The sequence below is a fragment of the Sphingobacterium sp. IITKGP-BTPF85 genome (genome assembly GCF_001006065.1).
GTDB lineage: Bacteria > Bacteroidota > Bacteroidia > Sphingobacteriales > Sphingobacteriaceae > Sphingobacterium > Sphingobacterium anhuiense.
In genome coordinates, this window is the sequence record NZ_ASZT02000030.1 from 1 (window position 1) to 46,149 (window position 46,149).

The 46,149-nt window shown below is 35.1% G+C and carries 46 protein-coding genes, 1 tRNA gene and 2 pseudogenes; 30 read left to right on the forward strand and 19 right to left on the reverse strand.

All coding sequences use genetic code 11. The features are described 5' to 3' along the window. The first annotated feature begins 355 nt into the window (after positions 1 to 355). The 4 genes from L950_RS08210 to L950_RS08225 all read left to right on the forward strand — a co-directional run bounded on the left by L950_RS08210 (position 356) and on the right by L950_RS08225 (position 1,915). Positions 356 to 646 carry a hypothetical protein gene (locus L950_RS08210; RefSeq protein WP_021188469.1) on the forward strand — a complete coding sequence of 97 codons (291 nt, stop codon included), beginning with the start codon at positions 356 to 358 and terminating at the stop codon, positions 644 to 646. Between the two features lie 244 nt (positions 647 to 890). Next, a complete protein-coding gene (locus L950_RS08215) occupies positions 891 to 1,226 on the forward strand; it encodes a hypothetical protein (RefSeq protein ID WP_021188470.1) in 336 nt (111 codons plus the stop codon). A gap of 131 nt (positions 1,227 to 1,357) precedes the next feature. Next, complete coding sequence (locus L950_RS08220; RefSeq protein WP_021188471.1) at positions 1,358 to 1,552, forward strand: YqaE/Pmp3 family membrane protein; 195 nt, start codon at positions 1,358 to 1,360, stop codon at positions 1,550 to 1,552. Between the two features lie 69 nt (positions 1,553 to 1,621). Next, positions 1,622 to 1,915, forward strand: coding sequence for a DUF4342 domain-containing protein (locus L950_RS08225; protein WP_037525171.1), 294 nt, complete (start codon positions 1,622 to 1,624; stop codon positions 1,913 to 1,915). Positions 1,916 to 1,975: 60 nt separating this feature from the next. Here the strand turns inward: L950_RS08225 and L950_RS08230 are convergent, their stop codons facing one another. Further along, positions 1,976 to 2,407 carry a Dabb family protein gene (locus L950_RS08230; RefSeq protein ID WP_021188473.1) on the reverse strand — a complete coding sequence of 144 codons (432 nt, stop codon included), beginning with the start codon at positions 2,405 to 2,407 and terminating at the stop codon, positions 1,976 to 1,978. Between the two features lie 324 nt (positions 2,408 to 2,731). On the opposite strand from L950_RS08230, the gene L950_RS08235 reads away from it, so the two are divergent. From L950_RS08235 to L950_RS08255, 5 genes and pseudogenes are all read left to right on the forward strand, one after another. Continuing rightward, positions 2,732 to 7,963, forward strand: coding sequence for a translocation/assembly module TamB (locus L950_RS08235; protein ID WP_231576991.1), 5,232 nt, complete (start codon positions 2,732 to 2,734; stop codon positions 7,961 to 7,963). Continuing rightward, positions 7,953 to 10,256: a BamA/TamA family outer membrane protein gene (locus tag L950_RS08240; protein ID WP_021188474.1), complete on the forward strand. Its 2,304-nt coding sequence runs from the start codon at positions 7,953 to 7,955 to the stop codon at positions 10,254 to 10,256. The genes L950_RS08235 and L950_RS08240 overlap by 11 nt, the downstream gene beginning before the upstream one ends. Before the next feature lie 126 nt (positions 10,257 to 10,382). Further along, positions 10,383 to 11,320: pseudogene (locus tag L950_RS08245) on the forward strand (malate dehydrogenase). 28 nt (positions 11,321 to 11,348) lie between these two features. Further along, the gene (locus L950_RS08250) at positions 11,349 to 11,828 is read left to right on the forward strand and encodes a helix-turn-helix domain-containing protein (protein ID WP_231576992.1); all 480 of its coding nucleotides are present in this window, start codon (positions 11,349 to 11,351) and stop codon (positions 11,826 to 11,828) included. 128 nt (positions 11,829 to 11,956) lie between these two features. After that, positions 11,957 to 12,424 (forward strand): aspartyl protease family protein, encoded by a 468-nt coding sequence (locus L950_RS08255; RefSeq protein WP_021188476.1) that lies wholly within the window; start codon positions 11,957 to 11,959, stop codon positions 12,422 to 12,424. Here L950_RS08255 and L950_RS08260 read toward each other — a convergent pair. After that, positions 12,386 to 13,606 carry an MFS transporter gene (locus tag L950_RS08260; protein ID WP_021188477.1) on the reverse strand — a complete coding sequence of 407 codons (1,221 nt, stop codon included), beginning with the start codon at positions 13,604 to 13,606 and terminating at the stop codon, positions 12,386 to 12,388. The genes L950_RS08255 and L950_RS08260 overlap by 39 nt on opposite strands. 169 nt (positions 13,607 to 13,775) lie before the next feature. On the opposite strand from L950_RS08260, the gene fsa reads away from it, so the two are divergent. The 3 genes from fsa (at position 13,776) to rnr (ending at position 17,633) form a co-directional block, all read left to right on the forward strand. Further along, positions 13,776 to 14,435, forward strand: a complete 660-nt coding sequence (gene fsa / locus L950_RS08265; RefSeq protein ID WP_021188478.1) for a fructose-6-phosphate aldolase — start codon at positions 13,776 to 13,778, stop codon at positions 14,433 to 14,435. Between the two features lie 100 nt (positions 14,436 to 14,535). Next, the gene (locus L950_RS08270) at positions 14,536 to 14,994 is read left to right on the forward strand and encodes a Fur family transcriptional regulator (protein WP_021188479.1); all 459 of its coding nucleotides are present in this window, start codon (positions 14,536 to 14,538) and stop codon (positions 14,992 to 14,994) included. Between the two features lie 509 nt (positions 14,995 to 15,503). Then, positions 15,504 to 17,633, forward strand: a complete 2,130-nt coding sequence (gene rnr, locus L950_RS08275; protein WP_021188480.1) for a ribonuclease R — start codon at positions 15,504 to 15,506, stop codon at positions 17,631 to 17,633. Positions 17,634 to 17,707: 74 nt separating this feature from the next. On the opposite strand, the gene L950_RS08280 is transcribed toward rnr, so the two are convergent. Beyond that, entirely contained in the window at positions 17,708 to 18,274 is a 567-nt protein-coding gene (locus tag L950_RS08280) for a DUF1572 family protein (protein WP_021188481.1), read from the reverse strand. 141 nt (positions 18,275 to 18,415) lie between these two features. Continuing rightward, positions 18,416 to 19,351 (reverse strand): MBL fold metallo-hydrolase, encoded by a 936-nt coding sequence (locus tag L950_RS08285; protein WP_031287325.1) that lies wholly within the window; start codon positions 19,349 to 19,351, stop codon positions 18,416 to 18,418. A 160-nt stretch (positions 19,352 to 19,511) separates the two neighbouring features. On the opposite strand from L950_RS08285, the gene L950_RS26175 reads away from it, so the two are divergent. The 5 genes from L950_RS26175 (at position 19,512) to rpsJ (ending at position 25,020) form a co-directional block, all read left to right on the forward strand. After that, the gene (locus L950_RS26175; protein ID WP_231576994.1) at positions 19,512 to 21,203 is read left to right on the forward strand and encodes an acyltransferase family protein; all 1,692 of its coding nucleotides are present in this window, start codon (positions 19,512 to 19,514) and stop codon (positions 21,201 to 21,203) included. Positions 21,204 to 21,491: 288 nt separating this feature from the next. Continuing rightward, complete coding sequence (gene rpsL, locus L950_RS08295) at positions 21,492 to 21,905, forward strand: 30S ribosomal protein S12 (protein ID WP_002993550.1); 414 nt, start codon at positions 21,492 to 21,494, stop codon at positions 21,903 to 21,905. A 19-nt stretch (positions 21,906 to 21,924) separates the two neighbouring features. Then, positions 21,925 to 22,392, forward strand: coding sequence for a 30S ribosomal protein S7 (gene rpsG, locus L950_RS08300; protein ID WP_021188484.1), 468 nt, complete (start codon positions 21,925 to 21,927; stop codon positions 22,390 to 22,392). Between the two features lie 128 nt (positions 22,393 to 22,520). Then, a complete protein-coding gene (fusA, locus tag L950_RS08305) occupies positions 22,521 to 24,638 on the forward strand; it encodes an elongation factor G (protein ID WP_031287331.1) in 2,118 nt (705 codons plus the stop codon). Between the two features lie 76 nt (positions 24,639 to 24,714). Further along, the gene (gene rpsJ / locus L950_RS08310; RefSeq protein ID WP_013667229.1) at positions 24,715 to 25,020 is read left to right on the forward strand and encodes a 30S ribosomal protein S10; all 306 of its coding nucleotides are present in this window, start codon (positions 24,715 to 24,717) and stop codon (positions 25,018 to 25,020) included. Between the two features lie 243 nt (positions 25,021 to 25,263). Here rpsJ and L950_RS35165 read toward each other — a convergent pair whose 3' ends face one another. The 3 genes from L950_RS35165 to L950_RS08320 form a co-directional block, all read right to left on the reverse strand. Continuing rightward, complete coding sequence (locus L950_RS35165) at positions 25,264 to 25,755, reverse strand: AI-2E family transporter (RefSeq protein ID WP_262507025.1); 492 nt, start codon at positions 25,753 to 25,755, stop codon at positions 25,264 to 25,266. After that, positions 25,752 to 26,366, reverse strand: a complete 615-nt coding sequence (locus tag L950_RS35170; RefSeq protein WP_262507026.1) for an AI-2E family transporter — start codon at positions 26,364 to 26,366, stop codon at positions 25,752 to 25,754. The genes L950_RS35165 and L950_RS35170 overlap by 4 nt, the downstream gene beginning before the upstream one ends. Positions 26,367 to 26,491: 125 nt before the next feature. Then, positions 26,492 to 27,139: a porin family protein gene (locus tag L950_RS08320; protein ID WP_021188486.1), complete on the reverse strand. Its 648-nt coding sequence runs from the start codon at positions 27,137 to 27,139 to the stop codon at positions 26,492 to 26,494. 286 nt (positions 27,140 to 27,425) lie between these two features. Here L950_RS08320 and L950_RS08330 point away from each other — a divergent pair. Beyond that, a tRNA-Cys gene (locus L950_RS08330) sits at positions 27,426 to 27,496 on the forward strand. Between the two features lie 30 nt (positions 27,497 to 27,526). Then, positions 27,527 to 27,706: a hypothetical protein gene (locus L950_RS08335; RefSeq protein ID WP_021188488.1), complete on the forward strand. Its 180-nt coding sequence runs from the start codon at positions 27,527 to 27,529 to the stop codon at positions 27,704 to 27,706. Between the two features lie 41 nt (positions 27,707 to 27,747). On the opposite strand, the gene L950_RS08340 is transcribed toward L950_RS08335, so the two are convergent. Next, complete coding sequence (locus L950_RS08340) at positions 27,748 to 28,497, reverse strand: copper homeostasis protein CutC (RefSeq protein WP_021188489.1); 750 nt, start codon at positions 28,495 to 28,497, stop codon at positions 27,748 to 27,750. A 329-nt stretch (positions 28,498 to 28,826) separates the two neighbouring features. Between L950_RS08340 and L950_RS08345 the strand changes: the two genes are divergently transcribed. The 7 genes from L950_RS08345 (at position 28,827) to L950_RS26190 (ending at position 32,696) form a co-directional block, all read left to right on the forward strand. Further along, a complete protein-coding gene (locus L950_RS08345; RefSeq protein WP_021188490.1) occupies positions 28,827 to 29,231 on the forward strand; it encodes a hypothetical protein in 405 nt (134 codons plus the stop codon). A 63-nt stretch (positions 29,232 to 29,294) separates the two neighbouring features. Then, a complete protein-coding gene (locus L950_RS08350) occupies positions 29,295 to 29,501 on the forward strand; it encodes a Smr/MutS family protein (RefSeq protein WP_021188491.1) in 207 nt (68 codons plus the stop codon). Positions 29,502 to 29,639: 138 nt separating this feature from the next. Then, positions 29,640 to 30,311 carry a response regulator transcription factor gene (locus L950_RS08355; protein WP_021188493.1) on the forward strand — a complete coding sequence of 224 codons (672 nt, stop codon included), beginning with the start codon at positions 29,640 to 29,642 and terminating at the stop codon, positions 30,309 to 30,311. Positions 30,312 to 30,487: 176 nt separating this feature from the next. Then, entirely contained in the window at positions 30,488 to 31,201 is a 714-nt protein-coding gene (locus L950_RS26180; protein WP_052764363.1) for a hypothetical protein, read from the forward strand. Between the two features lie 35 nt (positions 31,202 to 31,236). Next, positions 31,237 to 31,725, forward strand: coding sequence for a sensor histidine kinase (locus L950_RS26185; protein ID WP_052764364.1), 489 nt, complete (start codon positions 31,237 to 31,239; stop codon positions 31,723 to 31,725). A gap of 62 nt (positions 31,726 to 31,787) precedes the next feature. Further along, positions 31,788 to 32,228: a PepSY-like domain-containing protein gene (locus L950_RS08365; RefSeq protein WP_021188494.1), complete on the forward strand. Its 441-nt coding sequence runs from the start codon at positions 31,788 to 31,790 to the stop codon at positions 32,226 to 32,228. A gap of 12 nt (positions 32,229 to 32,240) precedes the next feature. Next, complete coding sequence (locus L950_RS26190; protein ID WP_021188495.1) at positions 32,241 to 32,696, forward strand: PepSY-like domain-containing protein; 456 nt, start codon at positions 32,241 to 32,243, stop codon at positions 32,694 to 32,696. A gap of 49 nt (positions 32,697 to 32,745) precedes the next feature. Here the strand turns inward: L950_RS26190 and L950_RS08375 are convergent, their stop codons facing one another. After that, entirely contained in the window at positions 32,746 to 33,684 is a 939-nt protein-coding gene (locus tag L950_RS08375; RefSeq protein ID WP_021188496.1) for a DUF1080 domain-containing protein, read from the reverse strand. Positions 33,685 to 34,023: 339 nt separating this feature from the next. On the opposite strand from L950_RS08375, the gene L950_RS08380 reads away from it, so the two are divergent. Beyond that, positions 34,024 to 35,169 carry a calcium:proton antiporter gene (locus L950_RS08380; RefSeq protein WP_021188497.1) on the forward strand — a complete coding sequence of 382 codons (1,146 nt, stop codon included), beginning with the start codon at positions 34,024 to 34,026 and terminating at the stop codon, positions 35,167 to 35,169. Between the two features lie 110 nt (positions 35,170 to 35,279). Here L950_RS08380 and L950_RS32460 read toward each other — a convergent pair whose 3' ends face one another. From L950_RS32460 to L950_RS29725, 10 genes and pseudogenes are all read right to left on the reverse strand, one after another. Next, positions 35,280 to 36,254, reverse strand: coding sequence for a phospholipase domain-containing protein (locus tag L950_RS32460; RefSeq protein ID WP_410528112.1), 975 nt, complete (start codon positions 36,252 to 36,254; stop codon positions 35,280 to 35,282). Beyond that, positions 36,231 to 36,637, reverse strand: a pseudogene (locus tag L950_RS37190) (alkaline phosphatase family protein); the annotation flags it as partial. The gene L950_RS32460 and the pseudogene L950_RS37190, both read right to left, overlap by 24 nt. A gap of 176 nt (positions 36,638 to 36,813) precedes the next feature. Then, positions 36,814 to 37,746 carry an alkaline phosphatase family protein gene (locus L950_RS32470; protein WP_231576997.1) on the reverse strand — a complete coding sequence of 311 codons (933 nt, stop codon included), beginning with the start codon at positions 37,744 to 37,746 and terminating at the stop codon, positions 36,814 to 36,816. Next, positions 37,746 to 38,555 (reverse strand): SusD/RagB family nutrient-binding outer membrane lipoprotein, encoded by an 810-nt coding sequence (locus L950_RS29705; RefSeq protein WP_197086314.1) that lies wholly within the window; start codon positions 38,553 to 38,555, stop codon positions 37,746 to 37,748. Before L950_RS29705 ends, L950_RS32470 begins: the two co-directional genes overlap by 1 nt. A gap of 41 nt (positions 38,556 to 38,596) precedes the next feature. After that, positions 38,597 to 39,169 (reverse strand): SusD/RagB family nutrient-binding outer membrane lipoprotein, encoded by a 573-nt coding sequence (locus L950_RS29710; protein ID WP_197086315.1) that lies wholly within the window; start codon positions 39,167 to 39,169, stop codon positions 38,597 to 38,599. An 87-nt stretch (positions 39,170 to 39,256) separates the two neighbouring features. Then, positions 39,257 to 39,994 (reverse strand): hypothetical protein, encoded by a 738-nt coding sequence (locus L950_RS27670; protein WP_037525167.1) that lies wholly within the window; start codon positions 39,992 to 39,994, stop codon positions 39,257 to 39,259. Between the two features lie 35 nt (positions 39,995 to 40,029). Further along, positions 40,030 to 40,536 carry a TonB-dependent receptor domain-containing protein gene (locus L950_RS27675; protein ID WP_084825404.1) on the reverse strand — a complete coding sequence of 169 codons (507 nt, stop codon included), beginning with the start codon at positions 40,534 to 40,536 and terminating at the stop codon, positions 40,030 to 40,032. 276 nt (positions 40,537 to 40,812) lie between these two features. Beyond that, entirely contained in the window at positions 40,813 to 41,823 is a 1,011-nt protein-coding gene (locus L950_RS29715) for a hypothetical protein (protein WP_197086316.1), read from the reverse strand. Continuing rightward, positions 41,817 to 42,182, reverse strand: coding sequence for a TonB-dependent receptor plug domain-containing protein (locus tag L950_RS29720; RefSeq protein ID WP_197086317.1), 366 nt, complete (start codon positions 42,180 to 42,182; stop codon positions 41,817 to 41,819). The genes L950_RS29715 and L950_RS29720 overlap by 7 nt, the downstream gene beginning before the upstream one ends. Then, complete coding sequence (locus L950_RS29725) at positions 42,158 to 42,478, reverse strand: hypothetical protein (RefSeq protein ID WP_052764366.1); 321 nt, start codon at positions 42,476 to 42,478, stop codon at positions 42,158 to 42,160. The genes L950_RS29720 and L950_RS29725 overlap by 25 nt, the downstream gene beginning before the upstream one ends. Positions 42,479 to 42,698: 220 nt before the next feature. Between L950_RS29725 and L950_RS32475 the strand changes: the two genes are divergently transcribed. The 3 genes from L950_RS32475 to L950_RS08410 all read left to right on the forward strand — a co-directional run. Beyond that, positions 42,699 to 43,409 carry an aminopeptidase P N-terminal domain-containing protein gene (locus L950_RS32475; RefSeq protein ID WP_231576998.1) on the forward strand — a complete coding sequence of 237 codons (711 nt, stop codon included), beginning with the start codon at positions 42,699 to 42,701 and terminating at the stop codon, positions 43,407 to 43,409. A gap of 14 nt (positions 43,410 to 43,423) precedes the next feature. After that, on the forward strand, positions 43,424 to 44,092 hold the full coding sequence (locus L950_RS32480; RefSeq protein WP_231576999.1) for a M24 family metallopeptidase: 669 nt from the start codon (positions 43,424 to 43,426) through the stop codon (positions 44,090 to 44,092). Positions 44,093 to 44,174: 82 nt separating this feature from the next. Then, on the forward strand, positions 44,175 to 46,149 hold a 1,975-nt coding region (locus L950_RS08410; RefSeq protein ID WP_021188498.1), incomplete at its 3' end, for a S9 family peptidase.

The following is a 46,149-nucleotide window of genomic DNA, read 5'->3' on the forward strand; positions in this document are numbered from 1 at the left end:
AGCAAAACAAGAAAGACTGATGCTAGAATCTAAAATTCAAATATTGGAAGATAGCTTAGCTAGTCTTGCTTAAATATTTCAAAATTAAATTTAAGAGGGCCAATTTCATGAATGGCCCTCTTATTTAGAGTTTCATCCCTATAGCCAATGCTGCCCTATATTAAAATTATGTGCGTTTAAAAGACGATATAAACAATTAAAATTCAAACGCATAGAACTGAACAATATTTTAATTTATAATGATGTGAAAAAATAATTGCATTCATATTCCTAATTGGAATCAAATTTGTCATCTAATTGATTATGATCATTCCAAAATAAGTATTTTACACAAAAAACCTTGATTGTTAAAAACATGAAAAAAAAAGCACTTCTCTTTCTATTTTCAATTACCTTTTTATTGGTTCGTGCACAGGAACAACCTGCAGCGTATGCTGTAAGTGATGAATACACTTTATGGAATTTTCAAAAAGGTGATACAGCTTATGTATTCGCTGACGTGGCATATGTACGTGAAAATGCGGATACTAAATCGAAGTTGGTCGATTCTCTAAAAGAGGGCGCAATGGTTGTTATTAACAGTGAGGGGTACAATGGAAGTACGATAAGAGGATTTCATGCGCCATGGTATAAAATTAGTTTTTAAAAGACAATGTCAAAAAAGAGGGTTTTATATGGTTAGGTTTACTAGCTCTCAACAGTATACGTAACCAGGAGGGCGAACAGTTCATTTATGGTTTCAAAAAATTCAGATCCTCTACTGAAAATTCACCATCTTATTATGACGCCGAAATCAAAGTCTTTGATCGAGAAAAAACGTTATTGCGCGCGCTTCATATCAAGCTAAGGTAAACGATCAAACTGGTACCGAGACTAAGATCTTAGGAGGAATGGGATTAAAAAACATTAAAAATATTCATCGTTCTGCTTTTTTAGGTGAGGCATGTGGAATCGCTACCCAATATTACTATTTTGCATGGACTGGTCAAGAATTGATTCATTTCCCAAGCAAAATGTCTGTTTCTGATGCGGGTGTATTCTATTATGATGAAACAATCTTGTTCCCCTCCGAACATAAAGGTGATCCCACTATGATCTATAAAAAAATAGTTGAAGGCGAAAATATTGATGACAATTTAGATGAGCCGAATTACAAGGAAACAAAAAGTCAAAAGAAATACACCTGGGATGGAAAAACGTTAAGTGAGCTCATCGAAATGAGGTAAGCAATTGAAAGAAGGAATTTATTCACCTTTTTATAACCTATGTTCGCCGATGCTTCTTCTAGGTTTACCTAAAAAAGACTTGAATAAATTATTGTAGGATTTATCTTTGGCTAAACAAAGAAACAAAAGATATGATCTTAATAGCAGTATTATTACCTTGGCTTTCCTTTTTTTTAAGAGGGAAAATATTTTCTGGAATTTTATGTTTGATTTTGCAATGCACACTTATCGGTTGGTTGCCCGCGGCAATATGGGCAGTAGCTTCACGAGTTGATGGTAAAAATAAATCCAGATTTAATCAGTTTAAGCGTGAGCAACGCTTTTAACATTTCGATCCAATTATTTGGACAATAATGATTATATTTATTGGACATCATTTTAAAAATCAAATCATTATGAGCATTAAAGAAACTTTCTCGATTACAGGTGAAAATCTACTAAAGAAGATTAAAGAACTCATTGCGGATGGAAATGTAACGAAAATCAGCATATCCGATAAATCAGGAAAAGAAATCATGAGTTTCCCTGTTACTGTAGGTGCTATAGGCCTCATCTTTGCCCCTATATTTGCAGCAGTTGGTGCTATGGCGGCTTTATTGACAGAATGCAAAATAACTGTCGAACGACAAGAAAAAGATGATAATGACCAAGACAATCAAAATACATCTCAGAGTATTGAAGTAAAATGATAGACATATGAAAGAGAGCACTTATGATCCTCTCTTTCACATTATGCTTTTTATTAAGAACTAGGTAATAACCGTATCTTTTACTTCTACTTTTACCCAATACTTACTATATTGATCAATCCCAGCTAGATGATCTGGATGTTCTTCATATTTTGTAATTGCTTCCAGATTTTCAAAGGTCAACATGATATGATATGAAAAAGAATTATCGACCACTGGTCTTGGATTAGTTTTAGCGGGTTTACCGATATGGCAAGATTGTACTCCCGGCACTTTTTTCAAAATGTCAAAAAACTTTAAAAAATCCTTATCTTCCTCTGCCGTGATTCCTTCTTTTAACCAGAAATAGACGCTATGAAATATAAATCCGGCATTGAATCCGGCTTGTGTTATTGTTGTTTCATTATTACTTTGTGTATTTAGACATGAAGTCAGTACTGTTCCACCAACGCTCGCTAGCGCTAATGAGCTTAAAAATTTCTTTCTTTCCATTTGTTTTATGTTGATTATCTCGAATATACATAGAAAAAAAGCAAAAAACCAATCTAAAAGCCAAACTTAAAAATAGAGGTTGTATACTAAAAATAAGGCACTATTTTTGATTAATCTCGACAACATTACAAATACTTCTCCCTATATTTAGTTCTTGGAGAAAAACTGGATATCCATCCTTCTTTGTAATAAAATTAAATGTAAAATAGTAAACAAGATATAAACATAATCACTTGTTTTACGTTATAATAATAAATTAAGGTTTATATAAAGACTAAAAAATATTTTGAATAAATTTAGCCGTATCGCATTAAAGACCCTTTTATGGATTATTGGATCTGTCATTGGACTCTTACTTCTCATTATTTTTTTGATTCGACTTCCTTCCGTGCAAAATTTATTGCCGGAAAAGTAGCCACTTATGTTGAGGGCAAAATTGGCACGCCCTTTCATATTGGTAGCATCAATATTGAATTTCCCAAAAAACTTGTTTTAGAAAACATCTATCTGGAAGATCAATCTAGAGATACATTAGTAGCAGGTGAGGCCATAAAAGTGGATATCAATATGATGAAACTACTAAAAAGTACAGTAGAAATCCAACAACTGGAGGCTACTGGCATTACCGCAAAAATACGTCGGTCTATGCCTGACAGCAGTTTCAATTTTGACTATATCATAAAAGCATTTGCGAGTCCTGAAAGTACCAAAGCAAAAACTGATACTTCTTCTGCTATGGTATTCAATATGGACAAAGTTATCTTCGATCGTTTTCATGTGGTATATGCCGATGACGTAATTGGCACGAGCGCTGACGTCTATTTGAAACATTTTGACACCAGGATCAAGAAATTTGACTTGACAAAAAATATGGCATTTGATATGCCAAAAGTTACTATTGATGGCTTAAGTGCATTAGTCACACAATGGAATCCTACCCAAGAAGGCGATGGCCCCAGTGTTGAAGATTTTGGAATTACTGATTCCACTGCAATTGCCACTTCTTTATTACCTGATATTGGTATTAATACGGCCGACCTGCGAAATATTAATGTTCGATATGAAGATAAAGCGGGAAAACTGAGAACAAGGTTTGCCATTCAAAAGCTATACGCGGATATCAATAGTATTGATCTTAATAAGGAAATTGTTTCAATAAAAAAGATTAATTTAGAAGGATCTGATTCACAGGTATTTTTTGATAAAATAGCAAAAATAACTAAACCAGCCGCAGATAAAAATACAACAGCATCAGCACCATCCAAGGTTAATTGGATTGTTTCTGTTTCTGATATCAACATCAATAATACCAATGTATGGTATAAAGATGACAATCAAGCACGGATGAAAGGATTTGATTATTTCAATATTAAAATCCCTGCGATCAATACTGCGATGACTGATTTGTATTATAGCGCAGATTCAATTAGCGGATCGCTAAAATCATTAACAGCAAAGGATCACTCCGGTTTCGAAATTAAAAATCTAAAAGGTGATTTTATCTATACCAATACAGGTGCTGAGATCAAAAATCTGTATGCTGCAACTTCTAAAACATTATTACAAGATTATATTAAAATATCTTATCCTTCTTTAGAGGCTATATCGGAAAAACCTGAATTGCTTACTGTCAATGCCAACATTAAAAAGAGTCATGTTGATATGCGCGATATTTATTACTTTGCTCCGTTCTTGGATACGATGGAGATCATGCATCCGCTCATGAATAAAAAATTCAATATTGACGGAAAAGTAATGGGAAAACTGAACGATCTCAATATCCCACACTTAGATTTCAGCACATTATCGAATACAAAAGTAATTGCCAGTGCTAGACTCAAGGGTCTTCCTGATGTTGATAAGATGTCTATTGACCTTACGCTCAAAAAATTCACAACTGGCCGATCTGATATTGAACAACTTGTTGCAAAATCATTATTCCCTAAAAATCTTGAACTTCCAAATGCAATAGGGCTTACTGGAACATTTAAAGGTGGAATGCAATCATTCAATACCAACCTATCCTTAGTGACAGAAAAAGGAACAGCTAAAGTAAATGGTAAATTTGATATGGCAAAGCGTGATACGACATACGATGCTTACGTATCTATTAAAGACTTTGACATCGGAAAAATTTTGAAACAAGATTCTGTTTTAGGTATCTTATCATTTGAAGCCAATGTAAAAGGCCATGGATTAGACCCTAAAAAAGCGATAGCGAATGTGGACGGAAAACTAATTCGTCTGGATGCTTTAGGATATCAATACCAGAATATCGATATGAATATGAATGCTAATGCAGGCGATATCGAAGCTTCAATTAATAGTATTGATCCAAATGTCAAATTCAATTTAAATGCTACCGCTAATATGCATGCAAAATATCCGAAAGTCGATTTTGAACTGATGGTCGATAGCATTAATTTACAGAATTTAAAGTTAATGGATGATGACTTCCGTTATCATGGCAAAATGGTCGGAAATTTTGAAACAGCAGACCCTAATTTCCTGAATGGAGAAGCACATATCATCAATTCTTCTATTGCATACAATAATGACCGCTACACTCTTGATAGTATTTCAATTATCGCTCGTTCGGATAGCAGCTCAAATCTTTTAATGTTAAAATCTGCCTTTTTAAATGCCCATTTAGTTGGTAAATATAAATTAATGGAGCTTGGTACAGCAATACAAGACATTGCACACGTTTATTATCAACCTGGAGCTCCGGCAACTATTCCAAAATACGAAGATCAACAATTTGAATTTTCTGCTCAGTTGACCAGAACAAAATTTATAAAGGACTTCTTACCTGATCTGACTGAAATGAAAGACATCACACTTGATGGTATGTTTAATAGTAAGAACAAGTTGATCCAGGCAAAGCTCGATGCACCAAAAATTGTTTATGCAGGCACAGATATTAATAGTGTGACTTTTGATCTTACAACAGTTGATAGCACCATGTATTATTCTGCTTTGATTAACAAAATAAAAGTTAGCAACATCGAATTGATCAATACGGTACTCAGTGGTAAAGTCATTAAAAACAACTTAGATTTTGGCGTTTGGATTAAAGACAAAAAAGATAAAGAACAGTACCATTTAGGTGCCCATATGAAAGTAGATCGTGGCAACTTTCTTTTTAGCTTACTAGAAGATGGATTAATGCTAAATTATGATAAATGGAATGTCGATAGTACGAATGTTTTATCCTTTGGTAAAGCGGGTATTCAAGCTCATAATTTCATTCTGGAAAACAAGGGACAGTTATTGGAAATTAAATCACAGGATAGTGTTCTGAATTCACCTGTAGATCTACTTTTTAAAAATTTCAGAATTGAGACCCTCAGTAAAATGATTGCTGCTGATGACATGAATATTGGTGGTGGTATTAATGGACAAGCAACGATTTCACGCCTTGAAAGTAACCCTGTTTTTGTATCAGATATTGGAATTGATAAATTTTACTTAGGGACGGATACAATTGGAAATGTCAATATTAAAGTTAATAATGAAAAAGAAAATACGTATGCAGCCAATGTCAGTATTACTGAAAATGGTAATAACGTCAGTTTAATCGGAGAGTTTATAAGTCCTCCAACTGGAGAAGCTACTTTTGATGCTACGCTCAACATTGCTCCTTTAAAAATGAAGACAATTCAAGCTTTCAGCTTTGGGTACTTAAAAGAATCTAAAGGGGATGTCCAAGGAGAGCTTAAAATATCTGGGACGACAGATAGACCTGTTATCAACGGTGATCTGAATTTTAATGGTGCTGAATTTAATGTTGCTATGCTTAATGCGGCGTTCTTAATTGATAACGAAAAAATTAGTTTTGATAATAGGGGAATCTCTTTATCCAATTTCAACATCAAAGATAAAAAAGGCAATACTGGTGATTTGAATGGTACCATTTTAACTAAAAACTATACAGATTATGACTTTAATTTGAATCTTAAGACTGATAACTTTGAAGTTGTGAATTCGACTCGGGAGGATAATGATCTGTTCTTTGGTAAAATGTACGTTTCTTCTGATCTACGTATAAGAGGCACATTGGATAAACCTGTTGTCGATGGAAATATCAAAGTTCAAGATAAAACTGATTTTGTATTCATTATGCCGAATGATGACCCTGGTATGGTGGAGCGAAAAGGTGTCGTAGAATTTGTTGATAAAAGTGATACAACAAGAGCAAATGTTTTTGCAAAATTGGATTCACTAACAACAACAAAATTAACAGGAATCGATGTGACGCTGAATCTTCAAACTGACAAGAATGCTAAATTCAAAGTTATTCTTGACGAAGGATCTCAGGACGCCTTAAACATCCAAGGTGAAGCTGAATTAAATGCAGGTATCGATGCGAGTAACAAAATCACCATGTCGGGAACTTATACGGTCGACAAAGGAAGTTATTCGTTTTCTTTTGGGCCTGTGAAACGTGAGTTCTTATTTAAAGAAGGAAGTACAATTACATGGGCAGGAGACCCGCTAGATGCGAGAATGGATATCACTGCAGTATACAAAGTCAAGGCCCCTACCCTGGAATTGGTACAAACTCAACTTGGTGCAGATAATTCTAATCTATACAAACAGCGAGTACCATTTAATGTCAATTTATTAATCACAGAAAAGTTATTCGAGCCTAAACTAGGATTTGATATTGATCTGGATGAAAATAACGCCATTGCGTCTCAAGATGTGGTGAGTAAAGTCAATAATGCCCTTTCACAAATACGAACAGACCCTTCTGAAATGAATAAGCAGGTTTTCTCATTGATCGTATTAGGACGCTTTTTGGCTTCTAATCCATTTGAAAGTTTATCTGGTGGTGGCGGTGTCGAATCTATGGCACGTAATAGTGTGAGTTCATTACTAACGTCACAGTTAAACCGACTAGCTTCGGATTTAATTAAAGGAGTGGAATTAGATTTTGACTTACAATCCGAGCAGGATTTTACAACTGGAGTTGGGGAAACACGTACCGATTTAAATATTGGTGTTTCAAAAATGCTATTTAACGACCGTTTGAAAATCACTATAGGTTCGAATTTTGAAGTTGAAGGGAATTCAAGACCTGGAGAGCAAGCTGCGAATATTGCCGGAGATATTAGTCTAGATTATCAACTGTCTCAAGATGGTCGCTATTTCGCTCGCGTATATCGGAAAAACCAATATCAAGTAACACTTCAGGGCCAATATGTTGAAACAGGTATTGGATTTATCATCAATATGAGCTACAATAAATTCAGAGAAATTTGGATGAATTCTAAAAAATTAAATGAATATAATACCCGAAGCAAAAATTTCCGTAAACGTTTTGACGTAGAACGTATGGAAACCGACTCCGTTTACAGGGATAGCGTCCGCTTTGCAATTCGAGATAGTATGATGCGTAACGATCCTAAGAAATATAAAGAACGTTACTTGGATAGAAAACAAATCCAGCAAACCAAACCAAGCAATAAGACTGATTCAACGAATCAGAAAACAGATACAATAGGAGAAAAAGTGATTAGAAATGAAGAAAGGGAGAATAATGAAAAATAGCAATCAATTTATAGCTTTTGTTGTATTTATAGGGCTTTTCATTGCTTCTTGTTCGACCACAAAAAATTTAAAAGAGGGTCAGTCCTTATATGTGGATGGCCATGTCGATATTGAATCGGATACGATTTCCAAAGAACATAAAAAGGCCTTAGCTACGCATCTGGAACAGGTATTAATGCCTAAACCCAATAAGACACTTTTTGGATGGCGTTACAAACTAGCTTTCAACAACATGGCTGGTGATTCAGTTGGAAAAAACTTCATTCGCAGACAACTAAAAAAAATGGGTGAAGAACCCGTTTTATTGAGTGATGTAAATAGGGAATATAATGAAAACCTGTTAAGAAATCGACTTGAAAATATTGGTTTCTTTAATGCAGAGGTAAAGTCCGACACTACAATTAAGGATAAAGAAGCGACCATACACTATATTGCGACGACTAATCTGATTTATAAAATAAAATCTGTTACGTTTAATGTAGACAGTACGATACAGCTTGGCCGAGATATACTCCTATCTCGTGATAAGTCTCTTTTAAAGGTTGGTAAGCATTATAGTTTAGATGATATCCTGAATGAACGTGATCGGATTGATAATGAACTTAAAAATATTGGGTACTATTATTTCAGTCCTGACTATATATTGGTGGAAGCAGATAGTACAATTGGAGATAATAAAGTCAATTTATATGTCACTATTAAACCTGAAACACCTGTTATAGCTAAATCACCATCCAAGATAAATAATATATACATCTATCCAAATTATACGGACGAAGGTACAGGATATCAACGTGCTCCACGTAATGCGCAATTATTCGATAGTTCATATTACTTTATAGATCCAAAAAATACCTTTAGAAAACCCGTTATAGCTAACCATATTTTCTTTAAAAAGGGAGATCGTTATAATCGCGGTGCCCATAATAAAACAATCAGCCACCTTGTAAATCTAAATAGCTTCAAATTTGTTAAAAACAATTTCGTTGATAGTAAAGATGTCAAAAACGGACTAGATGTATATTACTATCTTACTCCTCTTCCTAAGAAATCTATTCGTCTCGAATTGTTAGGAAAAATGGCTTCGGTATATAATGGAACTGAACTTAATGTGAACTGGCAATTACGCAATGCCTTTAGAGGTGCCGAACTGTTAAGTCTAAATGTGTTTGGTGGATACGAAACACAGACCGGTGGAAGTGTAAGTCTAAACTCAAGCTATTATCGCTATGGTGCAGACCTTACTTTAACGTTTCCCCGTATTCTTTCGCCTTTCAAAATAAATCCCAGTCGTAGATTTATACCAAAAACCTACATCAAAACGGGATTTGAATTCTTAAATAGAACTCGAGCATATACATTAAGATCACTAAAACTTGACTATGGTTATATCTGGCAGGAATCTGAAGAGAAACAACATGATTTGGGATTATTAGAGATTACATATGTACAGCCCAGCCGTGTTTCAGATGAGTATAAAGCCCAGATGGATACGGTGCCAACGCTAAAACATGCTATAGAACCACAATTTACTATTGGTCCAAATTATAATTTTACTTTATCCAATATGATGAACAAAAATCTAAAAAACACCTTTTATTTTAAAGGAAATTTAGATTTATCTGGTAATGTATTGGGATTGATAAAAGGTGCCAACTACAATGAGGGTAAAACATTTAAATTATTCAACGCTTATTTTTCTCAATATATCAAGGTAAGTGGTGATGGTAGACATTATTTAAAACTAAGTGAAAATTCACAATTAGCATCGCGAGTCAGTTTAGGTCTAAGTTACTCTTATGGTAACTCTCGTGCTTTACCCTATCTAAAACAGTATTATGTGGGTGGTCCAAACAGTATTCGCGCTTTTGCTGCTCGAGCAATTGGTCCAGGAACTTTAAAACCTCAAAACATTGGGACCAATAAGTTCTATGCTGATCAAACTGGAGATATAAAATTGGAAATGAGTACAGAATATCGTGCTAAATTGGCTGGTTTTGTCCATTGGGCGGCATTTATTGATGCCGGTAATGTGTGGCTACAAAATACAGATGATGAAAAGCCCGGAGCAAAATTTAGCAAAGATTTCTTGACTGAATTAGCTGTTGGTGGCGGTTTAGGTTTAAGATTTGACTTTACTTTTCTTATATTAAGAACAGATTTTGCTATTCCATTCCGTATTCCATATTTGGATAAAGGAGAGCGATGGGTCTTGAAAGATATTGATTTAGGAAGTAGCAGATGGCGCAAGGACAATTTAATGTTTAATCTAGCTATTGGCTATCCATTTTAATATAAGGAGAACGAAAGTTCTCCTTTTTATTTCCTATCATTTTTTATACAACTTAATTGCTTTCCTACTATTTATTGAGTAAATTCAAAGAAAAATTAATGTCTAAGGACCAAAATTAAAAGGCTTATGAAAGTTACAATAGTTGGTGCAGGAGCAGTTGGAGCGACAACTGCAGATAATTTAATCAGAAGAGAGGTTGCTGAAGAAATCATCCTTTTAGATATCAAGGAAGGGTTTGCTGAAGGTAAGGCACAAGATATGTCACAGACTGCTGCTTTATTGGGATTCGACTCAAAAATAATAGGTGTAACGAATGATTATAGTGCAACCGCAGGCTCCACTGTTGCAGTTATTACTTCAGGAATTCCTAGAAAACCGGGCATGACCAGAGAAGAACTAATCGGCACTAATGCAAATATTGTTAAAACAGTAGTTGATAATTTGATAAAACATTCTCCTGAGGTCATTATTATTATTGTTTCAAATCCAATGGATACCATGACATATTTGGCTTTAAAAAGCTCTGGTCTTCCAAAAATAGAATCATAGGTATGGGGGGAACATTGGATTCTGCAAGATTTAAATATCAGCTAAGTCAAAAATTAAACGCTTCTGCAAGTGACCTTAATGCAATTGTTGTCGGCGGTCACGGCGATACGACCATGATTCCTCTGATCAAACATGCCACATGGAATAGTATTCCTGTAACTGATTTTTTAACTGAGGAGGAGCAAGAAGAAATTATTCAGAAAACAATGGTAGGCGGTGCAACTTTGACATCCTTAATCGGAACCTCTGCATGGTATGCTCCTGGGGCAGCTACTGCAGCTGTAGTTGAAAGTATCGTTAGAAATCAAAACAAGCTTTTCACAGCAAGTGTATTTTTGGATGGAGAATTTGGATTATCGGATATCAATTTAGGTGTTCCAGTCATCATCAATAAAAATGGATGGGATAAAATTGTACCTTTGAAGCTTTCGGAAGAGGAAAAGCAAAAACTACACAAAAGTGCGGATGCTGTTCGAAACATGAATAATGTACTAAAAGATATTAACGTTTTATAAAAATAATATGCAACTCTTTATTAAAAATATGGTCTGCAATAGATGTAAGATGGCTGTAGAAAATATATTTAAAGAGTTGCATATCCCTTATCATGATCTACAACTAGGTGTTGTTACGTTGGACCATTCACTACAGCTTGAACAACGAAAGAAAGTGAAGGAAAGTCTGCATGCTATTGGTTTTGAATTAATCGATGATAGAAACACGCGTCTTATTGAAAAAATAAAATTGCTGATCATCGATTATACACGCTATCCTTATAACTATCTGAATAAAAATTTATCAGATATATTAAGTGATCATTTACATGTTGAATACAGCTCTTTAAGTGCCCTCTTCTCTTCTGTAGCAAGTATCAGTATTGAAAAATATGCTATCTTCCAAAAAATAGAATATATTAAGGAGTTATTAATTTACGATGAACTTTCATTAGCTGAAATCGCTGAAAAACTTAATTATTCAAGCACTGCATATCTCAGCAATCAATTCAAAAAAACACAGGTTTAACACCAACGCAGTTTAAAAATTTAAATAATCCTACCGCTTTACGGCAAACTTTAGATCAAGTGCATTAATATATCTAAATAAAGATACTTTAACTTTCATGAAGCACATATTTTTTCTATGTTTGGAATATGGCAATCATCCCCTTACAGATTTTACAATTACAGGAGCAAGGCACTCATATTTTAATAGAGGTCACTTTATACGAAACTACCCATTTAATGGTTTTAGATACAGGAGCTTCAAAGACTGTTTTTGATAAAAACCAATTAGAAAAAATTCACACAGACCAATTCCAATTAGAAAGTACCGATACGCTTTCAACAGGTTTGGGCACGAATAACATGGAAAGTTTTTTGATTCATATTCCTCTTTTTAAAATCCATGATTGGAAAATAAAAAATTATAGGGCTGCAGTTCTTGACCTCAGTTCTATTAACTATGCTTACGAACAGATGAATCTACGTCCTGTGATTGGAGTGATCGGAGGAGATATTTTAGCTCCTTATGGCGCAGTGATTGATTACAAAAAGAAAACGCTTAAATTACTCAAGAGAAAGTTAAAACTTAAAGAGCCTTTTATGAATATGCAGACGTAAATATAAATAATAAGATAAAGCAATCAAAACACCTGCACCGCCCATAAAGTATAAGACACTACGCAATCCGAAATAGCTTGCTAAAGCCCCTATAAGCAAACTACCTATAGGGAAAATACCTTGAAATGCCATTACATAATAAGAAATTGCTCGTGCTCTGTAGATCGGCATCGCATGCGTCTGTATATACGTATTAATACTGGAGTTCTGCATCATCATAGCGAAAGAAACGATCGCCGTATATAAGAGAGCAAGAACTAAAACAGATGAATGCCCGAGTAAAAACAAGGCAGCTCCCATTAACAGTGCTGCGCCCATTACTTGGTAGCGCATATTAGTCCCCGATTTTAGCCGTGCCATATTAATAGCACCTATCATTGCCCCAAGACCAGCTGCACTTTCAAACCATGAAAATGTACCTGCATCGCCATTAAACATTTCTTTTGCTACGGCAGGTAATAAAGAAGTATATGGAATCACTAATAAGCTAGAAAAAGTCATCACTATAATAAGCGAAAAAATGTGGGGCGATCTTTTCAAATAGTAAAACCCTTCGACCAAGCCCTGCCAATTACTTCCTTTGCTTAAGCTTGCTGTACTTTCTGTGACATTCATCATCCATAAAGTAATCAAAACAGGGATAAAACTCAGAAAATTACTGCTGAAACACATCATTTCACCGTATGTACTCAATAATATACCACCAATAGCCGGACCAACCATACGCGCAGCGTTAAATATAGAAGAATTTAGTGCTATTGCATTAGGCAAATCTTTTCTATTATCCACTAAATGTACCATCAACGATTGTCTTCCTAACACATCGAAAGCGTTGATTACTCCTTGTGCAAATCCCAAAATAGATAACCACAATACTGTTTCCATCTTCAGGTACACTAACAGTGTTAAGATTCCTGCTTGAATCATGAGACCTATTTGCGTAATAAAAACAAGCTTATACTTTTTATGTTTATCGACAAAGCTTCCAATAAATGGAGATAATACCAAAGAAGGAAGCAAGGAGATGAAAGATACAAAACCTAACCAGAAAACAGAATCTGTTAACTTATATACTAACCAACTTATAGCAACACGTTGCATCCATGTGCCCATCAATGAGATTGCCTGGCCAATTATATGTAATCTAAAATTTGGATACTGAAGCGAACGAAATATCTGCATATCAATGAATAATAGAAGTAAATGAAAGGAATGATCTAAAATGAACAGTAATGACTAAGCAATTTTTGTGCAGTAATTTCATTTCTGCACAAGATTAGTGAATTTTAATCGATAACTTTGCCACTTAATGGTAAATAAACCAAACAATTAACAATCAATTCAATACAAGATGAAATTTTTTATTGACACAGCAAACTTAGAACAAATCAAAGAAGCACAAGATTTAGGTGTATTAGACGGGGTAACAACAAACCCAAGTTTAATGGCCAAAGAAGGAATCAGTGGTGACGAGAATGTAATCAATCATTACAAAGCGATCTGTGCTATCGTAGATGGCGATGTAAGTGCGGAGGTAATTTCTACAAACTACGAAGAAATGATCAAAGAAGGAGAAGCACTTGCAAAGTTAGATGACAAGATTGTTGTTAAAGTTCCTATGATCAAAGATGGTATCAAGGCAATTAAATATTTCAGCAAAAAAGGAATCAAAACAAACTGTACTTTGGTTTTCTCTGCAGGTCAGGCACTCCTAGCTGCAAAAGCTGGAGCTACTTATGTTTCACCTTTCATTGGTCGTTTAGATGATATTTCTACAGATGGTTTAGGACTTATCGAAGAGATCCGTTTAATCTATGATAACTACAGTTTCCCAACACAGATCTTAGCGGCTTCGGTACGTAACAGTGCGCACATTTTAGGTTGTGCTAAGATTGGAGCTGATGTGATGACAGGTCCTTTATCTGCAATCACAGCTTTATTAAAACACCCATTAACAGATAGTGGCCTTGCTACTTTCTTGGCTGACCACGCGAAGGCGGCAGGAAAATAAAATCGATATAAAACGACTTTAAAGAAACGGTCAGAAACGAGTATGAATAACTTGTTTCTGACCGTTTTTTTATATTAGAATAATGATGTATTTTTGTATTATGAGTAAAGAGCAACAACAGGAAAAAACAGTACATGAGCGTGTCGATTTTACAACTTTACTAAAACAATATCAGCTTAAGGTTACACAGCCTAGACTGCGAACTTTAGAAGTTATATCGACTAAGAAATCAGCCATTTCACAACCAGAGCTCGAAAAATTAATCGGTAAAGAAATTGATCGTGTCACCCTCTATCGCGTGTTAGCTTCATTTGAGGAGAAGGGAATATTGCATAAAATTTTTGATCTAAATGGTACAGCTACTTACGCCCTCTGTTCGACCAACTGCTCCGAGCACAATCATCATGACCAACATGTACACTTCATCTGCAGAAGCTGTAACTCCGTATTTTGTATGGATGAAATCACACTTCCCTCCTTCAACATTCCGGAAGGTTACAAACTTGAAGCTGTAGCTATAAATGCCCTGGGTCTATGCGATCAATGTCAGGAAAAATAATAAAAAAACAAAATTTTACTGAATTCGAAGGAAGATATCAACATTTCTGAAAACCTTTTCTTTGCACGCGCTTCTCCTAAATCCTGATGCTAAAGTTCTTTCTTAATCATCAACTAAAATTTAGCAAAAAGAAATCTAAATAATTGATACAATACACTTTATTAAATTTAAACAAATAAGAATTTGATAAAAATACATTTAGCAATGTATTAAAAATCGAGCAAAACCTGAAAGTATATTGTTTATCAACATTACAAATAATGATTCATTAAGCTATTTAATATTCAATACACTGTTTATCAAAATATTAAATATGCTAAATAGAATTAAAAATACACTTAATTCTATAACAAAAACAAAGAACACTTAGATATCCACAATTTCGGATTAATATTTGTATATTGTATGTGATAAGACATCGGGAATAGCCTAAATAGCAATGGTATTATATTGCAAACTACAGTAGCCTTCTCCCCCACTTACAACACGATAAAAGTAAATAAAAACGTATGACGACAAAAAAAGAAAACCCGTACCAAGAGGTTTTAACACAGCTCATCATCGACATCTTCGAGAAGTCAAACAACAAGCCACTCAACTATAAACAAGTCGCATCAAAGCTGAACGTTCACGATTCAGATTCCAAAATAGCAATCGCCAACATTCTGACTGACCATCCGAAAAACAGCCCTTTTTTAGAGGTTGAGAAGGGTAAATTCAAACTTCGTCAACTTAAAGTTTACGTGACGGGAAAAGTCGATATGACTGCTGAAGGATCTGCTTATATTATACCTCAAGACGAATTTGAGAATGATATCTTTGTAGCACCTCGAAAATTACGTCAAGCACTGCATGGAGATATTGTTAAAGTACATACTTTTGAAAAGAGCAGAGGCCGTAAAAAAGAAGGAGAAGTTGTTGAAATCATACAGCGTGCAAAAACAGATTTCACAGGTATTATCAATCTTTCTCAGAACTTCGCATTCTTTATTGCAGACGATAGAAAAATGTTACATGATATTTTTATACCGCTTGATAATCTTGAGGGTGCTAAGGATGGAGAAAAGGTTGTAGTCTCTATTATTGACTGGCCACAAGGTGCAAAAAATCCGATTGGCAAAGTCAAGACTATTTTAGGTAAAAAAGGAGAAAACAACACGGAAATGAATGCTATATTGGCAGACTACGGATTTCCATTAAAGTTTCCTAAAAAAGTTGAAGAAGAGGCAAATGCTTTACCAGAGACCTGCTCTAAGGAAGAAATTGCAAAACGCAGGGATTTTAGGGCAATCACCACATTTACAATTGATCCTGCTGATGCAAAAGATTTCGATGATGCAATTTCTTTTCAGCAATTAGAAAATGGGAATTATGAAATTGGAGTCCATATTGCCGATGTTTCGCACTATGTTATTCCAGAGACTGAACTGGACAAAGAAGCATACGAAAGAGGTACTTCAGTATATCTTGTCGATAGGGTAATCCCCATGCTTCCAGAGCGACTTTCCAATGGTGTATGTTCATTACGACCACATGAGGATAAACTTTGTTTCTCAGCGGTCTTTGAGCTTGATGAAAAGGCAAATGTTGTAGAGCAATGGTTTGGAAGAACTATCATTCATTCTGATCGACGCTTTTCTTACGAAGAAGCTCAAGAAGTTATTGAAACAAAAACAGGAGATTTTTCTTCAGAGATACTAAAACTAAATGAACTTGCTTATATTCTTCGTGAGCGCAAATTTAAAAATGGTGCAATTGCATTTGAAAGTGAAGAAGTAAAATTCACGTTGGATGAGAACGGTAAACCAACGGGGGTCTATAGCAAAGTAAGAAAAGATGCGCATAAACTCATTGAAGATTTCATGCTTTTAGCCAATAGAAAAGTTGCTGAATACATTGGGAAACAGGGAAAAGGAAAAAATAAATTACCATTTGTTTATCGTTTTCACGATGTCCCGAATCCAGAGACATTAACTACATTTTCTCAATTTGCTGCTCGGTTCGGGCATAAGTTAACGATCAAATCTGACAAAGAAACTGCAAAATCTCTCAATGCTTTAATGACTAAAATTGAAGGCAGTAAAGAGCAAAATATGTTAACATCCTTGGCGATTCGTTCGATGGCAAAAGCGATCTATACGACAAAAGGAACAAGTCATTATGGTCTTTCATTTGATTATTATACGCACTTCACTTCACCTATTCGCCGATATCCTGATGTAATGGTACATAGATTATTAGCATACTATTTAAGTGGAGGTGATAAAATCAATGCCGATCATTATGAAAAAATGTGTGAACACACTTCACAAATGGAGAAGAAGGCAGCAGAAGCCGAACGTGCTTCAATTAAATATAAACAAGCTGAATTTTTACAGGAACAGATCGGGACTGAATATACAGGAATTATCTCTGGTGTAACTGAATGGGGGATGTACGTAGAAATTGAAACCAACAAATGCGAAGGTATGGTTAGATTACGAGACATTAACGACGACTTTTATGTATTAGACGAAAAGAACTTTGCAATCATAGGTCAACGCAAGAAAAAGAAATATCAATTAGGTGACGAAGTACAGATCAAAGTTAAAAAGGTTGATCTTGACAAACGTCAAATCGATTTTACTTTAATCAGTTAAGTCATATTAAAATACAATGGACGCCTCCAATCAAGTAAAACACTTTTTTGGGGGCTTTTCATTTCAAAGAGAAACTAACCATCCAAATGTCTCAACATCTCATCTGTAAAATGCTCAATATGCCTGGTCTGCGTAAATTTAACAGCATTAAAAACTTCTGATTCGCCCTTCGGGATGGATAGTGACTTCCAATTATTCCCTTTCATCATTTTTCCCAACATAACAATTTGTCCTACATGATAGGGATAATGAGCCAATTGTCGATTAATTGCTTCTACCACTGTATGGCCCTGATTACGTATATAAATTAGCTTTCCTAGATCTTCAAATTCCAAACACTTCAAGGTGTTAAATAAATTGTCCCATGCTTCATTCCATTCCCGAAACAACCTATTCTTGTCCTGATCCACCAATTCAAACTCTGCATCACGATTTCTCCATTCTTTTTCACCATCAGAAGTAAGAAAATCTGTAAAACGAGACTTCATATTACCGGATATATGCTGAATAAGTACAGCTACACTATTACTTTCATCATTGTAACGCCAAAATAACTGGCTATCACTTAACTGATTCAAAGTACTATCAACTAAATGCTTATAATACAAAAACAACTTTTGAACATCCTCTAAATAATTCATAACAATCTGATTTACAAAATAAAACAATCTCTCATACACCTTCCAATTATTCTTAAATCTAAGTAGAAAAATTCACTTTTTTTAGGTAAAACCCAAAAATTGACATTCAATTGAAAAAATAGCCATCATTAACAGTATATATTAAAAGACCATTCGTTTTCCTTGCTCCGGAAAAATAAAATTAACTTTATAAGAATTATTTTCCAGCAATTGCCGTTTAATCGTGTCAACATTATCGGAAACAGGCTTCATATGGGTAACAATAACATTTAAACCTTGTAGCATATCTCTTCCGGTAAAAGTTGCTAGCTTTCCCAATTCTTCATTTAAAAGTAGAGGTGTTAAATGTCCAAAAAGTAATTTTTCTGGTTGTGCATTCGGAAATGAAACTTCAATCATTAAAGCTTTCAATCGTCGTGATTTAATTATGGGTGCTATAGACTGCCATAAATTTTCAAGATTTGTGACCTTTTCCACACGGTCTGCTCCTGTATCTCCTAGGTATACGATAGAACTGTCGCCTATAGTTACTAAAACTGCTGAACTCTTCATCGGGTTCACATGGCTTAAATCAAAAGCCTGAATAGTCATTCCGGTATTTGTTACCGTATCGATCTCGCCAATTTTTAAACGTTTATATTGATATTTCCGTATGGGTAAATCACCTTCATTAGCAAAATTAGCCCATGTATCGTTTATGAAATAATGCGCTTTCAATACATCTATCATTGCTGCTGTTGCGTAAATATTTTTTGCAGCATCTGAGGGAGAATTGATTATCATCCCTGCCAGATGATCAAGATGTCCGTGCGAGATGAAGTACCCTTTGATATAATCTCGCAATACCCTGCCGGCTGGCACCTCAAATGTTTTTAAGGTTATTGCTTTTCGAATTCCAGCATTTATAGTACCGGCATCTAGCGCTAAATACGCATTTGCCTTATACTTACCAATCAAGTATGAAGATAGATTATCTTCATGATCTCCTCCATAAACTCCCAAAGGCACTACTTCAAATGTCTGACTATATACTTTAGAACACAACAGAGTCAGCGTAAGCAGGATGATTTTTTTCATATTGATACTTTCGATTTTGATAAACGATACAAAAATATCATAAAAACATGAACGCAATTTCATGTTTTTATGATATTGTCTAAAAAATAAAATGGAACAAAATTTAATAGGTGAAATAAATTATTTTGTTCAGATTTGCAGTTTACAAGTTACTTTAAAAATGAAATTTAGAAATGATATAGGGGCATTACGTGCTTTAGCGGTACTGGCAGTAATTTTTTTTCATTTCAAAGTACCCTATTTTGATGGTGGCTTTAGTGGTGTGGATATTTTTTTCGTCATCTCTGGCTACTTAATGACCCGAATTATTTTAAAGGGCTTTGAGAATAGCAACTTTTCTTTTAAGCAATTCTACACTAAACGTATAACACGCATTATTCCTGCACTTTTGTTTCTTCTTGTAGGTGTTTCTATTATTGGTAGTTTTATATTACTTCCAAAAGACTTACAGCAACTTGGAAATAATGCATTTTTCAGCATAATCTTTAGTTCCAATATTGAATATTATTTAAATAGTGGATATTTTGATGTTGCCTCTCAAAATAACATCCTTTTGCACACATGGTCATTATCGGTCGAATGGCAATTTTACCTTTTATACCCTGCCCTCTTATTCCCTTTTAAAAGTCTTTACTCGAACAATAAAATAAGGTTTGTTAGCTTTTTCATCTTTTTGATTATCCTGTCATTAGGTCTGAACTTATATTTCAATAATACAGATCAATCCTTCAGTTTTTATATGTTCCCGACTCGGGCATGGGAAATGTTAATTGGGGGACTTGCATTTTTAGGAGAGTCTTATACTCAAAAGTCGATACCCAAGCTCTTCAGAAAAGTAGTTGCAATTACGGGATATGCTATTTTAATTGTTAGTATCTATTTATTTAACGAACAAAATATAAGCTGGCCTTCCTATTATACACTTATTCCTGTCATTGCGACCTTTGGTATCATTATAGCACAGTGCGATTTCAATTTTTTATCCATTAAACCAATACAATGGGTAGCGAAACTATCCTATTCTTTATATCTATGGCATTGGCCAATTTATGTATTCGCCATTTATCTTGGATTGAATCAACCTCTTATTATCATTCCCATCCTCACACTATCTTTACTTTGTGCAAGTATTTCCTATTATTTCATCGAGATCAATAAGAAATTTGATCAACTACCATTTACAATAGCTGCTACCATCGTTGTTGTGTTGCTAACAGGAATTATGATGTTATTTCCTTATAATCGATTACAAATAAACAAAGAAATTGATTACCTGACGAACTATAACACCAATTACAGAAAAAACAGACTTGCTTCACAATTCAGAAAAGGCATATGCCATCTGGATATAGACAATACATTTAAGCAATATAATTTTGAAAGCTGTGCCACCATCATTCCAAACAAAAAGAATATTCTTTTACTAGGGGATAGTCATGCGGGTGTTTTCGGACAGAGTTTAAAAGAGCAATTAGAAAAACAAAATATCAATCTTTTACAAGCAACCGTATCCACTACTTATCCACTTTTGGACACCAAAGGGCCAGAGGCATCTTGCGAACTGATCGACTATATGTATGAAAAATTTATACCAGAAAATACGAAAAAAATTGATGAAGTGATACTTGTTGGTTTCTGGGGCTCGCAACAATATCCGGATGAAACCTTAAAAATAAAACTTCAGCAAGTAATTCAATATTTCAAAGAAAATGGTATTCCACTTAAAATGATCGGACAGACCCCTAGTTATTCTATCATCTTTCCAAATATTTTGGCTCTACAGATAAAAAATAAAAGTGTAAAAGAAGAAACTACGTTGAATCCCGATCTGCACATATCAACACTTATCTAAAAACCTTTATTCCAGAAGATATTTACATTGATATTTACAATTTACCTGAAATAATTAAATACAATGGTCAAGATCCCTACATGCATGATGACGATCATTTATCGAAATATGGAGCTGATCAAGTTGTTCGTTACTTATTACAAAAAAACTAATCTAACAGCTAACTCTAAGATTTTCAAGCAAAATGTGGAAAACTAATTGACTGGACATTTCGATTTAACAATAAAATGGTTATCTTTGCGAACTTATAATAATTTAAGAATAAAATTAAATAACAAAATCAGGTAAATGCCTACTATTCAACAATTAGTTAGAAAAGGTAGAGTAGCTCTGGTTGACAAGAGTAAGTCACCAGCGTTGGACTCATGTCCACAGCGAAGAGGTGTATGTACACGTGTATATACTACTACCCCTAAAAAACCAAACTCAGCAATGCGTAAAGTAGCTCGTGTACGTTTAACAAACGGTAAAGAGGTTAACGCTTACATCCCAGGAGAAGGTCACAATTTACAAGAGCACTCAATCGTTTTGATTCGTGGTGGTCGTGTTAAAGATTTACCAGGTGTACGTTACCACATTATCCGTGGTGCATTAGATACTTCAGGTGTAGCAGGTCGTAACCAACGTCGTTCTAAATACGGAACTAAACGTCCTAAACCAGGACAAGCAGCGGCTGCGCCAGCAAAAGGTAAAAAGAAATAATTAAACGGAGGAAAGAAAAATGAGAAAATCAAAACCAAAAAAGAGAATCATTTTACCTGATCCAAAGTTTAACGACACTCAGGTAACACGCTTTGTAAACAATATGATGTACGATGGTAAAAAATCTACAGCATACGAAATTTTTTACAATGCAATTGAATTAGTAGAGCAAAAAACTAGCGAAAGCGGTTTAGAAGCTTGGAAAAAAGCTTTAAACAACGTTATGCCAGCTGTAGAGGTTAAATCTCGTCGTGTTGGTGGTGCTAACTTCCAAGTTCCTATGGAAGTTCGTCCTGAGCGTAAAATTGCTTTGGGTATGAAATGGTTAATTTCATATTCACGCAGACGTGGTGAGAAAACAATGTTTGAAAAATTAGCAGGAGAAATCATTTCAGCTTCTAAAGGTGAAGGTGCTGCTGTTAAGAAGAAAGAAGATACGCACAAAATGGCTGAAGCTAACAAAGCGTTCTCACACTTCAGATTCTAGTTTTGAACTTACACACAAAAATATGATTACACCGATCTTTGGTAAACGTTCATTCTTTTATCAGGATCGGTGTACTTATTTAGACAGAAAAATATTTAGCTCCATCTGGGCTAATGCTTAAAAATATTATGGCAAGAGATTTAAAATTCACTAGAAATATTGGTATCGCTGCTCACATCGATGCTGGTAAAACAACTACAACTGAGCGTATTCTTTACTACTCAGGAGTTAATCATAAACTTGGTGAAGTGCACGAAGGTGCTTCAACAATGGACTGGATGGAGCAAGAGGCTGAGCGTGGTATCACGATTACTTCTGCAGCTACTACAGTTTTCTGGCAGTACCGTGGTAACAAATACCAAGTAAACGTTATCGATACTCCAGGTCACGTAGATTTTACGGTTGAAGTAAACCGTTCATTACGTGTATTAGACGGATTAGTATTCTTATTTTCTGCAGTTGATGGTGTTGAGCCTCAATCAGAAACTAACTGGAGATTAGCTGATAACTATGCCGTTCCACGTATCGGTTTCGTTAACAAAATGGACCGTTCTGGTGCTGATTTCTTAAAAGTTGTTGGTCAAGTAAAATCAATGTTAGGTTCTGAAGCAGTTGCTTTGCAATTACCTATCGGCGCTGAAGACACTTTTACTGGTGTTGTTGATTTAATTAACAACCGTGGTATTGTTTGGAACGAGCATGATAAAGGTATGACGTTTACAGAAGTTCCTATTCCAGAAGATATGTTGGAAGAGGTTGCTGAATACCGTGAGCGTTTATTAGAAGCTGTTGCGGGTTATGATGAGTCTTTGATGGAAAAATTCTTCGAAGATCCTAATTCATTAACTGAGCGTGAAATCTTAAATGCTTTACGTGCAGCAGTATTGGATAACTCTATCGTCCCTATGGTTTGTGGTTCATCTTTCAAAAACAAAGGTGTTCAAACTATGTTGGATTTAGTAATGGAATTATTGCCTTCTCCAATGGATTCAGAAGGTGTTAAAGGTACTCATCCAGATACAGGTGAAGAATTATTACGTAAACCAGATGTTAACGAGCCTTTCGCAGCATTAGGTTTCAAAATTGCAACTGACCCTTTCGTAGGTCGTTTGTGTTTCATCCGTGCTTATTCAGGTAAGTTAGATGCAGGTTCTTATGTATTGAACACTCGTTCAGGTAACAAAGAGCGTATCTCTCGTATCTTCCAAATGCACGCTAACAAACAAAACCCTATCCCTTTCATCGAGGCTGGTGATATTGGTGCTGTTGTTGGTTTCAAAGACATCAAAACTGGTGATACTTTATGTGATGAAAAACACCCTATCGTGTTAGAGTCAATGAACTTCCCAGAGCCAGTTATCGGATTAGCGATTGAGCCTAAAACTCAAGCTGACATCGATAGATTAGGTATTGGTCTTGGTAAATTAGCTGAAGAAGATCCTACATTCGTAGTAAAAACTGACGAAGAAACTGGTCAAACAGTTATCTCTGGTATGGGTGAGCTTCACTTAGAGATCTTGATCGATCGTTTGAAACGTGAGTTCAAAGTTGAGGTTAACCAAGGTGCTCCTCAAGTATCATACAAAGAGTCTATCAACGGAACTACAGAACACCGTGAGGTATTCAAAAAACAATCAGGTGGTCGTGGTAAATTTGCAGACATTAAAGTTGTTATTTCTCCAGCTGATGCTGACTACGATTTAACTAAATCTCCTCTTCAATTCGTAAATGAAATTGTTGGTGGTAAAATTCCAAAAGAATTTATCCCTTCAGTTCAAAAAGGATTTGAAACTTCAATGAAAAATGGTGTATTAGCAGGATTCCCATTATCAGGAATGAAAGTTCGTTTGATTGATGGTTCATTCCACGCTGTCGATTCAGATTCATTATCGTTTGAATTAGCTGCTCGTTCAGCATACCGTGAAGCATTGCCAAAATGTTCTCCTGTCTTAATGGAACCAATTATGAAAATAGAGGTTTTAACACCAGAAGAAAACATGGGTGATGTAATGGGTGACTTAAACCGTCGTCGTGGTTTAATGCAAGGTTTAGATAGCCGTAATGGTGCTCAAGTAATTAAAGCATTAGTTCCACTTTCGGAAATGTTTGGTTACGTAACACAATTGCGTACTATCACTTCAGGTCGTGCAACTTCTACTATGGAATTTGATCACTTCGAAGAAGCTCCACGTAACGTAACTGAAGAAGTTGTTGCAAAAGCAAAAGGTAAATTAAAAGGAGAATAATCCTTTCTAATATAAAGTAAACCGATCTCCTGTTGATAATAGCTCTAACGGGAGATCATTTTAAACAAAAACAAAAATGAGCCAAAGAATCAGAATCAAATTGAAATCATACGATTACAATTTAGTTGACAAATCAGCTGAGAAAATCGTAAAAACAGTAAAACCTACAGGTGCAGTTGTTAGTGGTCCTATTCCATTACCTACTGAGAAAAAAATCTATACAGTTTTACGTTCTCCACACGTTAACAAAAAAGCGCGTGAGCAATTCCAATTATGTTCATACAAGAGATTGTTAGATATTTATTCATCTAACTCTAAAACTGTTGATGCATTGATGAAACTTGAATTACCTTCAGGTGTTGAAGTAGAAATCAAAGTGTGATAGAATTGCACTGATTGAAAACAAGAAAGGCTTCTAATGTTAAATTAGAAGCCTTTTTTATATGCTGCTTTTTACTACTTATGGAGCCTTGTAATGAATAATTTATATAATTCCTAACATAGGTGTGACTTGAAGAAAAAACAAGCTTTAAGCTCAAATACAGTATTTAAATCACAATGACTTTTAAGTCAATTCCAAATCCTGGCTTTACGCTGAAATACTCCAAAAAAAACTAATTTATTGCTACTTCTTAGAACTTATTGTATTACGTATAGTGCAATAAGTATCTCCTTTATGATCTTCTTCTCCAAGCAAGTAGCCCCATGGCTTCAATTCTTTTACACGGTCCATCACAATTTTGCAGATAGCTAATATAGGAATTGCTAAGAACATACCTGAAATCCCCCATATCAACTCTCCTACGATTATCGCCATCATCGCAAATAAAGAATTTACTTTTACTTTTGAGCCAACTACCTTTGGAACAATAAAATTACTATCAATAAGATGTATAATAATAAGTGCTCCAGTCACAATCAGTACATGTGTAAAGGAGGTCGTCGCAAAAGTAAGTAGTGCAATTACTAACATAGACGTGAAAATACCAATATAGGGAAGCACATTAAACACGCCCGTGATAATAGCTAACAGTAAACTATATTTCACTCCAATGATACTCAAAGCTGCAAATACCAATGTAGACACGATCAGCATCTGTAGCAATAAACCAATCAAATATTTTTTACTACATACTGCACTTGGCCAACGACATCCATAACGATATTGTGATGTTCTTGATGATTTAACAATAACAGAAATCGCACGATGTGACTACGATAGATAAGTAGAAAGAAAGTATAAAGGAAAGTAAACACAAACAGTATCAAGAGAGAAGATAAAGATAACAAAGCTGTTCCCAGTAAGAGCGTACCGCTATCAAGTGACTTAGTTGCCGTCTTATTAAGGATATCCATTTGTTCGTTATGCATAACTCCAAAGCGATCCGTAACCCAGATCTGCACATTATGAAATCCCACTAATATTTGTTCCTTAAAAGCTGGCCAATCTTCCTTAATCATCGATAATTGTGAAGCAAGCATGTAAAATCCAAATCCTAAAAGGCCAAAGAAAAGTAGAACGGTAATAATTCCAGCAAGAGTGCGAGGAAACTTCAATTTTCTCTCAAAAAAATTACTTACGGGAACGAGCAACAACGCTAAAAGCAGACCCAATATAAAGGGGACTAATATTGTATCCCCTATCTTTGCGAGATAACCTAAAATAACAATGGAAATTAGCGTACAAGCTAATTTGACGTAAAATGGTAAGCCCAGAAATTTTATCATAGTATCATCTAATTGTAATTGTCAAACAATACTACTAATGTAAAGTTTTAGTTGACAATAAAACCCCTGCTAAAAAAGCAAGGGTTTAATTTTAAAAGATTTAATTACAATCTTAATTCTTTTAATTAAATTCCGAATCCGAGGCCTATTGACCAAACTCGGTTTTTAACATCCCCATTAAACGTTTTTGCTCCAGCAATATTAGTTAAACCTAAACCGTAGCCAGCATTGATCGATAATCCACTACCCAACTGATATCCTGCTAAAAAATTCACACCGAAGTCTGTACCTTTAAGGGTTTCATCTTTACCAAATTTGAAATCATCGCTAATGGAGGTTGTTCCGCTACCGGATTTAGCTTCATATTTATTTTTTCCGCTTAGACCAAATGATACATATGGACCAGCTCCAACGAAGAATTTACCTTCACCAACTGTTGGAAATTTCAACACAAAATTCACAGGTACTTCTAACCACATTGTATTTTGTTTCAATTCATATGTATTGCCATTAAGTTTAACATCTGCAAACTTAGCTCCTTTTCCTTGTAAAGAAACTCCTGGTTGTATATAAAAGTTGCTCGTAACGGGTGCATCTAAATAACCAGTAACATGAAAATTAACAGTGGATTTTGAATCAGAAAGGTCACTTCCTCCGTAACTGTAAGAAGGAAGATTGACACCTGCTTTAACTCCGTATCCTAATCCTCCTTGTGCATATGCACCAACAGAAAGTAATACTGCTGCAGTAGTTGATAATAATAATTTTTTCATCGCTCTATTATGTTATTAGTGTTTTCACAAACAATGCAAGTTACACGCCAAATGGATAAATTGCTAATATTCAGATACATATTAAAAAAACAAAAGTCAACATTACTGTACAATAAAATAGACAAGGACCTGTTTCTTGCTACAGTCTTTCTGAAACGCGGAGTATCAAAAAAAACACAAAAAACAAAACAGCTTGATAATGATTATTTTAAAAAATAATTACACAATAGTCTTTTTTTATCCAAATATTAATTTTACTTTTGCATTCCCCTAGGGGAACAAATAGGGTCGGATGGCCGAGTGGCTAGGCTGAGGTCTGCAAAACCTCCTACAGCGGTTCGAATCCGCTTCCGACCTCGTTTTATTGAACAATAAAAATTTATCAAAATGGGAGTTACACGTTTAAAAAGAAAAGATAGAAGAAATAAAACTACTTCACGTGTTGAAGTTCAGTTCTTAAGTTTAGGTAGTAATGTTGAACTTGGTTCAAGATCTAAAATGAAGAAATCAAATCAAATCGTTAAAAACGATGCTATCTTAAACCAATTAGTTTTAGAAGCTAAATAGGTTAAAAAATATTAGGAACAATAGCGTTGTAAATTACAACGCTATTGTTTTTTAAGGATGTCTACCAATTGGTGGACTTTTTCTTTTGATGTACGATAGATCGGTTCATTCATACCTTCCACTTCACTTCTATCATAAGACATTTGTGAAAAAACTGTTTCTTTCGCGGAACTATGTATAGCAGTCGCTCCAGTTGTCTTTAAGATCATTTCAATATTATTACTATCCACTCCTGCACCAGGCATAATAACAATTTTTCCTTCCGCATATTTGACCAATTCTTTAAGTAATTCAACTCCATCCACGGCTTTATTCTGCAATCCTGAGGTCAATAAACGATCAATTCCCAATTCGATTAAAATAGCTAACGAAGACAGTGGATCAGCGCACTTATCAAATGCGCGATGAAAGGTTACATGCATGGGTCTTGCAGCATCGACAAGGGCTTTCGTTCGTTCAATATCAACTGTTGCATCGCTCTTCATTACTCCTATCACCACACCATCACAGCCAGCCTCTTTACAAAACTGTACATCAGCCATCATCTCATCAAACTCTAAATCGGAATAAACAAAATCACCTCCTCTTGGACGTATGAGGACATGTATTCCAATATCGATCAACTTTCTTGCTTGAACGATCTGACCGTAAGAAGGTGTGATGCCGCCATTTTCCAAATTTTGACAAAATTCGATCCGCGTAGCCCCACCTTGCGCGGCAAACAATGCAGATTGAGGTGAATTGGAACAAATTTCCAATTGATACCCGTTTATAGTGATTTCTTTTCCCATTAATTTAATATACAATAATCTTTTCTGAAGTTTTCGAATAAAAAGGGAGAAAGATCAATTTGAACTTCCTCCCTTCTATATTAAGTACAAAATCCCAATTATACTCAACCATTAGGTAGATGTAGAGTCCTGTAACAGCCTCTAATCTTATTTACCTAACAAAGGTACAATAAACTAATAATATACACTAAAACTTCTTTAAACTAGCTGTATGGGTGATATAAAAAGCTCGATGCAAAACAAAAAAACTTTATTGCGTTTTTTTGTTTTACATTATTGTAATTTAAAATGATCAAAATTTTAATTATATTCATACAAAAAGGGGTATTATGTCAATCGTATCAAAAGATTTTGAAATTCAAGAAAATCTCATTGTACTCATTGAAGATCTTGAAAGCACGATTTATGATCTTAATCATCGTCTTGCTGGTTACGGCCAGCTCTATAATAAGGCACGTAACCAAACGAATGACTCTAGCGTAGCGTATGAAGAAATTGCAGATCAAATTGGTGAAAAGCATCATATTTTATATCACAAGATGAAATCGCTTAATCATTTGCTCGAAATAATTAATGACTATCGTGACAGCAATGGTATTTTTCAGGACCATAATGATCTAATAATACAAATACAGGATATTATGCTTACTCATGCTGAAAAAGAGTCTTATGAGGAAGCTGCGACTATCAAAAAATGGTATGACCGACTCCATTCAGCTGTCGACGTTAAGTAAAGCTCCTTGAACTTTATTTGTAGCCTGTTAATCTTACTTTTGTATCTTTGCAAAAAGATTTACATGAAAAAACCCCCTGTACAAATAGATTTACATGCTGAAGCCTTTCTATACGACTGGCAGGATTATACACCAGATGAATTAGCCAATGAGTCTCTCATCTACATGCGCGATATGTTGGATGCTGCAATATATTGGGATATGCCTGAAATAAAATTTGTACATGGAAAAGGTAAAGGAATTCTGAAAAAATGGTCTATGATGAACTGATGATTTATAAAAATCAAAGAGCAATTTCCCATTTTCATCCTGCTTATCATAATGATGATATTGTCGTAGTTGTTATTGGACTTTAATTCCTAAGTCTTTCCTAATTTCGGAATTAACTTTGTTAGCTAATTAAAAGATATGAAAATATTACTAATCGAAGATGAAGTTGCCTTGAGCCAGGTTATCATGCAATCTTTAGAAGCTGAAAAATACCTTGTTGAACAAGCTTTTGATTACAATAGCGCATTAGAGAAAATATCAATTTATTCATATGATTGTATTTTACTCGATATCATGTTACCCGGAGGTTCTGGATTGCAACTCTTAGAAAAGATTAAAGAAATTGGAAAAGAAGAATCGATCATCATCCTGTCGGCCAAAGATTCTGTAGACGATAAAGTAAAAGGTTTAGAGCTAGGTGCTGATGACTATTTAGCCAAACCTTTTCATTTGGCAGAATTGCATGCACGGATCAAATCGATTATTCGCAGAAAGAATCAACATGGTGATGATATCATTACGTATAAAAATATTGCAGTAAACACAACAGACAGAAGCATACAGATTAATAACAAACCGGTGATTCTCAACCGGAAAGAGTTTGATTTACTCTATTATTTTATTATCAGGCCAACTAAGCTTATTCAAAAAAATAGCTTAGCAGAGTCAATTTGGGGTGATCATATTGATCAGGTTGACAGTTTAGACTTTATTTATTCACAAATAAAAAATTTAAGAAAAAAATTAAAAGATAATCATGCTGATATCGATATCCAGGCTGTTTATGGTATAGGATACAAATTGATCTAATGATCCACAAGGCAATAATGGCCAAGATCTAAAAATATATTCACGATTGTTTGAAGAGCTTCAAAAACTGGTGAAGTGATCTTTATAATGCCACTAACTACTATTACCATTATTTAAAACCAGATATTTTAATGAAAAAGTCGCTCAAGAATTACACTATAAGATACATTACAATCATGATTTTGATTGTAATTGCGGTGTGGGCAACATTATTTTATGCATACATCACAGAAGAAGTGTATGATAATGTAGACGACGGCTTAAAGAATCAAAAAATTGAAATTATTCGTGCTGCATACCAAGATGAATCTATTCTAAAAACGGATACATTTGGTATTAATCAGTTTAAAATCACCAAATCTGATGTGCAAGTAAACAAGGATGAAAAAAATATTTTCAAAAACGATCTCATATATATGCCATATGATGAGGATATGGAGCCTTATCGAATTTTAAATACTTACTTCTATGGTAAGGACAAACTGCTGTATCAACTGGAAATTCGAACTTCAACCGTAGAAGAAGATGAACTAAAATATGATCTGGCAACTGCTTTGATAATACTATACATCTTGATTATTGTGAGTATATTTTTACTTAACACCCTTGTATTTCACCGTGCTTTTAAGCCTTTTTATCAAATTCTTGACAAGTTAGAGCGCTACCAGTTTGGGAAAATAAAAACAGCTGTACCGATCACCAGTAATGTTAGCGAATTTATGCTATTGGATACCGAAATCGATAAAATGCTTGATCGCAATGAAAAAATATTCCAGCAACAAAAACTGTTTATTGAAAATGCTTCCCATGAGTTACAGACGCCTTTGGCGATCAGTAGTAATAAACTAGAATTACTGCTAGAAGATGAACAACTGGCAGAGCATCATTAATCACGATCAGTGAAACTAAAGAAGCTTTAGAACGTATGATTAAATTAAATAAGGCATTACTTATGCTATCTCGCATTGAAAACAATCAATTTGATGCTACGCAAACAGTGGATTTTAATAGCGTGATTCACGAAGCGTGTGAAGAGTTAGCAGACTTGATTGAATTTAGGGGAATCACTTTAGAAGTTCTTGAGCATGGAAAGTTCTCCGCTGATTTCAATATGGATCTAGTAAAGATATTAATTTCCAATTTACTCCGTAATGCTATCAACTATAATAAATCAAAAAATGGATTTATAAAAATCGATATTCATAAGGATTTCTTTACAATTGCAAATTCAGGCAAAAACACTGCACTACAAGCAGAAAATATTTTTGATCGATTTCACAAAGAAAATACTGCAGTCAATTCAAATGGATTAGGACTTTCTATAGTTAAAACAATCATAGAGACAAATAAGACCATCAGCATAAATTACTCATACTTAAATAATTTTCATATTTTTAAGATACAAAAGCTATAATTCCTAATTCTTTACCAAATTGTATGGGAACTTTGTTATATAAATAAATAGGAGGATATATTATGAACAAAATTAAAACAATGGCGATCGTTGCTTTAGTAGCATTGTCGACAGTTAGTTATGCACAAAAAAAGGTGATTAACAGCAATCAATTACCTGCAAATGCACAAACATTTATTAAAAACAATTTTGCCAGCAATCAGATCACAAGTACAATTGAAGAAAAAGAAAATCTACTTTCAAAAGAATACCAAGTGATTTTAAATAATGGTACAAAAATAGAATTTGATAAATCAGGAAATTGGGAAGAAGTAGATGGTCACAATAACGCTATTCCTTTAAAATTTGTACCAAAATCAATTCAAAATTATGTTACAAAAAGTTTTCCTAATACCCACATTGTAAAAATCAAAAAGTCAAGCCGTAAATTTGAAGTTGAAATTTCAAATGGTCTTGAATTGGAATTTAATAAAAAAGGGCAGTTTACTAAAATAGATGATTAATAGAATTAAAATATGAAAAAACTAATTTTAACATTTACAGCCTTACTTGCTCTTGCATTCATCGTGGTATCATGTGACAAAGATGATGATCATCAAGTCCCAAACACCGAATTACCTGCAGCGGCGGTCAGTTTTCTTGATACTTATTTTAAAGGTATAACAATTCGGAAAACAGAGAAACAAACTCCTACTGCAACAAATAAAACAGCTTACAGTGTGGAGTTAGCCAATGGAATCGAAGTTGATTTTGATCAAGAAGGTAATTGGAAAGAAGTAGAATCTGACAATGATACCGCTATTCCAACGGGTTTTATCTCAACTACTATAGTCAGCTACGTGGATACAAATTATAAAACTGCACAAATCAGCGCCATCGATAAAGTTACTGCTGGATTTGAAGTCGAACTGACAAATGATATCGATTTATTGTTCGATCCAAGTGGTCAATTTGTAAAAATCATCTTATAAAATTAAAAGCCTCCTTCAGTAGAAAGAGGCTTTTTTATTTGTATTGTTATTATTTCTTAGCTGGTGTGATCTTTATTTTTCTAAATTCAACCGGAGCATGATCTCCTTGTAAATATATAGGTCCTGGTTCACCTTCTTTACTATCTAACGCACCACCTGTTATTCCTGGTATTTCTTGATTATTAATAATCGTCTTACCATTTGCGACAATAGTCACCAATCTTCCAACCAATGTAACCTCATACTTCTGCCATTGATCTGGTCCTAATGTAGCCATTTCATTTGGAGCTAGAAAGCCATAGATACCGCCAAAATAGAGACTTCCTGGATGTTGATCCTTTGGACTGTCTTCAATTTGCAATTCGTATCTTCCTCTTAAATAAATACCAGAATTACCACCGGTTGTATATCGAAATTCTGCTTCTAATTTAAAATCTTCAAATTTTTGATCTGTTACCAAATTAGCACCCGCCTTTGCATTCGTCAAGATCCCCTCTTTTACCGACCAGTTATTCTCGCCACCAATCGTTTTCCAACCTGTCAAATCTTTACCATTAAAAAGCTCAATAGCCTCTCCCCATTGAACAGTTCCTGTACGATTTAAATAAGGTGCTTTTTCACCTGTAAAGTTATAGCTAACACCTTTATTAGTCGTCACGGTCCCTTTAATACCCGTAGCCGTCAATTCACCTGCAATCACAAAATCACCTTCTCCACCTTCCCATTGTGGCGGAATAGCAAATGAAAATTTTCCATCCTCAAGCTTTACATGAGAAACAGGGCGAGCACTGCCACTGTCACCAACATAACTTCCTACCAATGTGTTAAATCCAGATAGTTTTACTTCAATCCAAGATGGTACTACTTTTCCATCTTTATCCACATTCAAATCCCAACGACCGATCAAATCTTTAGCTCTTTCAGGTACGACTTGTTTTGCAGGATTATGTTCTACTTCGGGTTCTTTTTTTGATCTGTCGTTTGACATGAACTTACACTTGCTCCCAATAAACAAAAGAGAACACTATATTTTAAATGATTTCTTAACATTTTTTAAAGAATTGTAACAAAGATTTAGATTTTTTATTATAGTTATAAAAACGAATATACTAAAAATATCAATTATTGAATCTAGTAACTCCGAATCAACACAAAAAAATTACGAATACAGGCTTGAATATAATAAGAAATACTCTTCCTAAACTAGAAATCGCGCATCTATCACTAAAACAAAAAAATTACGTTACATATAGTTTTTATCAAATGTTAAAATTAATACCACTTTTAGTAAAGATATTTGTATCAGTAATTTATATACGGAAACAATATGAAAACAATACTGAGTACAAAAACAATAATCCGATTAATCACCATCTGGATTATTGTCATCGGTTTAATGCTATTTGATCAACAGATTTTTAAAACAACATTTTCTCCTGTATCGGCAATCACCATATTTATCATTCTTCTGGCTACAATTTTAACCGCTTCTTTTGGTGTTGTAAAAGAAGCGGACGAGCTTGCACATAAGTTAGGAGAACCTTTTGGTACACTTATTCTTACACTTTCAATCGTTACGATCGAAGTGGTTTTGATTGCTGCTGTTATGCTTGGTCCAGCAGAATCTCCAACAATCGGAAAGGATTCAATCTTTTCTGTCATGATGATTATCATGAATCTTGTGGTAGGACTTTGCATTTTACTTGGCAGTGCCAAATATAAAGAACAAGAATATAATGCTCAGGGAACACTGTCTTATTTTTCAATGATTGTAATACTTGGAGCAACTTCATTATTACTTCCTAATTTTATTCAAGGAGCAGGCAATGGCGCATTTACGACTTTACAAGCGATATTCATTTCAACTTTAATTATACTTGTATACATCGCATTTCTTTACTATCAATTAAAAGGATATAGTCACTTATACATACAACCGGCAAAAGGAAATCTTGAAATCCAATATCCTAGCCAGATACAAAATTCTGTTAATAAAGATGCCCCAAAATCTCAGGGTAAAAAGGAAATATGGATTCGTTCAGCCCTTCTTATTTTAATGATTCTACCAATAGTATTGCTATCACATCAAATGGCAGTGGTGGTTGATTATGGTATTGCTACCGCAAAACTTCCAATAGCATTGGGTGGTATTCTTATTGCTATCATTGTATTTACCCCGGAATCTATTGCAGCGGTTAAAGCAGCTCGTAATAACGAATTTCAAAGAAGTATCAACTTATGTCATGGTGCTTTTGTTTCGACTGTAGGTTTAACGGTTCCCGCTGTACTGCTAGTAGGATTACTAAAAGGAAAATTAGTTCTATTTGGATTAACTGGTACAGAAACTGTTTTATTTACAATGACACTCTTACTAAGCTTAATCAGCTTTTTAGGGAAAAGAACTACTCCTATTTTAGGTATTATTCATTTGGCTCTATTTGCTGTGTACATGATGCTGGTATTTAACCCATAAGCTGTTTGAATTTCGTCATCTTGTCGCCAGATAAAAAAGCGCACCTGTGAAGTGCGCTTTTTTTATGAACCTTAAAAAAAAACAACGATCTACATTATATATTGGTCGACCTAAGAATAATTAATTACATCTCCCATTAAGGGATCAGTCTTACTTGGCATCCCATTTTCAATATGCCCAGCAAATACAAAACAAAATTCTGGATCTTCTTTACAAGTTATCTCAAGATCATACCATCCATGGCTTTTGCTGAAGTCAAGTATTTTGGTACCTGAAAAAGATTGATCTAGCGAAAAAGGCTCAAAGCAATCATAATTCCGATCTTTAATCAAATAACTGTGTCCTTTATTAATCTTTTTCAGTTCCAATGCTATCGTGTTTTTTTTGTGATATTGTTTAACGATGATGGCATGTGGCTTTTCTTTATGCAACTTGAACATTCTGAAAAAGCCGTTAGGACCATGTAGCTCCATTTCGATACTATCGCCCTTTAATTGATCCATATGCCAAGCATACCTCAAAGGTTCATTTTCTTTAACCGCAAAATTCCAAACCTGACCTGCACCTACTTTTCCATAAGCCATTTGGGATCTAACCTGAAAAGGAACTCCAATTTTTTTCTTCGATTTAACAGGAACTTTAGTTTCAAAAGTAATTTCAAAACTATTATGTTCCAACTCTGCATTGACTTCCAATGCATATGGCAATGCACATGCTGGTTTGATACCTTTCTCCTGTATAGCTTTTATTGATGTTGGTAAACCTTTTTTACGAATTTGATCCAATTCTGAAGGTGCGATCTGTACAAATTCTGTTGGTAATTTCTTTGCACGTGCACTATAAATACGCTCCACATACTGATCCCGATTAACAGGAACTAAAGAATCAAAGGAAGTATCTGTTACTTTACGAAATACAGAATTTAAATCTCCACATACCAATCTTCTCCATGAGGAAATATTTGTTTCTTTGATATCTTTTCCTGTTTTCTGGAGTAGAAATTGTTCCAAGAACTGTAAACAAGAGGTATGATCGAAAACTTCCGAATTTACCCATCCGCCTTTAGACCAAGGTGAAGCAATCACTAATGGAACTCGAAACCCTAATCCTATCGGGCTTTCCAGTTCCGAATCGGTTTTCCCTGTTCTTCTCCGCTCCTGTTCTTTAGTAACATATTCATCTGCCGTATGGATACCTACAGCAGTCTTTCCGGAATCTTTATTACCTTCCAAAGGTGGGACAAATGGAGAAATATGATCGAAATATCCATCATTTTCATCATACGTCAATATAAAGATTGTTTTTTCCAGACCTCAGGATCCTTTGTCAAAATATCTAATGCTTCTGAAACATACCAAGCTCCATACCAAGGCGACCCAGGATGGTCAGAAAAACGACACGGGGCTACCAACCACGACACTGTAGGTAAGTTCTTCTCTTTAACATCTTTGCGAAATTGATAAAACACATCTCCTGCAGGTACATCAACTTCCTGCTTACCCTGGCTATCTTCGTAAACCAATTTTTCTACCCGATGATAATCAGGATCACCAATATTAGTTACAAAAGCTTTTTTATGAATGGCCTGATGTAGATCGGATAACTTTTCGAAATTCTGTTTTGAAAAGCGCTGTAAATCTTGCTTTAGATCTTCAATTTGCTTTTTAATTTAGATTCTTCGACTGAGTCTTTTAAACCGATTACATCTTTTTCTAGCTGTTTCAATTTGTATTCCATCCAGGTACGGTGCGCAGGGTGATAGCGGACACCATATTGTTTGTGAAATTCCAGATTATTATCTGTAAAGTTAGCCAACCAGTCTTCTTCCTCACCTTCAAATCCGACAGGGATACTCAGTTCGTTTTGATATACCTTCCAAGATACTCCAGATTCTTCTAACCGTTCTGGATAAGATTTCCAACTTACATCTTTGTAATTGATTTGGCCATTATCCACATGGGCGGTTGATTCAGGGTCACGTGGATTTTCGCGCACTGTTCCTGTCCAAAAATAGGAGCGATTAGCGCTTGTACCTGTCAGAGAAGAGCAAAAATGTTGATCACAGACAGTAAAAGCATCGGCAAATGCATAATAGAAAGGTAAATCTGCCCGATTATAATAGCCCATCGTAAGCGGCATAGCTTTATAATCTTTAATACCTGAACTTTTTGCTTCCAGCCAATTATCCATCCGGCCATCATTACGCGCGGCTACCATATCTCGCCAACCATGTGGCAAAGAACCCATCCAAGTGGATTTACTATTAACAATATCTAAATGAAAAGGTGCAAAATATTCTCCTTTTTTATTTCCTTGTATCCAAACAGGAAGACCGTTAGGTAGTTTTAGTGCTCGAGGGTCATTAAAACCGCGCACCCCTTTGAGTGTACCAAAGCAATGATCAAATGAGCGGTTCTCTTGCATTAAAAAGACAATATGCTCTGCGTCCATATAGGTCGATCCCAACGGTGCTTCAATAGCTAATGCGCGTTGAATTGATTCAGGTAACCAATTAACGACTGCTGTAGCGCCAGCTAATGCTGACGCTTTTTTTATAAATTGTCTTCTAGATTCCATTATTTCAACCACCAGGTCTGTAAGTTTATATTATCATTGCCTGCAAATTGACGTTTAATCGCTTCAGAGACTTGTACCGTATTATTATTGTATTCGTCTTGAGGATACATCCAACGGTAAGCAATTTTTACGTTATCGGCTTTAAGCAAACTCGGATAACCCGTTCTTAAATGATCAAAATATGCTGTATAGCCTCCTTGATGAAAAGAGCGTAAATATTTTTGCATAAGGATACGTTCCAGTTTTTCTTCCGAAGTTTTTGCGTTATCCAAATTAACCATTTTTTGTGACAAATAACTTTCTAAACGTGATGCATCAACGTAGGTATTTAAATTTTTAGCATAATTCTCATAAAATTTAAAAGATGCCTTAATACCATTCACATAACATTCTTTCTCATTTCCTGTAATCCATCCTCTTACTATTGCCTCCGCTATTATAAATTGTAGTTCTGAATAGCCTATCAGAACCAATGGTTCGGCAGTTGGATCTTTGTAAAAGCGTTCGTGCACCTTAGATAGTTTCCCTTTTACAGCTTTTTCATTGACTTCTGCATAAGGTACAATAGGATTACCGCCTTCATATGAACTAAAATCATCAAGTGCCTTACCCGCCTCTTTTCCTAAACGTGTTTGTGTGGCCAAAACAAATAAACGTGGATCTTTATGATCCTGCAATCGTTGAATAAAAGTGGAGTCCATATACATACCCGATCCATAACCACTTGAATTAAACTCGGGATAGCGATTACCTTCTTGATTTAAAAAGATTAATTGTCCGTCCTCTGATCCTGTGACATCAGCGATCAAAGTCTCTCCTTTATAAATCTTTGCAAACTCTGATTTAATATCTATAGGAAAGTCTGCACTTTACGGGATAAAGTAAGTAATACTTTTAATCGAAATGAATTGATCAGCTTTCGCCACTTATCAGAATTTCCCCCATAAATAATATCTCCATTAATCGGATTGGTATTTGATTTCAATAAAGTATTTGCTTCTTCTAACTCCTTTAAGATTCCAACAAAAACTTCTTTTTGTGTGTCATACTTCGGCAGAAACATTTCAGAACTTTCTCCTTTTGCAGCTTCAGCGTATGGAATATCGCCAAAAGTCAAGGTTAAGTTATAAAAATAATATGCCCTAAAAAATTTGGCTAAAGCTTGATAATTATTATCACTGATCTTTTCTGCCTCCTCAGTCATTTTAGTGATATTACGCAAAAAACTATACTGCTCAAAACTACCACGTTGCCAGTTATAAATTTGGTTGGCATTTTCACCATCTGTTTGCACAATCATTTTTAATGCATATAAAGGCGAAGTTCCATGCCAAGTCCTAAAGGCATCCCATTCAACTTTTGTCAATAGCGCCTGCGGATGTGTTGTAGATGCTTCATTTGGATTAATATTGACATCTGTCAATTTTTACATGACTGCAATCCTATTACAGTAAGCAGACCAAACCCTAGTATTATATGTTTGAAAACAAGTTTCATCTTATAGAATTGTTTAAAATTTAAAATCAAGAGATAAACCAATATATCGTGTAGATGGATCTTGCAGATTACCGTCATTCCCCACTCCAAAATCTGGATCTAGGTATGGTACTTTTTTCCACATAGCTAAGTTGTAACCAAATACAGACGCGTCTAATGTTTTCAGATGCTTCAATTTAAATAGTTTATTAACATCATAGCCAATCGATACTCGACGTAGTTTGACAAATGAACGATCAAATACATTGGCAAATAGTTTGTTTTCGGCTTCTGAGACACGAGCTTGATAAGGGTAATTTTGACTCCATGCCTGCCAATCTACTGCTCTGCTATTTTGAGCATAGGTACGTGTATCAGAGGTAATATTACCATTAACATCTCTAGTCAGCTCACCGCCGGTTACAACAACACCTTCAGGTACATAAATAGGTTTTCCAGCATCATATTCTTCTTGTCTGTACAATACTGAAGAAGGGTGTTTTCCTCCCCACCACATCTTTTCAATAGTAGTCGAATTCATAACCCCTCCAATTGATCCGTCGATATCTATATTGACCGTAAAATCTTTAACCTTAAATCTGTTCGCAAAACCAAATTGCCAATCGGGTTGAAAGTATCCTAGATACTGGGGAAACGGATTACGAATTGGCATACCTGTATTGGCATTAAGGACCAATTGTCCATCAGCTGATTTCTCCCAGACTGTTGCATAGTAGCTATCGGCACGATCACCAATTTTTAAGTTACCCATTTTAACCTGGTCTTTATAAATCTCTTCCAGTCTCTTTACTGCTCTCGACCAATTAACTGTTGAAGTCCATGAGACTCTTGTTGTTTTATAATATTACCGGTTAAAGAGATCTCTAAACCTTTAGTGCGAAACTTGTTTGCATTAACTTTACGGGATGTGAAAGCTGAAGCTGCAGAAATACTTAAATCAATAATTTGGTTTTTATCAATAACCTCATAATATGTTACATCTGCTGATAATCTATTTTTAAATAATGCAAATGCGGCACCTATTTCTAAAGAATTAGATTGCTGTGGTAAGATATTAGGATTCACAATTCCTGCAGGATAAGTCACTGAAGGTGTAGAACCATAAGTTACATCTTTCTTATAAGTCGCTAAAATGCTATACGGATCTAAATCGGATGAAACTGATGCCCAAGAACTATATAGTTTAATGAAATCAATTTGTTCCGGTAGTTTAAAGTAGTCCGACACTACGGAACTTAGTGATACAGAAGGATAGAAAAAGGATTGGTTTTCTTTTGAAAGGTAGATGACCAGTCATTACGTCCTGATAAATTAAGATATGTTGATTTAAATAAATTAAAATTTACAGTAGCATACGCACTTCTGACTATTTTTTCACTAAATGCACTTTCTGCTTTAACAGGTCCTTGCGTATTCCCTAAGCTGTATATAAAAGGTACTACTAATCCATCGGTCGTTTGATATAACTGACGGTATGTTTTTTGAAAGTTGAAGCACCCGCATTGACGGCAAGCCCAAATTGATCTGAGAACTCCTTATTGTAAGTTGCCAAAACATCAGCATCAAAATTTAACTGATTACTATCCCAGTTTTATAATCTCCATTTCTTGAATCACCATAGTTCATATAAGACTTAGGGCTTTGCATATCCTGAAAAACATTTTTTTGTCTGGCAGAAGCACGACCTTTTATTGTAAAATCGGGCGCTACTTTCCAAGTTAATGCTGTCTGACCTTGCAACACGTCCTGGTCATATATTTGATTAAGTTCGTACGCTGCGAAATAAGGATTATTATACCATGCATAATTATAATTTGCTTGACGATAGCCTTCTTGACCAGGAATATAGTGATGTTCGTTAAGCTCTTTGCCATTGACATCATTACCCATCCACAATAAAATGGTATACATATGATTTTTGGGACCATAGTTATACCGAGGATAATTAGGTGATTTAACTTTATTATAAGAAAGATTCAAATCCAACTGCACTTCTGGTCTAAAACGAAAAGATGTGTTTAAATTCAGACCTCCGGTCGTCAATTTTGTATTCGGCACCTGCCCTTTTTGAAAGGCATATTTTCCAGAACCAAATATGCTTACTTTTTCAGAGCGGTAAGATACCGTAGCATTATTTTCTGTAATCAATCCTGTTCCTAAGAAGTCTTCCAAGTTATCGTGTGACACCCAATCTGTTGGTATTCTTTCATAGCGTGATTTATCGTCGTATTTTGTACCTTTTACGTCGCCCCACCATGGTGTCACTTCACCTGTAACCTTATCTCGGATCGGACTATTCCATTGCGGTACTTTAAGTCCTGCATTTAGCTTTGGACCCCAAGCCATATCACCATCAGAAATACCCCCGTCTGCTCCATCCCAAAATTCGTATTTTCCATTTGATCCACTTCCAAATTCCTTTTGTGATTCAGGAAAAACGGTAAATCCTGCAGAAAACATGTTGGTGGTACCAAAAGAAAACTCTAAGCCTTCATTTTTAGCACTTTTTGTAGTAATTAATATGGCCCCATCCTTACCTCGTAAACCGTAAAGTGATGAAGCAGCTGTACCTTTCAACACATTGATGTTCTCAATATTTTGACTTGGTATATCAAAAAATCTGTTTCCACAGGAATACCATCAACCACGATCAATGGGGGTTTTCCACGCAATTGAAAAGAGGGTGCTTGGAAGATCCCCGTAGGGTTATTTACAATCAAACCTGATACCTGCCCTGTTAGCGCTGTACCGATGTTCATGGTTTTCGACTCTTTTAAGACATCGACCTTCACCTCTTGTGTTGAATATCCAATTTGTTTTTTCTGTTGCTTGATACCAATAGCTGTTACAACTACTTCATCTAATTTTGATGCATTTTTTTCCAAGGTTATCTCTAGAGTAGCGTTTCTGATCTCTACAAATTGGGTCTTATACCCCAACGAAGAAATTCGAAGTCGATCTCCAACTTTCCCTTAATAGAAAAATTCCCATTAAATTCTGTCCTTGTACTTTGTTTATTGGCTTCGTTTATGATGGTTCCCCCGTCTACAGGATTACCTTGCTGATCACGAATTACTCCTTTAATGAGTTCTTGATCCATTACTATTCCAACAGGTGAAACAGAAGCAATTTTGTTTGCCCAAACCACTTCTGTCTGCACAGCATATAGAAGTGCTACACAGAGTGTCATTTGGGTACTTTTCTTAAATAATTTTAATGAGTATGGTTTCATCATGCTAAGCGATTTGGCGCAAAGTAATGATCTACATATTAAAGAAAAATGAAAGCAGTATTAAGTTTAAAAGGATAAAATTAAAGCAACGATAGGTTAACATACCAACCGATTTTTAACATTTAACAACCGTAAAATAGCACAATCAGAAAAATAGGTGTCTTACATGTTTTTGTTCAAGTCTATTTTCATAAATTTATACTTTATTAAAAAGCATTCCATCATGTTTGAAAAAGAAATATACGTCCACAGAAGAAGAGAACTAAGCTCTAAATTTTCATCAGGTGTTCTCCTTTTTTTAGGAAACATTGAAAATCCTATCAATTTTGAACACAATACCTATCCTTTCCGTCAAGACAGTAGTTTTTTATATTATTTCGGGATCAAGAGTCCGAAATTAGCGGCTGTTGTCGATATCGATGCCGGAGAAACTCTTTTATTTGGTGATGAAATGACCATTGATGATATTGTATGGATGGGTCAACAACAGACTTTAAGAGAAAAAGCGCAATGGGTAGGAATCGCAGCAGTTCGACCTTTTCATGAACTCCAGCCGTATTTGGAAAAAGTGCTTAAAAATAGTAATCAGGTACGTTACCTACCACCTTATCAAGCACACAACAAGTTATTACTTCAACATGTATTAGGCTTATCCATTGACCAGATCAAACCATCTGTCGAAATGATCCAAGCCGTCGTAACACAGCGCAATATAAAAGCAACAGAAGAGATCGCAGAATTAGAAAAAGCGGTGGACGTAGCTGTGGATATGCATCGTCTAGCAATCAAAATGACAAGGCCGGGTATGCATGAGTATGAAATCAGTAATGCTATTCAACATCTTGCACAAAATAGACAAATGTCATTTTCATACCCTCCCATTGTGACCAAACATGGGAGATATTACACAATCATATCCAATATCATAAAATAAAAGCTGGTGATATATTGCTAAATGACTCTGGTGTTGAAACTGCGCTAGGATATGCATCAGATTTAACACGTTCATTTCCTGTAGGAAAAAGATTTAACCCGCTACAAGAAGAATTATACGCTGTTGTTTTAAATGCTTTTAAAACTGCTGAAGCAGCATTAAAGCCAGGAGTTGCTTTTAAAAACATCCATTTAAAAGCCTGCGAAGCACTTGCTGAAGGATTAATCCAAATTGGTTTCATGAAAGGAAATGCGCAAGATGCTGTTGCGGCACATGCACATGCTTTATTCTTCCAATGTGGTTTGGGTCATATGCTAGGACTAGATGTACACGATATGGAAGATCTTGGCGAACAATATGTGGGATACACCGCAGACGAGCCAAAAGACACCAAAACCTTCGGTATAAAATCCTTACGATTAGGAAAAAAATTAGAGGCAGGTAACGTAGTGACAGTAGAACCCGGTATCTATATCATACCTGAACTCACTCAAATGTGGGCACAGCAAAATTTGCATCACGAATTTATTAATTATGATCTGCTCAATAAGCACCTTGACTTTGGTGGTATACGAATCGAAGATGACTATGTTATTAAAGATTCTGGATATCATCGTTTAGGAAAATATCTAGAACGTGAACTCAATGAGATCTATGATCTCAAAGATCAAGGAACAGATTAGAAGCACCTAAGTAAAAATATACATGAAAAATATACGTATTATAATACTATTACTAATAGTATGCTACTTTCCAAATTTGCTATTGGCACAGCGATTTTGGGCAGAAGATGATGGACAATATTATGAATTCTCTGAAAAGGGTATTGAACTCATCAATCCCAAAAGTGCTCAACGCACGCTATTTCTAGCAAATAAATTGCTTGTACCTACAGGTAAAACTAATGCATTAGAGATAAGTCATTTTTCCATTTCGAATAATAAAGAACGTATTTTATTGTACACCAATAGCAAAAGAGTCTGGCGTGAGGAAACGAGAGGCGACTATTGGGTCTTTGACAAGAAAACAAACCAGTTGACTCAACTAGGCAAATCTTTCCCTGCATCTCAACTGATGTTTGCTAAATTTAATCCACAAGGTACAAAAGTAGCATATGTGGTTAAATCCAATCATAATATTTATGTTGAAGATCTTGCAACAGGGGCAATAAAACAAATTACGACAGATGGTACTGACCGTATTATAAATGGAACATTTGATTGGGTCTATGAAGAAGAATTTGGATGCAAAGATGGTTTTAGGTGGTCTCCAGATGGAAATACCATTGCCTACTGGAAACTCGACGCACGCGCTATTCGTAATTTCTTAATGATCAATAATACCGATAGTATCTACTCTTATACAATACCTATTGAATATCCAAAAGTGGGTCAAGCACCTAGCGCATGCACCATTTGGACTTACCAATTATCTACAGATGCAACGACACAGATACAAGTTCCTGGAGATGCTATTCAGCACTACATTCCAAGGATGGAGTGGAGTCTAGACGGCAAACAAGTCATCTTACAGCAACTTAATAGAAAGCAAAACGAAAGTAAAATTTATTTAATAGATGTTGCTACTAATAACGCTAAAAATATCCATAGTGAAAAAAATGATTCATGGATAGATATCAAATCACGTTGGAACAATAACGATCCAACCGGATGGGACTGGATTCAAAATGGCAAAGCTTTCATTTGGGTTTCAGAAAAAGACGGTTGGCGTAAGATCTATCAAATCGATCTTCAAGGCAATGAAAAATTAATCACGCATGCAGACTATGATGTCATCGATATTGAATTGTTCGATGCAAAAAGAGAAATGATTTATTTCAGTGCTTCACCGAATAATGCAACACAAAAATATCTTTATTCGTTATCAACCAAAGGTGGAGCTCCAAAAAGACTTACACCAGAATCATTTTCAGGAACTTGTGAATATGATATTGCCAAAAATGGGCAAATCGCGATGTTCAATTTTAGTAACAACAAAACAGCCAAGAGCAATGCTTTAATTGAATTACCAACCCACAAAACTTTAGTCGATTTCAGAGGTACAATAAGTAAAAAGCCTGAAGATGGGATAACTGAATTTTTCAAAGTAACAACAGCAGATGGTGTTAGTTTAGATGGTTGGATGGTCAAACCTGCTGATTTCAATCCCAACAAGAAGTATCCCGTAGTTTTCATGGTGTACGGCGAACCTGCTTCACAAACTGTATTGGACAATTTTAGAGCTGGTATGAACAGCTTATATAGTGGCAATATGTCTAAAGACGGTTACATCTACATTTCACTGGAAAATAGAGGTGCACCTGCGCCCAAAGGTACAGAATGGCGTAAAAGCATCTACCGAAAAATCGGACAGCTCAATATCAGAGATCAGGCATTGGGAGCAAAAGAAATACTTAAATGGTCTTTTGTAGATAGTTCGCGTATCGCAGTATGGGGCTGGAGCGGTGGAGGTTCCAGTACTTTAAATCTATTGGGACAATATCCCGAAATCTATAAGACAGGGATAGCTATTGCTGCTGTTGCCGATCAATTATTGTATGATAATGTTTATCAAGAAAGATATATGGGTTTACCACAGGAAAATTTAGAAGATTTCCAGAACGGTTCACCACTAAAATATGCCAAAAATATCAAAGGTAATCTTTTGTACATTCATGGCACTGGAGATGATAATGTACATTACCAAAATGCAGAAGTTCTCATCAATGAACTCGTTAAAA

Coding starts and splice junctions, on each gene's coding strand:
- L950_RS08260 (WP_021188477.1), bottom strand. CDS start 13,606: ATGCAGATATTTCGTTCGCTTCAGTATCCAAATTTTAGATTACATATA.
- L950_RS27670 (WP_037525167.1), bottom strand. CDS start 39,994: ATGGGTAACTTAAAAATTGGTGATCGTGCCGATAGCTACTATGCAACA.
- L950_RS08225 (WP_037525171.1), top strand. CDS start 1,622: ATGAGCATTAAAGAAACTTTCTCGATTACAGGTGAAAATCTACTAAAG.
- L950_RS08320 (WP_021188486.1), bottom strand. CDS start 27,139: ATGAAAAAATTATTATTATCAACTACTGCAGCAGTATTACTTTCTGTT.
- L950_RS08350 (WP_021188491.1), top strand. CDS start 29,295: ATGAAAAAACCCCCTGTACAAATAGATTTACATGCTGAAGCCTTTCTA.
- rpsL (WP_002993550.1), top strand. CDS start 21,492: ATGCCTACTATTCAACAATTAGTTAGAAAAGGTAGAGTAGCTCTGGTT.
- L950_RS26180 (WP_052764363.1), top strand. CDS start 30,488: ATGATTTTGATTGTAATTGCGGTGTGGGCAACATTATTTTATGCATAC.
- L950_RS26175 (WP_231576994.1), top strand. CDS start 19,512: ATGAAATTTAGAAATGATATAGGGGCATTACGTGCTTTAGCGGTACTG.
- L950_RS08255 (WP_021188476.1), top strand. CDS start 11,957: ATGGCAATCATCCCCTTACAGATTTTACAATTACAGGAGCAAGGCACT.
- L950_RS08375 (WP_021188496.1), bottom strand. CDS start 33,684: ATGTCAAACGACAGATCAAAAAAAGAACCCGAAGTAGAACATAATCCT.
- L950_RS35170 (WP_262507026.1), bottom strand. CDS start 26,366: ATGATAAAATTTCTGGGCTTACCATTTTACGTCAAATTAGCTTGTACG.
- L950_RS32475 (WP_231576998.1), top strand. CDS start 42,699: ATGTTTGAAAAAGAAATATACGTCCACAGAAGAAGAGAACTAAGCTCT.
- L950_RS08210 (WP_021188469.1), top strand. CDS start 356: ATGAAAAAAAAAGCACTTCTCTTTCTATTTTCAATTACCTTTTTATTG.
- L950_RS08215 (WP_021188470.1), top strand. CDS start 891: ATGGGATTAAAAAACATTAAAAATATTCATCGTTCTGCTTTTTTAGGT.
- L950_RS08220 (WP_021188471.1), top strand. CDS start 1,358: ATGATCTTAATAGCAGTATTATTACCTTGGCTTTCCTTTTTTTTAAGA.
- rpsJ (WP_013667229.1), top strand. CDS start 24,715: ATGAGCCAAAGAATCAGAATCAAATTGAAATCATACGATTACAATTTA.
- L950_RS08340 (WP_021188489.1), bottom strand. CDS start 28,497: ATGGGAAAAGAAATCACTATAAACGGGTATCAATTGGAAATTTGTTCC.
- L950_RS08285 (WP_031287325.1), bottom strand. CDS start 19,351: ATGAAAAAAATCATCCTGCTTACGCTGACTCTGTTGTGTTCTAAAGTA.
- rpsG (WP_021188484.1), top strand. CDS start 21,925: ATGAGAAAATCAAAACCAAAAAAGAGAATCATTTTACCTGATCCAAAG.
- fusA (WP_031287331.1), top strand. CDS start 22,521: ATGGCAAGAGATTTAAAATTCACTAGAAATATTGGTATCGCTGCTCAC.
- L950_RS08335 (WP_021188488.1), top strand. CDS start 27,527: ATGGGAGTTACACGTTTAAAAAGAAAAGATAGAAGAAATAAAACTACT.
- L950_RS08230 (WP_021188473.1), bottom strand. CDS start 2,407: ATGGAAAGAAAGAAATTTTTAAGCTCATTAGCGCTAGCGAGCGTTGGT.
- L950_RS08235 (WP_231576991.1), top strand. CDS start 2,732: ATGGATTATTGGATCTGTCATTGGACTCTTACTTCTCATTATTTTTTT.
- L950_RS08270 (WP_021188479.1), top strand. CDS start 14,536: ATGAGTAAAGAGCAACAACAGGAAAAAACAGTACATGAGCGTGTCGAT.
- L950_RS32470 (WP_231576997.1), bottom strand. CDS start 37,746: ATGGAATCTAGAAGACAATTTATAAAAAAAGCGTCAGCATTAGCTGGC.
- L950_RS08355 (WP_021188493.1), top strand. CDS start 29,640: ATGAAAATATTACTAATCGAAGATGAAGTTGCCTTGAGCCAGGTTATC.
- fsa (WP_021188478.1), top strand. CDS start 13,776: ATGAAATTTTTTATTGACACAGCAAACTTAGAACAAATCAAAGAAGCA.
- L950_RS08345 (WP_021188490.1), top strand. CDS start 28,827: ATGTCAATCGTATCAAAAGATTTTGAAATTCAAGAAAATCTCATTGTA.
- L950_RS08280 (WP_021188481.1), bottom strand. CDS start 18,274: ATGAATTATTTAGAGGATGTTCAAAAGTTGTTTTTGTATTATAAGCAT.
- L950_RS26185 (WP_052764364.1), top strand. CDS start 31,237: ATGATTAAATTAAATAAGGCATTACTTATGCTATCTCGCATTGAAAAC.
- L950_RS08250 (WP_231576992.1), top strand. CDS start 11,349: ATGGTCTGCAATAGATGTAAGATGGCTGTAGAAAATATATTTAAAGAG.
- L950_RS29725 (WP_052764366.1), bottom strand. CDS start 42,478: ATGATGAAACCATACTCATTAAAATTATTTAAGAAAAGTACCCAAATG.
- L950_RS08380 (WP_021188497.1), top strand. CDS start 34,024: ATGAAAACAATACTGAGTACAAAAACAATAATCCGATTAATCACCATC.
- L950_RS26190 (WP_021188495.1), top strand. CDS start 32,241: ATGAAAAAACTAATTTTAACATTTACAGCCTTACTTGCTCTTGCATTC.
- L950_RS08365 (WP_021188494.1), top strand. CDS start 31,788: ATGAACAAAATTAAAACAATGGCGATCGTTGCTTTAGTAGCATTGTCG.
- L950_RS08240 (WP_021188474.1), top strand. CDS start 7,953: ATGAAAAATAGCAATCAATTTATAGCTTTTGTTGTATTTATAGGGCTT.
- rnr (WP_021188480.1), top strand. CDS start 15,504: ATGACGACAAAAAAAGAAAACCCGTACCAAGAGGTTTTAACACAGCTC.